Annotated in this window: 54 protein-coding genes and 3 pseudogenes (1 of these 57 running past the window's edge); 27 read left to right on the top strand and 30 right to left on the bottom strand. The window is 55.0% G+C overall.

Features of this window, described 5'->3' with window-relative positions; genetic code table 11:
• Positions 1-671 precede the first annotated feature (671 nt).
• The 5 genes from JFU47_RS04240 (at position 672) to JFU47_RS04220 (ending at position 7,352) form a co-directional block, all read left to right on the top strand.
• Complete coding sequence (locus JFU47_RS04240) at positions 672-1,013, top strand: hypothetical protein (protein WP_201181182.1); 342 nt, start codon at positions 672-674, stop codon at positions 1,011-1,013.
• A gap of 99 nt (positions 1,014-1,112) precedes the next feature.
• Positions 1,113-2,369, top strand: coding sequence for a TolC family protein (locus JFU47_RS04235; RefSeq protein ID WP_201181180.1), 1,257 nt, complete (start codon positions 1,113-1,115; stop codon positions 2,367-2,369).
• Positions 2,366-3,850, top strand: a complete 1,485-nt coding sequence (locus tag JFU47_RS04230) for an efflux RND transporter periplasmic adaptor subunit (RefSeq protein ID WP_201181178.1) — start codon at positions 2,366-2,368, stop codon at positions 3,848-3,850. Before JFU47_RS04235 ends, JFU47_RS04230 begins: the two co-directional genes overlap by 4 nt.
• The gene (locus JFU47_RS04225) at positions 3,847-7,005 is read left to right on the top strand and encodes an efflux RND transporter permease subunit (protein WP_201181176.1); all 3,159 of its coding nucleotides are present in this window, start codon (positions 3,847-3,849) and stop codon (positions 7,003-7,005) included. Before JFU47_RS04230 ends, JFU47_RS04225 begins: the two co-directional genes overlap by 4 nt.
• Positions 7,002-7,352, top strand: a complete 351-nt coding sequence (locus tag JFU47_RS04220; protein WP_201181174.1) for a copper-binding protein — start codon at positions 7,002-7,004, stop codon at positions 7,350-7,352. The genes JFU47_RS04225 and JFU47_RS04220 overlap by 4 nt, the downstream gene beginning before the upstream one ends.
• Before the next feature lie 258 nt (positions 7,353-7,610).
• Here JFU47_RS04220 and JFU47_RS33005 read toward each other — a convergent pair whose 3' ends face one another.
• The 8 genes and pseudogenes from JFU47_RS33005 to JFU47_RS04185 form a co-directional block, all read right to left on the bottom strand.
• Complete coding sequence (locus JFU47_RS33005) at positions 7,611-7,787, bottom strand: DUF1214 domain-containing protein (RefSeq protein WP_342215346.1); 177 nt, start codon at positions 7,785-7,787, stop codon at positions 7,611-7,613.
• Positions 7,788-7,816: 29 nt separating this feature from the next.
• Positions 7,817-8,152 (bottom strand): DUF1254 domain-containing protein, encoded by a 336-nt coding sequence (locus JFU47_RS33000; RefSeq protein WP_242485056.1) that lies wholly within the window; start codon positions 8,150-8,152, stop codon positions 7,817-7,819.
• A 14-nt stretch (positions 8,153-8,166) separates the two neighbouring features.
• Positions 8,167-9,561, bottom strand: a complete 1,395-nt coding sequence (locus JFU47_RS04210; RefSeq protein WP_201181172.1) for a DUF1254 domain-containing protein — start codon at positions 9,559-9,561, stop codon at positions 8,167-8,169.
• Positions 9,562-9,596: 35 nt separating this feature from the next.
• Positions 9,597-11,213 carry a DUF1254 domain-containing protein gene (locus JFU47_RS04205; RefSeq protein WP_201181170.1) on the bottom strand — a complete coding sequence of 539 codons (1,617 nt, stop codon included), beginning with the start codon at positions 11,211-11,213 and terminating at the stop codon, positions 9,597-9,599.
• A 393-nt stretch (positions 11,214-11,606) separates the two neighbouring features.
• Positions 11,607-11,796: pseudogene (locus JFU47_RS04200) on the bottom strand (adenosine-specific kinase); the annotation flags it as partial.
• A 2-nt stretch (positions 11,797-11,798) separates the two neighbouring features.
• A complete protein-coding gene (locus tag JFU47_RS04195) occupies positions 11,799-12,710 on the bottom strand; it encodes a YeeE/YedE thiosulfate transporter family protein (protein WP_201181168.1) in 912 nt (303 codons plus the stop codon).
• Positions 12,711-12,903: 193 nt separating this feature from the next.
• Positions 12,904-13,525: pseudogene (locus JFU47_RS04190) on the bottom strand (tyrosine-type recombinase/integrase).
• Between the two features lie 288 nt (positions 13,526-13,813).
• Positions 13,814-14,707, bottom strand: coding sequence for a LysR family transcriptional regulator (locus JFU47_RS04185; RefSeq protein WP_201181166.1), 894 nt, complete (start codon positions 14,705-14,707; stop codon positions 13,814-13,816).
• 23 nt (positions 14,708-14,730) lie between these two features.
• On the opposite strand from JFU47_RS04185, the gene JFU47_RS04180 reads away from it, so the two are divergent.
• From JFU47_RS04180 to JFU47_RS04170, 3 genes are all read left to right on the top strand, one after another.
• Positions 14,731-15,261, top strand: a complete 531-nt coding sequence (locus JFU47_RS04180) for an ester cyclase (RefSeq protein WP_201181164.1) — start codon at positions 14,731-14,733, stop codon at positions 15,259-15,261.
• 87 nt (positions 15,262-15,348) lie between these two features.
• A complete protein-coding gene (locus tag JFU47_RS04175) occupies positions 15,349-16,221 on the top strand; it encodes an oxygenase MpaB family protein (RefSeq protein ID WP_201181162.1) in 873 nt (290 codons plus the stop codon).
• Between the two features lie 165 nt (positions 16,222-16,386).
• Positions 16,387-17,022 (top strand): LysE family translocator, encoded by a 636-nt coding sequence (locus JFU47_RS04170; RefSeq protein WP_201181160.1) that lies wholly within the window; start codon positions 16,387-16,389, stop codon positions 17,020-17,022.
• 76 nt (positions 17,023-17,098) lie between these two features.
• Here the strand turns inward: JFU47_RS04170 and JFU47_RS04165 are convergent, their stop codons facing one another.
• Positions 17,099-18,004: a LysR substrate-binding domain-containing protein gene (locus JFU47_RS04165; protein ID WP_201181158.1), complete on the bottom strand. Its 906-nt coding sequence runs from the start codon at positions 18,002-18,004 to the stop codon at positions 17,099-17,101.
• Between the two features lie 155 nt (positions 18,005-18,159).
• On the opposite strand from JFU47_RS04165, the gene JFU47_RS04160 reads away from it, so the two are divergent.
• The gene (locus JFU47_RS04160) at positions 18,160-18,909 is read left to right on the top strand and encodes an SDR family NAD(P)-dependent oxidoreductase (RefSeq protein WP_201181156.1); all 750 of its coding nucleotides are present in this window, start codon (positions 18,160-18,162) and stop codon (positions 18,907-18,909) included.
• Between the two features lie 1,795 nt (positions 18,910-20,704).
• On the top strand, positions 20,705-21,850 hold the full coding sequence (locus tag JFU47_RS04155) for an asparaginase (RefSeq protein ID WP_240050568.1): 1,146 nt from the start codon (positions 20,705-20,707) through the stop codon (positions 21,848-21,850).
• On the opposite strand, the pseudogene JFU47_RS04150 reads toward JFU47_RS04155, so the two are convergent.
• From JFU47_RS04150 to JFU47_RS04125, 6 genes and pseudogenes are all read right to left on the bottom strand, one after another.
• Positions 21,810-22,208: pseudogene (locus JFU47_RS04150) on the bottom strand (IS21 family transposase); the annotation flags it as partial. The gene JFU47_RS04155 and the pseudogene JFU47_RS04150 sit on opposite strands and share 41 nt — an antisense overlap.
• 380 nt (positions 22,209-22,588) lie before the next feature.
• Positions 22,589-23,290, bottom strand: coding sequence for a glutathione S-transferase (locus tag JFU47_RS04145; protein ID WP_242485055.1), 702 nt, complete (start codon positions 23,288-23,290; stop codon positions 22,589-22,591).
• Between the two features lie 51 nt (positions 23,291-23,341).
• Entirely contained in the window at positions 23,342-24,151 is an 810-nt protein-coding gene (locus JFU47_RS04140) for an SDR family NAD(P)-dependent oxidoreductase (RefSeq protein ID WP_201181148.1), read from the bottom strand.
• Positions 24,152-24,224: 73 nt separating this feature from the next.
• Complete coding sequence (locus JFU47_RS04135) at positions 24,225-24,977, bottom strand: SDR family oxidoreductase (RefSeq protein ID WP_201181146.1); 753 nt, start codon at positions 24,975-24,977, stop codon at positions 24,225-24,227.
• A 45-nt stretch (positions 24,978-25,022) separates the two neighbouring features.
• The gene (locus JFU47_RS04130) at positions 25,023-26,081 is read right to left on the bottom strand and encodes a phosphotransferase family protein (RefSeq protein ID WP_342215352.1); all 1,059 of its coding nucleotides are present in this window, start codon (positions 26,079-26,081) and stop codon (positions 25,023-25,025) included.
• Between the two features lie 68 nt (positions 26,082-26,149).
• Positions 26,150-27,412, bottom strand: coding sequence for an acyl-CoA dehydrogenase family protein (locus tag JFU47_RS04125; RefSeq protein ID WP_201181143.1), 1,263 nt, complete (start codon positions 27,410-27,412; stop codon positions 26,150-26,152).
• 79 nt (positions 27,413-27,491) lie between these two features.
• Here JFU47_RS04125 and JFU47_RS04120 point away from each other — a divergent pair, with 79 nt between their 5' ends.
• Complete coding sequence (locus tag JFU47_RS04120; protein WP_201181136.1) at positions 27,492-28,421, top strand: LysR family transcriptional regulator; 930 nt, start codon at positions 27,492-27,494, stop codon at positions 28,419-28,421.
• Positions 28,422-28,465: 44 nt separating this feature from the next.
• Here JFU47_RS04120 and JFU47_RS04115 read toward each other — a convergent pair whose 3' ends face one another.
• The 7 genes from JFU47_RS04115 to JFU47_RS04085 form a co-directional block, all read right to left on the bottom strand.
• Positions 28,466-29,239, bottom strand: coding sequence for an enoyl-CoA hydratase-related protein (locus tag JFU47_RS04115; RefSeq protein ID WP_201181135.1), 774 nt, complete (start codon positions 29,237-29,239; stop codon positions 28,466-28,468).
• 306 nt (positions 29,240-29,545) lie between these two features.
• Positions 29,546-30,430, bottom strand: a complete 885-nt coding sequence (locus tag JFU47_RS04110; RefSeq protein WP_201181133.1) for an alpha/beta fold hydrolase — start codon at positions 30,428-30,430, stop codon at positions 29,546-29,548.
• Positions 30,431-30,590: 160 nt separating this feature from the next.
• A complete protein-coding gene (locus tag JFU47_RS04105) occupies positions 30,591-31,337 on the bottom strand; it encodes an SDR family oxidoreductase (RefSeq protein ID WP_201181132.1) in 747 nt (248 codons plus the stop codon).
• Between the two features lie 338 nt (positions 31,338-31,675).
• Positions 31,676-32,902 (bottom strand): MFS transporter, encoded by a 1,227-nt coding sequence (locus JFU47_RS04100; protein WP_242485053.1) that lies wholly within the window; start codon positions 32,900-32,902, stop codon positions 31,676-31,678.
• Positions 32,903-33,091: 189 nt separating this feature from the next.
• A complete protein-coding gene (locus JFU47_RS04095) occupies positions 33,092-33,955 on the bottom strand; it encodes an alpha/beta fold hydrolase (protein ID WP_201181128.1) in 864 nt (287 codons plus the stop codon).
• Between the two features lie 541 nt (positions 33,956-34,496).
• Entirely contained in the window at positions 34,497-35,420 is a 924-nt protein-coding gene (locus JFU47_RS04090; RefSeq protein ID WP_201181127.1) for a LysR substrate-binding domain-containing protein, read from the bottom strand.
• A 200-nt stretch (positions 35,421-35,620) separates the two neighbouring features.
• On the bottom strand, positions 35,621-36,337 hold the full coding sequence (locus JFU47_RS04085; RefSeq protein WP_342215351.1) for an AraC family transcriptional regulator: 717 nt from the start codon (positions 36,335-36,337) through the stop codon (positions 35,621-35,623).
• A 188-nt stretch (positions 36,338-36,525) separates the two neighbouring features.
• On the opposite strand from JFU47_RS04085, the gene JFU47_RS04080 reads away from it, so the two are divergent.
• The 7 genes from JFU47_RS04080 to JFU47_RS04050 all read left to right on the top strand — a co-directional run bounded on the left by JFU47_RS04080 (position 36,526) and on the right by JFU47_RS04050 (position 43,996).
• Positions 36,526-37,755, top strand: coding sequence for an MFS transporter (locus JFU47_RS04080; RefSeq protein WP_201181126.1), 1,230 nt, complete (start codon positions 36,526-36,528; stop codon positions 37,753-37,755).
• A 161-nt stretch (positions 37,756-37,916) separates the two neighbouring features.
• On the top strand, positions 37,917-38,939 hold the full coding sequence (locus JFU47_RS04075) for a D-cysteine desulfhydrase family protein (protein WP_201181124.1): 1,023 nt from the start codon (positions 37,917-37,919) through the stop codon (positions 38,937-38,939).
• Positions 38,940-39,362: 423 nt separating this feature from the next.
• Positions 39,363-40,397 carry an alpha/beta fold hydrolase gene (locus JFU47_RS04070; RefSeq protein WP_242485051.1) on the top strand — a complete coding sequence of 345 codons (1,035 nt, stop codon included), beginning with the start codon at positions 39,363-39,365 and terminating at the stop codon, positions 40,395-40,397.
• 84 nt (positions 40,398-40,481) lie between these two features.
• A complete protein-coding gene (locus JFU47_RS04065) occupies positions 40,482-40,961 on the top strand; it encodes a nuclear transport factor 2 family protein (RefSeq protein ID WP_201181123.1) in 480 nt (159 codons plus the stop codon).
• Positions 40,962-41,248: 287 nt separating this feature from the next.
• A complete protein-coding gene (locus JFU47_RS04060; protein ID WP_201181121.1) occupies positions 41,249-41,911 on the top strand; it encodes a DsbA family protein in 663 nt (220 codons plus the stop codon).
• A gap of 106 nt (positions 41,912-42,017) precedes the next feature.
• On the top strand, positions 42,018-42,689 hold the full coding sequence (locus tag JFU47_RS04055) for a DsbA family oxidoreductase (RefSeq protein WP_201181119.1): 672 nt from the start codon (positions 42,018-42,020) through the stop codon (positions 42,687-42,689).
• Positions 42,690-43,087: 398 nt separating this feature from the next.
• The gene (locus JFU47_RS04050; protein WP_201181117.1) at positions 43,088-43,996 is read left to right on the top strand and encodes a LysR substrate-binding domain-containing protein; all 909 of its coding nucleotides are present in this window, start codon (positions 43,088-43,090) and stop codon (positions 43,994-43,996) included.
• A 97-nt stretch (positions 43,997-44,093) separates the two neighbouring features.
• Here the strand turns inward: JFU47_RS04050 and JFU47_RS04045 are convergent, their stop codons facing one another.
• From JFU47_RS04045 to JFU47_RS33475, 5 genes are all read right to left on the bottom strand, one after another.
• Positions 44,094-44,996 carry an alpha/beta fold hydrolase gene (locus JFU47_RS04045; RefSeq protein WP_201181115.1) on the bottom strand — a complete coding sequence of 301 codons (903 nt, stop codon included), beginning with the start codon at positions 44,994-44,996 and terminating at the stop codon, positions 44,094-44,096.
• A gap of 26 nt (positions 44,997-45,022) precedes the next feature.
• On the bottom strand, positions 45,023-45,214 hold the full coding sequence (locus tag JFU47_RS04040; protein WP_201181113.1) for a hypothetical protein: 192 nt from the start codon (positions 45,212-45,214) through the stop codon (positions 45,023-45,025).
• Between the two features lie 96 nt (positions 45,215-45,310).
• A complete protein-coding gene (locus tag JFU47_RS04035) occupies positions 45,311-46,879 on the bottom strand; it encodes a sensor domain-containing diguanylate cyclase (protein ID WP_201181111.1) in 1,569 nt (522 codons plus the stop codon).
• A 72-nt stretch (positions 46,880-46,951) separates the two neighbouring features.
• Positions 46,952-47,239 carry a hypothetical protein gene (locus tag JFU47_RS32995; protein ID WP_242485049.1) on the bottom strand — a complete coding sequence of 96 codons (288 nt, stop codon included), beginning with the start codon at positions 47,237-47,239 and terminating at the stop codon, positions 46,952-46,954.
• A 57-nt stretch (positions 47,240-47,296) separates the two neighbouring features.
• Positions 47,297-47,770 (bottom strand): hypothetical protein, encoded by a 474-nt coding sequence (locus JFU47_RS33475; protein WP_201181541.1) that lies wholly within the window; start codon positions 47,768-47,770, stop codon positions 47,297-47,299.
• An 81-nt stretch (positions 47,771-47,851) separates the two neighbouring features.
• Here JFU47_RS33475 and JFU47_RS04025 point away from each other — a divergent pair, with 81 nt between their 5' ends.
• The 5 genes from JFU47_RS04025 (at position 47,852) to xylB (ending at position 53,987) form a co-directional block, all read left to right on the top strand.
• On the top strand, positions 47,852-49,396 hold the full coding sequence (locus tag JFU47_RS04025) for a sugar ABC transporter ATP-binding protein (RefSeq protein WP_201181109.1): 1,545 nt from the start codon (positions 47,852-47,854) through the stop codon (positions 49,394-49,396).
• 55 nt (positions 49,397-49,451) lie between these two features.
• A complete protein-coding gene (locus tag JFU47_RS04020; protein WP_201181520.1) occupies positions 49,452-50,444 on the top strand; it encodes an ABC transporter permease subunit in 993 nt (330 codons plus the stop codon).
• A gap of 63 nt (positions 50,445-50,507) precedes the next feature.
• Positions 50,508-51,449 carry an ABC transporter substrate-binding protein gene (locus JFU47_RS04015; RefSeq protein WP_201181107.1) on the top strand — a complete coding sequence of 314 codons (942 nt, stop codon included), beginning with the start codon at positions 50,508-50,510 and terminating at the stop codon, positions 51,447-51,449.
• Positions 51,450-51,475: 26 nt separating this feature from the next.
• Positions 51,476-52,474 carry a substrate-binding domain-containing protein gene (locus JFU47_RS04010; RefSeq protein ID WP_201181105.1) on the top strand — a complete coding sequence of 333 codons (999 nt, stop codon included), beginning with the start codon at positions 51,476-51,478 and terminating at the stop codon, positions 52,472-52,474.
• Positions 52,475-52,502: 28 nt separating this feature from the next.
• Positions 52,503-53,987, top strand: coding sequence for a xylulokinase (xylB, locus tag JFU47_RS04005; RefSeq protein ID WP_201181103.1), 1,485 nt, complete (start codon positions 52,503-52,505; stop codon positions 53,985-53,987).
• 25 nt (positions 53,988-54,012) lie between these two features.
• On the opposite strand, the gene JFU47_RS04000 is transcribed toward xylB, so the two are convergent.
• On the bottom strand, positions 54,013-54,189 hold the full coding sequence (locus tag JFU47_RS04000) for a hypothetical protein (protein WP_201181539.1): 177 nt from the start codon (positions 54,187-54,189) through the stop codon (positions 54,013-54,015).
• Here JFU47_RS04000 and JFU47_RS03995 point away from each other — a divergent pair.
• The 4 genes from JFU47_RS03995 (at position 54,170) to JFU47_RS03980 (ending at position 56,420) form a co-directional block, all read left to right on the top strand.
• The gene (locus JFU47_RS03995) at positions 54,170-54,400 is read left to right on the top strand and encodes an alcohol dehydrogenase catalytic domain-containing protein (RefSeq protein WP_201181102.1); all 231 of its coding nucleotides are present in this window, start codon (positions 54,170-54,172) and stop codon (positions 54,398-54,400) included. The two genes, JFU47_RS04000 and JFU47_RS03995, sit on opposite strands and share 20 nt — an antisense overlap.
• On the top strand, positions 54,401-55,042 hold the full coding sequence (locus JFU47_RS03990) for a zinc-binding dehydrogenase (protein WP_201181093.1): 642 nt from the start codon (positions 54,401-54,403) through the stop codon (positions 55,040-55,042).
• Between the two features lie 135 nt (positions 55,043-55,177).
• Positions 55,178-55,336 (top strand): hypothetical protein, encoded by a 159-nt coding sequence (locus JFU47_RS03985; protein ID WP_201181091.1) that lies wholly within the window; start codon positions 55,178-55,180, stop codon positions 55,334-55,336.
• A 277-nt stretch (positions 55,337-55,613) separates the two neighbouring features.
• On the top strand, positions 55,614-56,420 hold the full coding sequence (locus tag JFU47_RS03980) for an inositol monophosphatase family protein (RefSeq protein ID WP_201181089.1): 807 nt from the start codon (positions 55,614-55,616) through the stop codon (positions 56,418-56,420).
• A 186-nt stretch (positions 56,421-56,606) separates the two neighbouring features.
• Here the strand turns inward: JFU47_RS03980 and JFU47_RS03975 are convergent, their stop codons facing one another.
• Both JFU47_RS03975 and JFU47_RS33350 read right to left on the bottom strand, forming a co-directional pair.
• A complete protein-coding gene (locus JFU47_RS03975) occupies positions 56,607-57,083 on the bottom strand; it encodes an antitoxin Xre/MbcA/ParS toxin-binding domain-containing protein (RefSeq protein WP_201181087.1) in 477 nt (158 codons plus the stop codon).
• A 116-nt stretch (positions 57,084-57,199) separates the two neighbouring features.
• Positions 57,200-57,285 carry the end of a BPSL0761 family protein gene (locus JFU47_RS33350; protein ID WP_342215350.1) on the bottom strand. Its footprint extends 139 nt past the window's final position, so the window shows 86 of its 225 coding nt (coding positions 140-225); the start codon falls outside the window, past its right edge; the stop codon is at positions 57,200-57,202.

Raw genomic sequence — 57,285 nt, 5'->3', positions numbered from 1 at the left:
AGGGTTCGCGAAGGCGTTTTTACACACTCTGGGCCGGTTGTTGCCTGTAGCGAAGGGCCGCAGTCGGCCCAAAGCTGCCCTTCGTGAAGGACAGCTAATGAATGAAGTCAGCCATTGCCCCAATGCCTGCACCATCCTCGGGAACTCAGCACCATATGTAAGGAAAGTCACCCCACTTTTGGGGAATTCTCCGTGAAGCAATATGAATCTACCTTCCTGAAACGGCCATTTCATCGCAAAGTCGTTGGTGTCTATACCTGACCCTACCAACTGGCTTGGTAATTGCTCTCATGCTTGTATTCAATATTCGTTGAGTAATCGAAAACCGGAGATTAGAGCCTTGTGGAAACGTCCTCTGCTTATCGGAGTTTCGCTTGGAATCGGAATCCTTACACTTGGTTTGGCAGTGAGCATTATCCTTATGCTATGGCAACTGAGATAATCCAGCCACGCAACTGTGCAGGCGAAGCAATCCGTCTCGGCTGGATTGGCTTGAGTGATGCCTTGATCGTTTTTGAACCACTTGCAGATCTAGAAACGGAGTGTCAGAAGCTTTATTTCGCGTCGGTAATGTTGGCTTAACTCAGGATGTGTTTTATCGCCTTTGGCAGGCCTATTGGGTCGACCGCTTTCAATTGTAAGAGCCATTTGCAGCGACTACACTCCAGCCCATGAAACGCTATCTGCGGTTTTGCATCATCTTCATGATTAGCCTGGCGCTTCCCCTCAGCGGGATGGCGGGCGTTCAGGCACCGACAGAACCTTGCCCAATGAAGACGATGGGCATGGCGATGATGGACGATATGGGGATGGACTGCTGCAACGATATGAAGAGTCCTACCGAGCACGGAAAGCCCTGTAAACCCGGCCAGGAATGCAAGACGGGCGGCATGCTGCAAGTCTCAATCTTCAAGCCTCCTGTAACTGTATTCAGCCCAGTAGTGCTTTCCTTCTTCATCGATTCCCTGCCAGTACAGCCCCCGTCCGGGGTATGGCGACCGCCTCGCGTTTGATTCCTGTCCCACATTGAGCCTCATTCTGCGTTAGCGGGATGGACTAGCTGCGCGCATGTCTTTTGACGCGTGCAGTGGATGATCACAGGAATCGTAAACATGAACTCCAAGTGCTATTGCACAGGCTGGTCCCTCGTGGCCGGTCTGGCGGCAAGCGTACTGGCATTGCCGAGCTTCGCTGCCGCATTGACACTCGATGAAGCGTTGCGGCTGGCCGAAAACAATGCACCGTCGCTGACTGCACAAGACGCAAAAATTCAGGCTGCCAGTAGCGCGGCTATTCCAGCCGGTGAGCTACCTGACCCCAAACTGTTGTTGGGTGTGCAGAACTACCCCATTGGCGGTCCGGATCGCTGGAGCATCGACCAAGACTTCATGACCATGCAAATGGTCGGGGTCAGGCAAGAAATGCCCAGCAGCGACAAACGCAAAGCGCGCATTGAAGTTGCCGATGCAGCTGTTGATCGCGCCGCTGCGGAGCGTCGAGTCGAACGTCTGAAGGTACGCCAGTCCACGGCGTTGGCCTGGATCAGCAGCTACTCCGTTGAGCGCAAAGATGTGCTGTTCCAGGACTTCTACAAAGAAAACCGCCTGCTGAGCGATACCGTCCGGGCCCAGATTGCCGGTGGCCGCGCTCAACCCGCCGATGCGGTGACACCCAAGCAGGAAGCAGCTCAACTGGCGGAGCAACAGGACAATCTGATTCTCCAGAGAACACAGGCCCGAGCAGCCCTCAAACGCTGGATTGGCTCCGCCGCCAACGACAAGCCTGTGGGCAACTTGCCGGACTGGCCCGTCGATACCTCAAGCTACTCCCATAAACTGCAACACCATCCCGAGTTGGCAGCGTTTGCGCCGATGACCCGCGAGGCGCAAGCCAAGGTTCGTGAAGCCGTGTCGGAGAAGCAATCGGACTGGAGCTGGGAACTGGATTACCAGCGCCGTGGCCGTGAGTTCGGCGATATGGTCAGCGTGCAATTTTCCTGGGACCTACCGCTGTTTCCTGAGTCGCGTCAAAACCCCAAGATTGCGGCCAAGCAAGCTGAACTCGACCAGCTAGAGGCTGAGCGCGAGGCTCTGTCACGCGAGCATACCCAGCAACTAGAGAACGAACTGGCTGACTATGAGCGCCTGAATCGTGCCGTGCGCCGAAACCAGGAAAGCCTGTTACCACTAGCCAAGGAAAAGGTCGAACTCAGCATGGCCAGTTATCGTTCCGGCAAAGGCGATTTAAACGCCGTTGTTGCCGCCCGACGTGAACTCATCGAAGCCCGCCTCAAACAGATCGACGTGGAAGAGCAGCGAGCGTTGACCAGTGCGCGTTTGTATTTTGCATATGGGGAGTCCAGCCAATGATCCTTAGAAAATGGAACGGGGCATGGCTGGTAGGCATCTCGCTGGCATTGGGTGTTGCCGGTGGCTACTGGTTCGCTCACCAGCGCATGAGCGGAGAGCCAGGTACCGCCCCGGAACAGAGCCTCAATTCACCGGGCGAACGCAAAGCACTGTATTGGTACGACCCCATGTACCCGCAACAAAAGTTCGATAAGCCGGGTAAGTCCCCCTTCATGGACATGCAACTGGTCCCCCAATACGCCAGCGGCGCAGGGGACCGTGCGAGCGTCAGCATCGATCCGAGTCTGACACAGAATCTCGGACTGCGTTTTGCGACTGTCACCCGTGGGATCTTTGATTCCAGCCTCGACGTGACAGGTGTCTTGGTGTTCAACGAACGTGATGTCGCTGTGATTCAGGCACGCACCACTGGCTTTGTGGAGCGGGTCTATGCCCATGCTCCCGGTGATGTGCTCAAAGCCAACGCGGCGTTGGCGGATATCCTGGTGCCGGAATGGGCCGCTGCTCAGACAGAGTTCCTTGCCCTGAAACGCAACGGGGATGCTGCCCTGTTGGATGCGGCCCGCCAGCGTCTACGGCTCACAGGGATGCCGGCAGCACTGATTACTCAGGTAGAGCGTGGCGGTAAGGTTCAGCCGTACCTGACTCTGACCAGTCCCATTGCCGGTGTGCTGCAAGAGTTGAACGTACGCGCGGGTATGACCGTGGCGACCGGCGACACCCTGGCACGCGTTAATGGCTTGAGTAGTGTCTGGCTAGCGGTGGCCGTACCAGAATCGGATGCCGGATCGATCACCGTGGGACAGGCAGTCGAAGCGCGTCTGCCAGCTTTCCCAGGGACAATACTCAACGGCAAGGTCAGCGCGATTTTGCCCGAGACCAATCCGGACAGCCGCACCCTTCGGGTACGTGTCGAGTTACCCAATACGGACGGACGCCTCAGGCCAGGTTTGACGGCACAGGTACGCCTGAATCGTTCGAACGGGCAAAGTGTGTTGTGGGTGCCGAGCGAAGCCGTCATTCGCACTGGCCGACGTGCCTTGGTGATGCTCGCCGAAGACGCGGGCCGCTACCGTCCCGTGGAGGTGCAACTCGGGCAGGAAAGCGATGGCAAGACGGCGATAGTGAAAGGTCTGGAAGAAGGCCAGAAGGTGGTTACCTCTGGCCAGTTCCTGCTCGACTCGGAGGCTAGTCTAAAGGGCATTGTTGCCCGCTCAGAGGAAGAGTCACCACCCCGCGTAGCAGCCTCCAGCTTTCATGAAGCGGATGGGCAGATCGTTGAGATCAACGATAAAGAAGTCACGCTTGCCCATGGTCCCTTCAAGACGCTGGGAATGCCTGGTATGACGATGACGTTCCCACTCGCTAGTCCGGCGCTGATGCAGGGCCTCAAAACGGGCGACAAGGTTCGGATTGCGGTTAGCCAGACCGATGATGGCTTGCGTGTAGAGCGGCTGGACAAATCGGGGAGCCAGCCATGATTGCCGCCCTGATTCGTTGGTCAGTGGCCAACCGATTCCTGGTGCTACTGGCTACGCTGTTCGTCACGGCTTGGGGCGTCTGGTCGGTGCAGAGCACGCCCATCGATGCGCTGCCGGATCTCTCCGATGTGCAAGTGATCATCCGCACACCTTATGCAGGCCAGGCGCCGCAGATTGTCGAGAACCAGGTGACCTACCCACTGGCAACCACGATGTTGTCGGTGCCAGGCGCGAAAACGGTTCGCGGCTATTCCTTTTTCGGTGACAGCTTTGTGTACGTTCTGTTCGAGGATGGAACCGACCTGTACTGGGCGCGCTCGCGGGTGTTGGAGTACCTGAGCCAAATACAAAGTCGGTTGCCGGCCAGCGCCAAGCCGGCGTTGGGACCGGATGCGACGGGCGTAGGTTGGATCTATCAGTACGCACTGGTGGATCGCAGTGGCGGACACGATTTGGCACAGCTTCGCGCACTTCAGGATTGGTTCCTCAAGTTTGAACTCAAGACCCTGCCCAACGTTGCGGAAGTGGCCACCGTGGGTGGCATGGTCAAGCAGTACCAGGTTCAGCTTGATCCGCTCAAACTGGCCAGCCTAGGTATCACTCAAGCTGAGGTAACCGAGGCTATCGGCAAGGCCAATCAGGAAACTGGTGGTGCCGTGCTGGAGATGGCAGAGACCGAGTTCATCGTGCGGGCTTCCGGCTATCTGAAGACGCTCAATGACTTTCGGGCGATCCCTCTCAAGCTGGGTTCGGGAGGTGTGCCGGTGACCCTCGGCGATGTCGCCACGATCCAGTTGGGACCGGAAATGCGGCGTGGTATCACTGAACTCGACGGCGAAGGCGAGACCGTCGGCGGCGTGGTGATTTTGCGTAGTGGCAAGAACGCTCGCGAGACCATTGCGGCGGTCAAGACAAAACTCGACGAACTGAAAAGCAGTTTGCCGGCCGGAGTGGAAATCGTCACCACCTACGACCGCAGCAAGCTGATCGACCGGGCTGTGGAAAATCTTAGCCACAAGCTAATCGAAGAATTCATCGTTGTCGCGTTGGTGTGTGGGATCTTCCTCTGGCACTTGCGCTCATCGCTGGTGGCGATCATCTCCCTGCCTGTTGGTGTGTTGATTGCCTTTATCGTCATGCGTTACCAAGGAATCAACGCCAATATCATGTCCTTGGGCGGGATTGCCATCGCCATCGGCGCCATGGTCGATGCCGCTGTGGTGATGATTGAGAACGCCCACAAAAAGGTTGAAGCCTGGCACGCGGCAAATCCGGGGGAAGAACTGAAGGGTGAGCGTCATTGGCATGTAATGACCGAAGCGGCGGCAGAGGTAGGCCCGGCGCTGTTCTTCTGTTTGTTGATCATCACTCTGTCGTTCATTCCGGTGTTCACGCTGGAAGCTCAGGAAGGACGGCTGTTCGGCCCTTTGGCTTTCACCAAGACCTACGCCATGGCCGCAGCGGCGGGATTGTCAGTGACCTTGGTGCCGGTGCTGATGGGTTACTGGATTCGAGGAAGAATTCCCAGTGAACATCAGAACCCGTTGAACCGGTGGTTGATCCGGATCTATCAGCCAGCCCTGGACGCAGTCTTGCGTCGACCAAAGATCACGCTGCTGGTGGCGCTATTGGTTTTTGTCAGTGCGCTATGGCCAATGTCTCGCTTGGGTGGCGAATTTCTCCCCCCGTTGGACGAGGGCGACCTGCTCTATATGCCTTCAGCTTTGCCGGGACTGTCGGCGCAGAAAGCCGCGCAGTTGCTGCAACAGACTGATCGTCTGATCAAGACCGTGCCCGAGGTCGAACATGTCTTCGGTAAAGCGGGGCGCGCCGAAACTGCCACCGACCCGGCACCGCTGGAAATGTTCGAAACCACGATCCAGTTCAAGCCACATGAGCAATGGCGTCCTGGCATGACCCAGGAAAAGTTGGTGGAAGAACTGGATCGAGTGGTACGAGTCCCTGGGCTGACGAATATCTGGATACCACCGATTCGCAACCGTATCGACATGCTGGCTACGGGGATCAAGAGTCCCATCGGAGTGAAAGTTGCCGGCACCAACCTGACGGAGATCGATGCCGCTACTCAGGCGGTCGAGCGTGTGGCCAAGGGCGTACCCGGTGTCAGTTCGGCTCTGGCCGAGCGACTAACTGGTGGTCGCTATATCGATGTGGATATCGACCGCAAAGTCGCCGCCCGTTACGGACTGAATATCGCCGATGTGCAGTCCATCGTGGCCGGCGCTATCGGCGGTGAAAACGTCGGCGAGACCATTGAAGGACTCGCACGCTTCCCGATCAACGTGCGTTACCCACGTGAGTGGCGTGACTCGCTCGGCGCCCTGGAGCAATTGCCGATCTACACCCCTCTGGGGGGCCAGATCACCCTCGGCACAGTGGCGAAGGTCAAAGTCACGGACGGTCCACCGATGCTCAAGAGCGAGAACGCACGACCTTCAGGTTGGGTGTACATCGATGTGCGTGGCAGGGACATTGCGTCTGTGGTCGCTGATCTACGATGGGTCGTCAATGAGCAGGTCAAGTTGCGGCCCGGCATGAGCCTGAGTTACTCAGGGCAGTTCGAATTTCTGGAACGGGCCAACGCACGACTCAAGCTGGTGGTGCCTGCCACGCTGTTGATCATCTTCGTGCTGCTCTACCTGACTTTTGCCCGCTTCGATGAGGCCTTGCTGATCATGGCCACTCTGCCATTCGCCCTGACTGGCGGGGCATGGTTCCTCTATCTGTTGGGGTTCAACCTGTCAGTCGCCACCGGGGTCGGTTTTATCGCCTTGGCCGGTGTTTCCGCCGAGTTTGGCGTGATCATGCTGCTCTACCTGAAGAACGCCTGGGCCGAACGTGAAGACCTCGGCGACAGCACGGAGCGCGGTCTGGTTGCGGCGATTCGTGAAGGCGCCGTGCAGCGTGTTCGACCCAAGGCCATGACTGTGGCGGTCATCATTGCCGGTCTGTTACCCATCCTGTTGGGCAGCGGTACTGGCAGCGAAGTGATGAGCCGCATCGCCGCGCCGATGGTCGGGGGTATGGTCACCGCGCCCTTGCTTTCCCTGTTTGTCATTCCGGCAGCCTACCGCTTGATGCGCCGCCGGCGCCTCCCAGTTGAAACCACCACCACTCAAGGAAAAGTCATATGAAACTGACCCTGATCGCCGTTGCAAGCACCGTAGTTACACTGTCTTTTTCTGCCCTGGCAGAGGACATGCCGGGCATGAAAATGGACGGCATGGAGGGCATGCAGATGAAGCAGGAAACAAAGCAGGCCCCGGTAGCCACCGCCGACGGAACGATCAAGGCTATCGATACTACGAAGCACACGGTGACTATCTCCCACGGCGCTGTTCCTGCCGTGCAATGGCCGCCGATGACCATGGCCTTTTCCGTAGCGGAAGATCAACTGACAGGGCTGACGGCCGGAGACCGCGTGACGTTTTCCTTTCGGCTAGAGGGCAGTAAAGCCACCATTGTGTCCATCAGAAAATAAAATAATGGAAGTGACCGGCATGCTTGCTAACGCCGGTCACTACCGGTTAATCCACTGGGCGGGAAAAGAGGTAGGCCCGAAGAGTGCTCAATGACTGCTTCTGGCCGATTTCTGCCTGTCCCGGCTGACCGAAATCGACCCCAAGCGGTCATTCACCACCAGAAACAACTGCGTCGCTAATTTCTGCTGGCGGTCAATTCACTGCGAATGACGAAGCGGAGGCTGGGTCCACTTGCCATCCACGATTTCCTCTTTCGGTCAGTAAAGACGCATGGCCATCATGAACTGACCTTTCGGCGCAGGCAGCCAGTTGCTTACCTTGTCCTTGCCGGGGGGTTCGTTCTGGATCAGCAAATTCAGCCCGCTGTCAGCATCGCGCTTGGACTGCGGCAACATGGGTGAGTTGAGCAAGTAGCGATTGATTGGATTGGCCACGAAAAGGCTCGACGGCAATCCATACATCGTCAGCGACCAGAAGGTCGTTGATGGGCGGCAGTTGGTCCGGCGCAAAGCGCAGGGTTGCGCCCTTCTAGTTGGGTCAGGTACTTGCCGGCCTCACTGCCGGTGGCGCGGCTGCTGATGTAACCGTAGCTGAAGGTGTTGCCGTCACAAAGCATCACCGAGTAGTAGCGCGATTTTTCCGCCGCCGAAACCGACTGCACCATCGGTTCGGCGCGCAGGTCCGCCCACACGACGGAATACAGCGTGTCGCTGTTTGGCGTGACAATGGCCGTGTCCGTTGCCCAGCGGAACCAGCTGTCGTCGATGACGCCGAGAGACAAAGGTGGCGTCTCGAGCATCAGCGGTCCATTTCCTATTGCACCTTCTTCACTGGCGGGTGCTTCCACTTACCGTCGAGCGCTTCGGGCTTTGGCCAATAGAGGCGCATGGCCATCGCGAACGGACCCTTGGGCGCAGGTAACCAGTTCGCTTCCTTGTCACTGCCAGGTGACTCGCTCTGGATGTAAAGCGTGAGGCCGCCGTCCGCATCGCGCTTGAATTGCGGCAGCATCGGCGAGTTGAGCACGTAGCGATTGAGCGGATTGGCGACGAGCAACTCGGCCGGGAAGTCATACATGGTCAGCGACCAGAACGCGTTGACAGGCGGCAATTGGCCCGGCGCAAAACGCAGGGTGTAACGGTTGGCAGCGTCCAGCTTTTTGCCGTCACCATCGGTGAAATACCCCAGATAAATCGCTTCCTCCTTTGTATTGCCGTAGAGGCCAAGGGTCGCAACCATGCGGTAAAGGTAATTGTTCTTCAGATGTGCGCGCTTGCCGAACATGTCTCCGAAGCCCACCTTCCCCTCTTCTATTTGTTTCTTCACGTTCGCGAAGTCGGCCCAGGCGTCGGCCCTGCCTTGCTCGAAGGCTGTCTTCATTTCGGGCGAGAGCTTGCTCACATCGAAGGTCTTCCCTGCGCCGACACCGATCCTGGCGAAACGCGCCATCAGCTGCGTCTCGGACGGGTCCGTCGGGCAGAACTGCAGGACGAAGTTCAGGATGTTGAAAACCTCAAGCGACGTCCTCTCCTGCTCTGGCGTCAACGGCTTGATGAAATCAATCGCCGGCGCTGCTTTGGGCGCGGGCTGGCCGAGAAACGCCGACAGCGTCTGCACCTTGTAGCCATCCTGGATTTTCTTGATGTTGTCGATGTCGCCCGGGTTGAAAAGCTGCGTGCGAAACCAGACCTGCCCGAGCTCGGTCTCCGAGCGGAACACTTTCTTCACGCCCTTGGGTGTTTCGCCTTTCCAACCCGGACCGGCGACGAGGAAGCTGCCGCCATCGTTGCCGGTGGTGCGGCTGCCCATGTAGTCGAAGTCGAAGGTGTAGAGATCGATAAGTTGGACGGAGAAATAGCGCTTCCTTTCGATGACCGGCAAGGTGAGCACCAGGGGTTCTGCGCGCAGGTCCATGCCGATCCAGGAGTAGGGCGTATCCGTGTTGATCGCCTGCACCGCCTTGTCCGCCGGCGTGCCGACGTGAGGGTTGTTGCGGATCTGGTTCCAGGGCGCTTTGTATTCCGGACTATCGCGATCCACGAAGTAGGCATACTGGACGCGGTAGCTGTCCACCAGCGGGAAGCCGTAGATATAGGCTTCCTTGGCGATGGCGCGGGCTTCCGCGGGAGTGACGTTGGTTTGAGCACGGGCACCTGTGCATGCGAGCGCAACGAGCGCCGCCAGGGCGACGAGTTTGATAGCTTTCATGATTGTTTCCTTTCCATGCGCCTTTGTTGAGCTGCCTATTTCACCACCTCGACCTCGCTCGGCCGCCAGGTCTTGGCGAAGAACGGTGGAAGCGGGCTGTAGAGCCGCAGCATCGGGAAATAGCCCTTACCCGGCATGGTCTGAATCCAGTTGCCCCGTTTGACACCCGTAGGCTGGGTGGGACTGAAGTAAACTGTCGTGGAGCCGTCGGTATCCGCTTCGGCTGCGGGGGACGGATAGCTCTGGCTGCCCGCACGCGGGTAGCGCTGCGGCGTGTCGAGCATCGAGCGCGTCATGGTGTCGTAGAGCGTCCACGACCAGAAATTCGCCTGCGGAATGTCCTTCGGCAGCGTCACCTTGTAGGTCTTGGCGCCGTCGAAGTACTGCTTGTCGGCATCGACCATCGTCCACAGGTAGGTCGAGCCGATGCCCGCCACGCGCATGGCCATCGCGGGCGTGATGCCGGTGACGCCGTAGAAGAAAGACGTTCGCGCGTCCAACTGGCGGTAGCCGGTGGGCGGGTAGGGCTTGACGCCCTCGGGCGTAATTTCCGGGACCGGCGTCTCGAACTCGTAGCCGGAGGAGAACAGCATGTTCTGCCAACCCGATCCGGGATAGTAGTACCAAGCTGGGTCGCGAGGCGCCGTAAACAGGGTGCGCGAGGTGGCATTGGCGAGCGCCACCGCCTCGGTGAGAATCTTCTTCATCCGCGCATCGGGATTGAACGGCTTGCCTTTGATGATGCCGATGGCGGCCACCGGTCCCATCAATTCCGGGTCGAGCGCAGTTGCAGGCTCCTGTTGCACCACCTCGTTAAGCATCTCGTAGTAGCTGAAATCGCTGGGTGGAATGGTGTTCATTACCTTGCCGCTGCCTTCGTGGAACACAGGCGGCGGCGGGGGGGTGATTTTGCCAAGTTTAGCTTTGCCGCTCAGGAACTCGGCGATGCTCGTGCCCTCGCCACCCGCTTCATAGGGATAGATTCTGGTCGTCTTCTTGATCAATTCGACCGCGGGCTTCGGATCGTTTTTCTCCATGAACGAGCGGCCCAAGAGCAGCACGCGGTTGGTGCGGGAGCGAGCGATATAGAATCCGCCCTCGGGCAGCGGACCGTCATACCCCGGCGGCAGGATGAGGTATTTCCCGCCTTCGCCGCGGTCGGGTCCGGGCAAGCCGAAATCAATGATCCAACGCCACCAAATATCGTCGAAGGTGCCCAGCGCCTTGGGCGGTGTCTCGACCACCATCGGGCCCTTTGAGATGTCTATGAAGCTCCCGAAATAGACGGTATCGGCGTTGGTCGTCAGAAACAGCAACTTGGCATCCATCAGTTCGGACCAGATGATTACTTCGTTGTCTTTTACCGCGATGCTCAGAAAGCCCTTGCGGATGGCGGCCATGTTCACGCCCTGGTAGGTGTTCACAAACGCCTCGAACGCGCGCGTGAAGTCCAGATTGTCATAGACCTTGTCGATGGTCTGCTTGCTCGGCATGCCGTCCTTGAAGTCGAGCGCGCCGATGCGCGTCTCGACTTTGTCCGGTGTGCTGATCGACGCGGGAATAACGGGGCTCTCCTGCGCAGCAGTCAAGCTGGGTAGTGTCAGCACAATGCAGGCTGCAGGGACTGTCAGGAGCTGGATGAGTTGTTTCACAGTTTCATCTCCATCGTTATGGATAAAATCGTCCTCGCCACACTCGCGGCGATTTCACGCCAGCTTCTCGATCGCTACAACAACCAGCCATACAACTCTTGATAGCCCCTAAATGGGAGATGACGCCTTAAATTTTAGTGGACGCTGAAGGGAGTTATACGTTGAGGACAAAAAGTGCAGTCTGCTCGACCAGTTCGCGGCAGCAGATGAAGCATAGCCAATCATTTGTCATTGCTCGTTCCAACGACTGCTATTGGCCGATTTCTGTCTGTCGTCACCGTCTATATTGAGTCGAAAGCGGCTGTCAGCGACCAGCTCCAATCGACACTTTGCAGATGTTCAGCCAGACGAAATCAAACCAGCCCCTTTCCCACGAAATGCTCGCTCTGCAGTTCACAGCTTGTAGCCAATCTGCCGCAACAAGTTCTTGCGCCACAGGTTCATCGCCTTCAACGTCAATGGCACAGAAGCCATCCACTACGCCCAGGATCGCTCGCCCTTGTTCCGTCTCAGCGAGAATCACTTCAGTTGGATTGGCTGTTGCACAAAAAATACGGCACACCTCTGGAACCATCTTGAGGGTGTTCAACTCGTACCGCGTGTTTTGCACCACAATGACACCAGAATGCCTGTGGCAATCGACACCAGTGGAATGCTTGAAGCAACGCCCAGTGTTGGAAACACCAACAGTATTTGCGAGTCGTTACCGCCGAGCATCATCGAAGCCCCAATCCCCATCAAAATACCCGCCAACAAATGAACGCCAGCCTTTGATGGGGTAAAGGCCTCGAAACGGAACGTTTTCCTGTACAGGGTAAAACTCAGCATGCCTGCCAGCAACATAACAAACACCGCAATACGCCGGGCGCTGATTGCCATATCGGCTTGCCAGAACATCTGCGAAACATTGTAAAAGAACACACTAGGTGTCCATAACGGCTCGAACGTATAGAGCGCACTCGTCAACGCACCCAGCAGCATACTGGAGAGCACCAGGTGTTTATTACCATGTATGCCGACCAAAAATATCAGCACCAGCGCCACTACACCGATCAACAGCCAGTAATGGCGGCTGGAAATTTCCGGCATCAGAATGGTCTTCTGTTCGGGCATCATGCGCATGTAATACCAGAGCACGATCCCCAGGACCCAGCCGATCATCGTGAACAGCTTATTGAAATTGCCACAGGCAAACTTGGTCAGCGTGCCTACGCTGCAACCGTTGTTCAGCACCGATGCCACCCCGAACAACAAGCCTCCCGAAACCAGTAAAGGACAGGAAATACCAGGCGAGTACAGCGGCAGGCTGACCTCGGAGAAACGATAGAGCGGGGCCAGCATCAACCCGAACAATCCACACGATGTCAGTGCCACAAACAACGTCGGGCGCCCCGCCAGCAATTGTTCGCTCGCTTTGACAAGACACATACCCATGCGCTGCGAAACCCAGCCAATCAGGAACGCTAATACCAACGCCATCAGTAAAGAGAAAACCATGTTCGTGCGCCGCTGCTGATTTGGATGGACCGGGCCTCACTAGGCATTAGCGTAGCTCTCGATCAGGCTACCTGTGTATCTGACACAGCCGTAAGCTGACGGTCGCTTTGTATCGCTCCTTGGTTTCGTAGAAGTTGAATGACTGCTCCTGGCCGGACAGCGACGGTCTAGCATCGACCGTCGCAGTGGGTGGTCAGACTTCCGTCTGTTCCGCCATTTCCAGGGCGTCATCGACCTCGATTCCTAGGTATCTGACGGTGCTTTCAAGCTTCGTATGACCAAGCAGGAGTTGGACAGCTCTCAGATTCTTTGTCCTGCGATAGATCAGCGATGCCTTGGTTCTCCGTAGCGTGTGAGTACCGTACATGGTTGGGTCAAGGGCCAATGGCTGTCACCCACGCTTTGACTATTCGAGCGTATTGCCTGGTGGAGAGATGATCTGAGCCGTGCAACCGGGTCGGAAACAAGAAGTTCTCACCACGGAGGTGGGCCTGATGCATCCAAGCCTCCAGAACCGTTCGGGTTTGCTCAGTGATTTCAAATTGCACTGGGTGCTGAGTTTTCTGCTGCATCACGATGGCCCGTGACGACACATGTTCCCCATGGGCTATGTCTCGTACTCGCAGCTTGGTTAAGTCACAGGCACGCAGCTTGCTGTCGATAGCCAAGTTGAAGAGAGCCAGATCCCGTGTCTTCTCCGCGAGCTGGAGTCTGACCCGAATGGCCCAGATATCGCTGACTCGGAGCGGGGCTTTCTGCCCGACAAGCTTTCCCTTGTTCCAAGGCTGATGGCTGTATGTAGCAATAGTGTTCATGGCTTGTCCTCCACGTTGAGGGAGGACAAGGGTGGATCAGTCACGGTGCGTGGTCGCTATCCGACTCGTAGCAGTCATTCGGCGAGAAGTTCAGCACGTACCGAACATTGGAGTCAGTGCTTGAGGTGGGCGACTGCGACACAGATCAAAATTGTCCGGCAGCCAGTTCAACCCTCTAACGGTTGGCAGAATGGCTTTGTAGGACATGTAAGGTAAAGTTCTCAAGGGTTCGGATTGGGGACATTTGAGCCATCTTCATCCGGTACGGCGGGATGTTGAGCCCTTGCGTTAGTCTAAATGCTGAAATTCTTTGACGATGAAGTCGATGAATGCGCGCGTTTTCGCAGGCAAATGCAGTCGGGACGTATAAACGAGGTTGATGTCTAATCTGGGTAGGTTCCAGCCGGTTAAAACTGGAATCAATCGACCCGCAACAATATCGTCGTGTATCACATATGTGGGCTGAGCAAGAATGCCTAACCCTTGCAGCGCTGCTGCTCGCAAGAGCTGACCATCGTTGGACTCAAGTGATGCTTTTGTCGAGATCGTGATGGACTCCTCCTCACGCTGGAAAACCATTTCATAAGGGGCGGTGGCGTAGGTGTAAAGCAAGAGTTGATGGTCAACCAATGCTTGAGGGTGCTCGGGAGAGCCGTGACGTCGCAAATAATCAGGCGACGCGGCAAGCGTGCGCCGTGTCTCAGTCAAGCGCCGAATCACCAGGCTCGTGTCAGGTTCACTTTCTCGTGTCCGAAGCGCCACATCAATGTTGTCGTCAATGATGTCGTAGTAGCGGTTTTCAGCAACGATGTCCAAGCGAACATCAGGGTACTGCTGATTGAATTTCGGCAGCAGGGGCAATATGTGCTGTAGGCACAGCGATAAAGAGGCGGTAACGCGCAACACACCCATTGGATGGCTTTTGGTCGCGGACACGGCGTCGGTGGCGCCTTGCATGGCCAGTAGTGCGGCCTTGGAATTGTTGTAGAAGTCCTTGCCGACCTCAGTGACAAATAATCGGCGTGTACTGCGCTCTATCAACCTCGCCCCTAGACGATCCTCCAGTGCCGCCAAGTGGCGGCTGGCAGCGGCATTAGACAGGTCCAGCGCCTCTGCTGCCTTGCTCAAGCTGCCCAGCTCTGTGACCTTTACAAACAGTTCATATTCGGTCCAGCGATCCATCAGCATTGTTCCATTGAGCGAAAATGTCATTTCCAGTTAAAGGCTTTTTCAATTTAATTGCTACCGTTAATCTAACTCTATCCCTTGCAGCAAAGATGTTCTGCGCTGAAGGAAACTCGATAGGTATTCAATTGAGTAATAATCTGGATGTCGTAAAAAACTATTTTAAATTCTGCGTTGACGGAAAAGATGTGGATCGCGTGGCGGAATTTTTTGCGGAGGATGTCGTTGTTCATCGACCGGACTGTATTGCGCCTATCGTTGGAATGGGGCCTTTCAAAAAAGCGTTGAAGCTGAATGTGACTGACCGATATGAGTCTATACACACGACCTTCCAAAAAGAAGTTGTGGCTGGTGATGTAGTGGTGGTGGCATTGAAGCATCAAGCTAAGGGTTCTAATACTTGGCACGGGTTTGATGTGGCGGGGAAAGACTTGGCGTGGACTGCGTTAACTTACTTTCGATTTAATACTGAAGGGAAAATTGTCGAAGAGATTGTTGAGCGAAACGAATTATTCATGGCCAAGCAACTAGGTATTATTGAATACGCTTAAGGTGCTTTTATTGTCTGGGCTTTGTTGTTTTTACTAATGAGTCCGGGCAGTGTTTCAGTTTTCTTGTGTCGTCCACATAAGGTTGTTATGGAATTTATTCGTCGCCGCATTGAAACTCAAGTCATGAGTTTGACGGGGTTGTCTCTTGGCAAAATCGATCTGGAAAATCCCAAGGGTGCCCCAGGTCTCTTCGGGCCGAATTCGATCTGCTGGCAGGTGCATGGGGACTACAGCAGTATGCTGATCGGTGGCATTAGTGCCCTTATGTTGCAAGCATTGCACCCGCTTGCGTTGGCAGGCATCTGGGATCACTCAACTTTTCGCGAGGATATGATTGGTCGTCTGCGGCGAACTGGCTTATTTATTTCTGGAACCACCTTTGGCTCACGCCAGGATGCCGAGTGGCTGATCGAAAAGGTGCGCACCATTCATTTGCAGGTCACTGGCACGGCTCTTGATGGCCGGCCTTATGCAGCCAGTGACCCGGATTTGTTGACATGGGTTCATGTTGGGGAGGTCAGTAGTTTTCTTTCGGCACACCTACGATATAAAAATCCACACTTGTCGTTGGATGATCAAGATCTTTACTACGATGAAGCTGCATCTATCGCGCAGCGTTTGGGCGCCCGAGAGGTGCCGCGCTCTAAACGGGAAATTTCAGACTACCTTGAGCGAATGCGGCCGCAGTTGCTCTGCGACGGTCGAAGTCGTGAAGTACTGGAGCTTTTGCTTGCCGCCCCTTCACCCAGTCGTCTGGCAAGACCGTTTGGCTCGTTAATGATGCAAGCAGGTATTGACCTTTTACCGTATTGGGCCAGCGAGATGTACTGTGCCTCCCTGAGCCCGCTGAAAAGTAAACTGGTTCGTGCCAGCGCCAATCGCATTTTGCCTGTGTTGCGTTGGGCTGTACGTGATTGTTCATTGCACCGCGCCAGGCGCCGTATGGGGCTGATTGGATAGCTCGAGCCGGGCAGTCCACAGTTGAACGACAGCTTCTGGCCGTTCTCAGTTGATCACCGACATCATCTTTGAGTTGGTAAGGGGATTGGCAGGAAATGAAGGACTATCTGTAATTGCGATCAGCCTGAAAAGCTCATTGCGTTTCAACTTCAACAGGATATTTGTATGCCGCTAACCACCTTGCTTCTGTTCATCATGATGAGTTCGGCCATCGTTGCCATACCTGGCCCAACCGTTCTACTCGCTTTGCAGAATGGTTCAAACCATGGATTCAGGGCTGCGCTCTGGGGCATGGCCGGGGCAGTGCTGGCCGACGCATTGCTGATCACCGCGGTGGCCTGTGGCTTGGGGCTGTTGCTGGCCGCGAGCGAGACGCTATTCCAGGCCTTAAAATGGATCGGCTCCGCTTATCTGATCTGGCTGGGTTGGCAGATGCTGCGTTCGCGCAATTTGCCGCTGTCCGCCGGGCAGCAGGATAAGAACACTGGTGCAGGCTCGGCGGGTATTTTTACCCGCAGTTTGCTGGTGGCGTTGTCCAATCCCAAGGCCTTGCTCTTCATGTCCGCGTTCCTGCCGCAGTTCGTCGACGGCACACAGCCGCAGCTACCTCAATATGCTTGCCTATTGATCGCTCTGTGCACCCTGAACATCGTCATTATGATGTTCTACGCCTTGTGCGGTGAGCGCTTGCAGCGCCGTCTGCAACCGACACACCTGCGCAACTTCAATTGCATCACCGGTGGGCTACTGATGGGCATGGGTGCGCTGCTAGCCGCCTATCGACGCTCACCGGCTCAATAACGCTATTGGCTGAAGTGCAGGGCGTTTTTCATTTACACACTCCGGGCAGAAAGCGGCCGTTTGCGGATGAATTCACTCATCTCATTCCTTTGGCCTCGAATAACGCCACTAGCCATTCGACAAACACGCGGACCCTGGCGCTCAAATGCCTGTTTGGCGAGTAAACGATATAGATCGGATTGGGCTCAGGCGACCACTCTTCCAGCAGAGGCACTAGAGCCCCCGACTCCAAGTGTGGTTTGACGATGAAGGCCAGCGTCTGCATCACACCCAGCCCGGCGAGACCCGCCGCCAGATATGCGTTCGAATCGTTCACGGCCACTAAATAGCGGCCGTCGACGGTGATCCGCTCTTCCCCTTTAACAAATTCCACCGGCCGCCGCCTGTTTGAGCCTGCAAAGAAATAGCGAACGAGCTGGTGGTCGCTTTCCAGATCTGACGGGTGAACGGGAGTGCCATTAGCGGCAAGGTAAGCAGGCGTTGCGCATGTCACGAAAGCAAGACTGCCAAGTTGCCGGGCTATCAATGAGGGATCGGTAACCGGCCCCCCTCTGATGACACAATCCACACGGTCGCCCAATAGATCCACTGGCCTGTCGCTAACCCCAATATCGAGTTGCAGTTCCGGGTAGCGTGCCTGGAATTCCGCCAAGGCAGGTAACACCAGCATGGTGGCCATTGTCGATCCCATGTCGACGCGCAAACGACCATGAGGCCGGGCTTGAGCACTCATCAGGTCCGATTCGGCCTCCTGCCACTGATCGAGGACTCGCACCATGCGTTCGTAATATGCGGTGCCGTCATTGGTCAGCGAAATACGTCGCGTGGTCCTGTTCAGCAATTTGACCCGAAGGTGCGCCTCCAGCGATTGCAGGTGCTTGGTCACCGTATTGCGCGGTAAATCCAAGGTTTGTGCCGCTTTGACAAAGCTTCCGGCTTCAACAACCTGCAAGAAAACTCGAACAGCCATGAAGTAGTCCACGTCGTCTACTCGATTTGAATTTGCGCCAATTATCATCGAATCAGGAACGCTGGTGTTGTTTTTGCCCTGTTTATCCTGCTGATGATTACTTATAGATTGATTTCAACAAATCAAAGTCAGCCAATCCGGGTGGCAGGTTAAATGGGAAGACAAAAATGACTCAGCATTTGAAAGGCAAAGTGGCGTTGGTAACGGGTGGTTCGCGCGGTATCGGCGCAGCCATCGCAAAACGCCTGGCAGCAGACGGTGCACATATCGCTTTCAGCTACGCAAAGTCATCCGATCAAGCCCACGCCGTCGTAGAGGAAATCGAGCGTCAAGGCGTCAAAGCGCTTTCGATTCAAGCAGACCAAGGTGATACCGCTCAGGTAGTTGCGCTGGTCAAAAAGGTTCATGAGCACTTTGGCCGGCTGGATATACTCGTGAACAGTGCCGGCGTATGCGTCACTGGTTCCCTAGGCACTCCGGACGCCGATATCGCAGCGTTTGACCGTCAGCAAGCGATCAACGTAGGTGGCGTCGTGACGGCCGTACGCACTGCTGCGCCGCTGATGAGCGATGGAGGTCGAATTGTTTCTTTGGGGACAACCCTTGTCGATCATTTGCCAATCCAGGGCGCAGCCGATTACATCGCAACCAAGGCCGCTGTGGCTGCGTACACCCGAGGCTGGGCTCGCGATCTTGGTCCTCGCAACATCACCGTGAATATCATTCAGCCCGGATCAATCAATACCGACATGAACCCTGAAACATCAGATCATGCACCCTTCTTCGCCGGATTGGCCGCGCTGGGTCGTTACGGTCAGCCAGAGGACATTGCCGCCGCAGTATCCTTCCTGGCCGGCCCCGATGCTTCCTATATAACCGGTGCCTCGCTCAACGTTGATGGTGGCCAAAGCGCCTGATGACAGTCGAGAAGACCGCTAGCGGGCTTCTCATTTTTACCTCAACACTGGATCGCTCATACACACCTCACCGTATACTTCCGGGTCAGTAGGATTTAAACCGTTGTTTCGGTTTCTTGGTCGGAGACTCATGCGTTGCACATAGGTTTTCACTGGCGGCGATTTCTCGGCCTTCGGTGTAATAGATCCGAGGTCTCTGCTTCATCTGCAACACTCCTTCTGCTTTCACAGAATTTAGTTGTGTTGCATCGACCGGTTGAATCCACAGCCGATTGTTGCCGGTCGCTACCGGCAGATATCGACCCATTGCGGTCATTGACGATCGCTAAAAACAGCCAAAAAAGTCCCTCAGGTAAGTCTGCAAAACCAAGGCGATTCAGCCGACCGCCAGTTGATTTCATAGTGAGACCCAGCATAAACTTGAAGCTTGGGTGCACAAATGCAGATCCCCTTTGGGTCGTCTGTGCTCCTTCCTCACTTGTACCTCGCCTCATTCCGTATTCGTACGTCGTGCGCGGTGCCGAACTCGAAATTGTTTGATTCACGCCATTTCTGGCGTGCAATTTGGCGTTTTCGATTTGGCATCTGGCAGACGAATCCGTTGCCCCAGGCCTCATCGAATCGCCTTCACTTTACTCAAGGCGAATGACCTATGGCATTTCTGAATACCCTGCTCATCAAAGCTGGCCTACGCGGTCGAGATCCCCTGACCTGCGTCTGCGGCGAGATAACCCCCGCTTTCGTAAATGATGTCCTTCCGGGACAGCCTTGCTACATGTGTGGGGCCTACCGCTGTATCAATTGCCTAGTGCGGCATCCCTCTGGCTACCACTCGTACAAGGGTTACGAATTGCGTACCGATGGAAGCTGTCCTGGGGCATGCTGTCGCGAATACGAACGGACGGAAGTCCAGCCCTGGAAAGCGTGGGTGGATGCCGAGATTGCACGGGACGCGCTGGAGGCCGCCGCTGCCAAAGTCCGCCTCGTGTCAATTAACTGGGAAGGTAAGCACACGCCGACTCTTGACAAAGTCCTAACGTCAGACCAGTACGATACCTGGGAGGAAGCCCGATGCGACCTCAAACTCCAAGCAGCTGGGCATGGCTGCCGGGAGGTCTGGTTGGTGCAGAGGCATTCCGTTAACTGCCAGTCTGGAAATCACATCTACAAGCAGTGGTTTTATACCGGGACTATCTAGCCAACGACTGCGACAGGGTGATCCGCGCGGTGGATCTGAAGCACGTTTTTGGCCAAGTCGCCCCCAATGTGCATAAGCTTCCTGTGTGGACTCCTTCTCACTGTGGACTGTGGTTCGCCCCTTCTGCCTGGTATTCAAGATATCGAGGTGAGGAGGAGTCCATCCCATTGCTTTGGGTCGCTTCCAGTCTGTAACGAACGCCCGGAGTCGACCCAAAGCGGTCAGTCGTGACAGGTAAAAAGCGACCGAGTGAAGTCGTTCACTTCGCGCCACGCTCGACTGGCTGCCACACGCCGTCTGCCTTCCTGCACAAGAAAACCTCATCAAGCGACTAACTCGACCTCTGATGGAAATTAGCTGATGTATGCGATTATCGCTGGTCAATCCTTTTCGTGGTTCCCATTCTGCTATGGGACTCTATGGAGAGTGTTCCCGTTCACAACTCTTCAATTGTCTTCATCCATGCCCCTTCTGAATGTTCAGATTTCTCGTGTGAGATAGACGCTGGTGCCAGCAGCGCATAAGATTTGTCGCAACAACATTCTCATTGCTGCTTGAAAACCCAATCCCAACACAACAAAAAATTTGGATGGATGAATGGAAGTTTCGATCGGAACCCTTCTCAGCGCTTCGGCTACGCGATATGGCGATAAAACCACCCAGGTTGCCAACGGGCGCAACTATTCATGCATGAGGACATTGAGAAAAACGCTTGTAACTTTGGCGATATGCCTCGCGGCGATGGATGCATCGGCCCAAGCACAACCTGTGGTGCAATTCATCGCCACGGGCGGGACGATAGCCATGAAGATCGACCCGGTGACCAAAGGCGTCGTCCCCGCGATTTCGGGAGATGACCTGATGCAGACGGTGCCGGATGCCGGCAAATACGCGATCGTCGAAGTCAACAACTTCTCGAACATGTCGGCCAACTATGTCGAAGCGAAGTGGTGGACACGTCTCACTAAGGCCGTTGATGATGCGCTCGCGCGTCCCGAGGTCGCCGGCGTCGTCATCGCGCACGGCACCGATACGATGGAGGAAACGGCTTACTGGCTGGACCTGACCGTCAAGTCCGACAAACCGGTGATCCTGATCGGTGCGCAGCGTAATGCATCCTCGCCCGATTTCGATGGTCCGCGAAACCTGCTCAATGCCATCCGCATTGCTACCACGGCTCAAGCCCGCGGCAAGGGCGTGATGTTGGCGATGAACAACCAGATCAATGCGGCGCGCAGCGTCACCAAGACTCACACAGGAGATGTCGAGACCTTCAAGTCTGGTGACTTCGGCTTTCTTGGCGAGGTCTGGGAGGACAAGGTCATCTTCACTAACGCACCGCTGCGCCGCCAGCATATCGACATCGGTACCGCAGAGATGCCGCGCGTAGAGATTCTAGCCATGTTCGGTGGGGCCGATGGGTCGCTGCTGCGCTATGCCGTCGACCAGGGTGCCAAAGGCATCGTGGTGCAAGCTGTTGGCATGGGCAACATGAACGTCTCTATGTTCGAGGCGGTCAAGTACGCCCTTTCGAAGAACGTACCGGTGGTGGTTGCGACCCGAGTGCCCAACGGCCGCACGATGCCGGTCTATGGTTTCGTTGGCGGCGGCAAGACCAGCTACGAAGCAGGTGCAGTGATGGCCGGCGATCTGAGCCCTCAAAAGGCGCGCCTGCTTCTCATGCTCTTGCTGCAGAGCGGTATCAGCGGTCAGGCAGAACTTCAAGCCGCATTTGATCGCTAGTACTAGTGCGTGGATTCGAGGGTGCCGTGGAAGCTTCTCCGTGGGCCGCAACGGGAGCCATCTTGAGTTGCAGGCTGGTTTCTACGAGAGGCGGCGGTGCAGTAGCGGGGAGTCGGGCGAGAACATTTAAGATGTGATCGGCGTTCAGACTTCCCGACTCAAGCACCCGTTTTACCGCTACCAGCACCGGGTCGAAACCGGCAATGGGCACAGCCGCCAGTACCTGCATCATGATCCGATCACCGTTGCTGTGACGTCTTAGGTCCCCTTCGATGAATGGGATGTAATTCTGCCAGCCAAAACTGACCTGACCTCGATCAAAGAGGCGCTCGTGGTTGGCAATCATTGCCGCATCGGCATCATTTCGACCGCTCCTTGCAGGCTAACATCTCCAGGAAAACCTACCTCTACATGAGGTACCACTCGCTGTGACCAAAGTTGCTCGACTTTCCATCCCGGCCAAGAAATAAGATTGGGATAGTGCTCAGTAGAGAGGAACATCACTACCGCTGGGTCATGCGGTGAATGGCTAGAGTTGGCATGCATCTGCTGCTGTGAGCATTCGCTATCGGGCGAAACCAGAACCGCGCTGACCGTCTGCTTTTGGCCGATTTCTGCCTGTCGCGAAGGGCTGAAAACGACCCAAAGCGGTTATTCGCTAATACCGTCATGCGCCGAACAAAGCCGTTCGACTGCTGACACTAAGATCCTGAAAACAGCCGTTCACAGGCTATGTGCTCAGACCGACGCTTCGGTCGGTTCTGACATAGTCACCCAGTTCTGAACGCTAGGACGCTCCTGCATCCTTACGTACCAGGCTTGAAGAGCCTCGCACTCCACAGGCACCGGCAGTTCCACGAGCCCCGCAAAGATTAATCCGCCTATGACTGTGATGTCGGCCATCGAGAAAACCTCGCCGGCGACAAATGGCTGTGTTTTTAGGACGGCATCGAAGTAATGCATTCCTTTGATGGCTTTATCGCGCTGACGAAATCCCCACTCGGCGTTCTGATAAATCTCTACGTCAGGGCCAAGACCTGGCGTGGCGTGGTGGAAGTAAGCGCTAACCGCATCGAGCAGCTCTAACTCGGCGCGCTTATTCATCATATGGATCACACCCTTTTCTCGAGGCGTCGTTCCAGTGAGTGTGGGTGCGCCATCAAGTGCATCGAGGTATTCAGTGATGGCCGTGCACTCAGAAATGAACGTTCCGTCTTCGAGTTCAAGCACCGGCAGCGTTCCGGAGTAGTTTTTGGCCAGGAATTCGGCTTGTTTGTGTTCGTTCTTCCAGAGATCGACCGACAGAAACTGCACTCGAGACGGCAAGTTCTTCTCGGCCAATGCAATGCGGACACGAGCAGGATAGGGGCCAGTGTGCCAGTCATGAATTGTCATCGTGGCCAGCTTCGATTCGTCAGTGTTGATGGTTTCAGAATTCATTGTCTTGTCTACCTATAGAAATTGCATAAAGGGCGGGGAGGGCCGATCCAATCACCGCTTGAGCTTCATCGTCATGACGCGCCAGTAATTGACGGGCATCAATCGTTCTAACCATGAGGCGATCAACGCGTCTCTACCCACAAGCACACGAGCCCGACGTTTTTCGATTCCTCGGACGATGATTTCGCTTGCCTGTTCAGGCTGTAGGCGTAGGAGCTTTTGCATGGCACGCCGTCCTTTTTCTGCCTGCTCTTCGGTCAGTCCTGCAGATACTTTTGCATTGCTCGAAATCGATGTTGCTACGCCACCTGGATGTACCACGGTGACGCCAACCCTGGTGTTAGCCAGCTCATGACGCAGAGCATTGGAGAAACCGCGCACAGCAAACTTACTCGCTGAATAGGCGGCTTGACCTGGTGGAGAAATCAGGCCGAACAAGCTGGAGACATTTACAACCCGAGCTTCAGGCTCGTTATGCAGCAATGGTAAGAACGCGCGTGTCATGCACACAACGCTTTCGAAATTCACGCGCATGACCCAGTCAAATTCATCTTCACTGACTTGCTGAAAAGTCCCGCCCATGGCGACGCCAGCATTGTTTATCAGGAGGCTGATTTTTCCTTGTGCAGTTATCACCTGATAGGGGAGTGCAGCCACGGCCACACGATCCGACACATCAAGTACGTGCTGGCTGACGCGGATTTCGTATGGCTCGACGAGCTTCGCTGTTGCGGCTAAACCTTCAGCGTTGATATCGGCAAGCGCTAGATGGCAACCACGCTTGGCTAACGAGATGGCCGTCGCTCGACCTATACCGCTTCCAGCACCAGTCAGCACCGCAACCGCATTTTTCAGATTCATATTTTTCTCTTGGTGATTGCGCCGTTTGGCTCTATTCACGGTGTCGGAGGGCGGCATTGAGTTTCGGAAGGTGTCAGCTGAAACGGGCAACCCAGCGCAGTGGCAGAACCTGCATCAAGATCCCAACCAGTCTCCACGGCCAACCAGGGACACAAGCACTATTTGGTTCGCGCTCAATTGCACGCACGAGCGCGTGGCAACCAATGTCTTCGTCGACCTCAAACGGCAGCTTCTTTGCCCCGGCATTGAGCTCAGTGCGAATGTATCCCGGGTAGATGGTGCTGACCTTGATGGGCGTGTTTAGCAACTCAGCACGTATGCCCTCGCATAGGAAGGCTAAGCCTGCTTTGCTTGCCGCATACGTTGTGAGGTGCTTCGGTAATCCTCGCTTGGCGCTCATTGACGACATTGCCACGAGGTGACCTGAGTTTTGTTTCCGGAAGATTTCTACGGCAGCTTCACACTGAGCCAGTGCGGCGATGAAATTGGTTTCTGCCGTCTGCCGATTAACAGCGAAGTGGCCGGTACCTATCCGTCGACCATTGCCGACGCCAGCGTTGGCGATGATTCGCTCCAGGCTACCGAAGGTACTTAGGAAGTCCTGAAAGACTTCGAAGACCTGCTCGTGATTGTTTACATCAAGCGTGCGCACTTCGATACGAACGTCATAATGCGCACCCAGCCTGGTTTGAAGTTCTGTTAGCCGTTCAGTGCGCCTGGCACATAAGGCAAGGTTGTAACCACGGGCTGCAAACTCATGGGCAAGACCAGCACCTAAGCCCGAACTCGCTCCCGTAATCAGTACGGTTTTACGTTTTTGCAACATGTCAGTCTCCTGTTGTCTGAGCTCGCAGCTCCAGACAACATGTGGTTATACCTTTGTACTCTGTCGAATCAGGCGCAGGCAGCGTCTGTGCAACGCATGCCCCATCAGCCAAAAATGTTTGAACGCTGGATTGCGGGTTTGCTTGTGGTGGTAGCGGTAGTAGATCTGCTGAATGATGACCGCCAATCGAAACAAGCCGAAAATCTCATAGAACAACCAGTGTTCAGCAGTCGTGCCGGTTTTCTGTTGGTAGTAATGAATCACTTCCTGGCGGGTTAGCATTCCAGGCAATTGAGTTGGCTGTCGTCGCGAAGCACGGAATAGGAAGTTGTCGTCCGGCTGCACCCAGTAGGCAAGCATGCTGCCCAGATCCATCAGCGGGTCACCGAGCGTGGCCATTTCCCAATCCAGAACACCAATCACACGGGTTGGATGCTGTGCGGACAGCACTATGTTGTCGAACCGCCAGTCGTTGTGAATGATGCAAGTCTTGCTGTCGAGTGGAGTATTGGCTTTGAGCCATGCACGCACCTTGCGGTACGACGGAACATTCCACGTCAGACTCTTCTCATATCGAGCGTCCCAGCCTTCGACTTGCCGCTTGCAGTAGCCTTCACCTTTGCCCAGATTTTCAAGTCCTGCCTGGTGGTAATCAACCTGATGCAACGCAACGAGCTGATCCAGCATGTTTAGGCATAGCTCTCTGACACGGGGTGCTGTGAACTGAAGGTCGCGGGGGAGGTTGGCGCGCGGGATGATTCCAGCTATTCGATGCATGACATAGAAATCACACCCAATCACTGATTGATCCTGGCACAGCGCAACCATACTCGGCACGACGGGATATACCGACTTGAGCTGCTGCTGTATGTGGTACTCCCGCGCCATGTCATGTGCGCCGGCAGCTTTAGTGCCTGTCGGAGGGCGACGCAAAATCAAGTCCCGATCAGGGTACTCCAGCCGGTATGTCCAGTTGGACGCACCGCCTGAATACTGAGTAACCTTGGGTTGGCCAATCAAACCGTCGAGTTGGGTCTTGAGCCAGCGATCAACTGCTGGCACGTCAAGTTCTTCTCCAGGGCGAACCGCTCCACCCTGATCGATGACCGTCCTGCTAGCACTTGCGCCTTCGCTAGGGGCGGTGGCAGTGTCAAGACTGGACTCATGCTTGCTCACTTGCTCGCTCCTTTGGCGCCTGCACTCGACTTTGAAAAGCCGCGCTTCGCGATCTCTACCTTCGCAATGACACCTTTGTGTACCTCATCCGGGCCATCCGCCAGGCGAAGACTTCGAGCCTGAGCGAAGAAAGCCGTCAGGGGTACATCGTGACTCAAGCCTTCACCGCCATGTAACTGGATGGCCATGTCCACCACTTGCTGCAGCACGTTTGGAGCAACCACTTTGATTGCGGAAATCTCGGTCATTGCGGCGAAGGTGCCCAATTTGTCCATTTTCCAGGCGGCGTATAGTGTTAAAAGTCGGGCCTGGTCGATCGCGATGCGCGCGTCGGCCACTCGCTCGCGATTGCCGCCCAAACTTAGAAGAGGTTTACCGAACGCAGAGCGTTGCATGCCTCGATCAATGGTTAGTTCAAGCGCTTTTTCTGCAGCACCGATGCATCTCATGCAATGGTGAATACGTCCTGGGCCAAGACGGCCTTGGGCAATTTCGAATCCCATTCCTGGGCCACCGATGAAGTTATCGATCGGGACATGTACATCCGTGAAGCTCACTTCGCCATGGCCATGCGGAGCATCGTATTCGCCGAACACCGGCAGCATGCGTTCAATTTTCACACCCGGTGTATCGAGTGGAACCAGCACCATTGAGTGCTGATGATGGCGATCTTTGCTGGCATCCGGTGTGTGAGCCATGAAGATGACAACCTTTGCGTGCGGGTCTCCTATGCCGCTTGCCCACCACTTACGGCCATTGAGGGCTATCTGACCATCCTCGACGATAGCGGTAGCCTGCATGTTGGTGGCATCAGAAGAGGCTACTTGAGGCTCTGTCATACAGAACACAGACCGAATTTCGCCAGCCAGCAGAGGCATGAGCCAACGTTGCTTCTGCTCTTCACTGCCGTAGCGCCAGAGCACTTCCATGTTTCCAGTATCTGGAGCGTTGCAGTTGAAAACTGTTGGGGCTATCAGGCTGCGACCTGTTTGCTCGGCAATCAGCGCGTAGTCCTGGATTGAAAGGCCGGCACCAAGCGATTCGTCAGGCAAAAACATGTTCCAAAGCCCTTGGCTGCGAGCCTTAGCCTTCAGCTCCTCGAGGAGCTGCGGAACCTTCCACTGGCCCCAGTCGCCACCGGGGCAATTAGCCGCGACCTCAGCCCAGTAAGATGCTTCAGTCGGTTCAATTTCCTCCCTGATGAAGGCTACAACGCGAGTGAAGTAATCACGTCCTTTGGGGCTCATTTCGAAGTACATGGCAAGGCGCTCTGGTTGAATGCGGTCATCCTACGAAGCTGTGTATGATGAGCGAAGTGATAAATGCTCATCTAAGGTTATGAACAAGATTAATAACTCAGTAAGCCTCGAAAAACTCGACCTGAATCTGTTTCGGGTCTTTGCGATCATCTATCAAGAGCGCAATTTGACGCGTGCAGCCGAGCGCCTGTGCGTTAGCCAATCAGCGGTCAGTCATGCATTAGCGCGAATGCGCGAGCAGCTAGAAGATCCTCTGTTTGTGCGTGAGTCTCAGGGCGTACTTCCTACCCCATTGGCGAAGCGCATCTGGCCTGATGTAGAGGAAGGGCTGCGGTATTTTCAACGAGCCTCCAGACGCAGTGAAAATTTTGATCCGGCACGCGACGTTGAACAAATCGCCTTGGCCATGAATGACGAAGTGGAGCCAACATTGCTTCCGATTTTGGTGAGTGCTCTTCATCAGGAAGCGTCAAATATTCGCATTGCCAGCGTAAGGGTCGATCGATCGTCACTTAAATCCGACTTAGCGACTGGCAAGCTCGATTGCGTGATTGATGTTGCACAGGCTGCGGATGAGCAACTCATGCACACGTCGTTGACTAAGGACGATTTTGTCGTCGTGAGTCGCAATCCCGGTGTTATAGATCATGCGTCTTATCTGGCAGCTGAACATGTCACCGTGTCGTCTCGCAGGGCAGGGCGCAGTCTCGAAGATTGGGAACTTGCGAGGCTAGGTATTCATCGACGAATCACAGTACGCGCTCAGCATTATCAGTCGGCGTATCGCTTGGTCGCTGAAAGCAATCTACTGCTCACCATCCCGCGAAGCCTTGCCCTTGAGCTGAACGTGGTTTTCAACAATCACATCCATGAACTGCCTGTGCCTATTCCTCCTGTCGAGTTGCATATGTTTTGGCACAAAGAGCGGGATAAAAACCCTGCCAACGTTTGGTTGCGCAATACAGTGCTGAAGGCCCTCGGCGCGGGTCTTATACATCTGGATCCGTGACCAGGAGCAAGGCGTCCAGATTGGGCACCTTGCTTTTGGCCAGCTTATTTACCTAACGTACCTGTGTGGTAATCCAAGCGGACTTCGATGTCGGCATTCTCCTGCAGCCCCATCGCCATCAACTGACCGATTTTCTGTTGCGCTTTCACGCCTTGCACCGATGTGATGAACACTGCCCAACCGGTTGCAATTTCTTCTACAGGTGGCAGGCGGGCAATGTTCACCAGTTTCTTTGTCTCGATTAGAGCTGTCTTGTCGAAGGTGGCGATTCGCCTGGCGAGCGTATCGACGAATTCGTCCAGTTCGGCATCAGGCAGCGACCGGTTGACGTAGCCGTAGCGCTCAGCCAACTCACCGTTGATATCGTTGGCCCCCATCAGAACCTCGAGTGCGCGGCCTTGTGCGATGAGTCTTGGAAGAATTGCCATAGGCCCACCGCCTGGAACCAATGCCGCGCCCACTTCCCATTGGGAGAGATGCGCCTTTTCCAGGCTTGCGAAGCGCATGTCACTGGCGAGTGCCAGTTCGCTGCCGACACCTGTAGCACGCCCGCGGATCAAGGAAATGGAAACGACCGGCGCACGACTTAAGCGGGTGAGCATATCGGGCAAAGGATGCATGCCGGTTGGCCCGTTTGGCAGCTCGGTGGAATCAGAAAGCGGTGGGACGAAGTTGTAATGAGTCAGGAAAAATCCGGGCACCGCACTTTCAAAGACCACGACCTTTACTTCGGGATCCGTCTCTAGCGCGTCAATGACCTCTTGCAGGTCGGGTACCGTCTTGGGGCCAAAGATGTTGAGCGGGGGGGCGACAACCACACGCCAATAGCTAGGGGGGTCGTTCTATACAAATCCGCTTGCCTGCTTTCATATTCATTGGACTCCATATTGCTTAATGATTTCGCATTAGCAATGAGGGCACCCTGGACACTTAAATGTGTTCGTTTCGTAGAAAAAAACATAGGTCGCACAGAGGCATCGGGCTGATTCAAAACGCCCAGTTCAGATCATTTTTCGGTTGTCGATTTCTGCTCAAAACTAAGGGTGGTAGAGATATCTCTCTACCACCCCAGTTGTCAGTCACCACTCATCATTCATGACGAGTGTCGATACGGCGCAGGGCTATCAGACGATAGCTTTGCCGACCACTTTGATGATTCGATCCGCGATGTAATCCACATGTGTTTCCAGCGCGAAATGCCCGGTGTCCAGAAGCTCAATCACCGCGTTCGGATTATCGGTTGCGAATGCTTCTGCACCTGGTGGGATGAAGAACGGATCGTGCTTGCCCCAGATGACCAGCGCTGGCAATTTGGTGTCGCGGAAGAATTGCTGGAAGGCTGGATACAGTTTCAGGTTGTTGGCGTAATCGAGGAACAGGTCGAGCTGGATCTCCTTGTTGCCTGGACGCTGCATCAAGAGGTCATCCAACAGATACGACTCGGGAGCGACCGCATCAGGGTTGGAAACACCATGCAGGTACTGCCAACGCGTGCCGTCCAGATTGAGTACGTTGTCGTGAATCACCTTGCGGTTTTCAGCTGTAGGATCCGCCCAGTAAGCTCTGATAGGCGCCCAAGCATCACCCAGACCTTCAAGGTAAGCATTACCGTTCTGAGATACCAAAGCTGTTACACGTTCTGGATGAGCGAGCGCCAAACGAAGGCTCGTTGGTGCGCCATAGTCGAAGAAATACAGGGCGTATCGTTTCAGATTCAACGTATCGACAAAATCGCCCAGCGTTTTAGCCAAACTATCAAATGTATAAACGTACTCACGTGACGACGGTACTTCTGTGAATCCAAAACCGGGCAGATCGGGAGCGATGACTCGGTAGTGTTTCGCCAGCAGGGGGATCAGCTGACGGTATTGGTGGGACGACGAAGGAAAGCCGTGCACCAGCAAAATGACTGGAGCATTGACGTCGCCAGCTTCGCGGTAAAACACTTTTACCCCATCTGCTTCGACGTACTGAGTGACAACACTGTTGGTTAGAGCTGAAGTAGTCATGTCAAAAACCTCTTTAATCAATATAAATGGATTTAAATCAAAAACGTACAAGCAGCTCCGAGCCCCGCAGTCCATCGTCAAACCCTGTTCAGAATTACTCTGAGGCCTTTCGAAAACCTGGATGTGGGGCCTTTGGCAGCCTCAAACTTTTACTCGTCAATCAGAAGTGCGAGATACCGCCGTCAACGATGACTTCTGAACCAGTCATGAAGGACGAATCATCGCTGGCCAAGAAGACAACAGCGCTGGCGATTTCATTGGCTTCACCAAAACGACCCAGTGGTACTTGGGCTTCGATACTGGCGGCAACGGCGCTCAAATCAGCGTCCGACAGACCCAGCTTGCCGTGGAATGGTGTGCTGATTGGGCCAGGGCTGATGGCGTTGACTCGAATTCCACGTGGGGCCAACTCTGCACCCAAGGTCAGTGCCAGGGAGCGAACTGCAGCTTTGCTGGCGGACAAAATTGACAACCCTGGAGCGCCAACGCGATTAAGGAACGAGGTGGTCAGGATCACGCTGCTACCTTTGACCAACAAAGGCGAAGCTTTTTGAACGGTAAAGAAAATGCCCTTGAAGTTCAGCGCGAACTGGTCGTCGATCTGCTCATCGGTGACAGCTTCCAGGGGCGCGGCAGTGCCAGCACCGGCGTTTGCGAACAGCACGTCGATATGGTCATAGCGGGCGCTGATGGTTTTGAAAACACGATCCACTTCAGCAACTTTACGCAAATCGGCGGAGATGACCATTGCTTCCGGGCCGAGTTCTTTCTTGGCTTCTTCCAGGCGAGCCGGGTTGATACCAGTAACGATGACGTGGGCACCTTCATCACGGAAGCGCTTGGCAGTTTCAAGGCCGATACCTGAGGTGCCGCCAGTGATCAAAGCTACTTTATTGGTCAGTTTCATGATGTTGCTCCATTAGTATGGGCTGGTTGAGTGCAGGCGGTTTTGACTGCATGAACCTACTATCGGCGCGATCCTGACTACTGCCAAATCAGAAGATCTGTGCGGCATGCAAAGAAAAACTTGGGTGGTCGTAAGAGGTGCAGTTTGTCGCGTTCGGCGACCGGTTAGCCTGCTGTCAGAGGACAAAAAAAGCCCGCCGGGTTTACCGACGGGCTTCTTTTTAATGCCAAGACTTCAAGCAGATACTCATCCAGCATTTTGGGTCGTATGCATACATGCCGCGTGCAGTGCCGCCCCAAGGCTACAAGACTTAACTATCAGCGAGGCAGCGGCTGCGTTCAGATCACCTTATTGCCTGGTGAGCTTTCAAAAGTGCCAGAAGGGATAGCACGTGGCCCTAGCAACGGAGTCAGTGCGAGCATCAGTAACGAGACCACAAACAAAAGCACATACGGGATGGTGAACGCGCCTGACAAATCTCGAAGTGCGCCGAAGCCGTAGGGCCCGATGGCGGCGATCAGGTAGCCGATGAGACTACTGAAAACTGTCCATGCGTTTGCTTCTTCTGCCGAGCTCGTGTGATCCAGAGGAAGTGTAAGTCCTAAGGTGAGTGCGGCACCTAAACCCACGGCTATTAGCAAGATAAAAATAGCGGGCGAGATCGTGCTGACGAAGGCCAGGCCTGCGATACCCACGATCGTAATGACCGTGCTAATTGCGATCCACACCCTTCGATCTGGAGAGCTACCCGCTATCAATCCCATCACGAAATTTGCCACGGTGAACGCTAGCGTAAATCCGCTCAACAAGAACTCGGGTTTGATGGTGGACGTCTGCATTTCAAGCATTGACGGGGCAAGCCAGGCGAACACCGCATAGCTCAGAAATTGGCTACAACCGAAGTAAAGCGCGACCAGCCAGGCTTTGGGATTTCCCCAAGGGAGTTTCACCGACGTTCCACCGCCCTCTGCTTTAGTCGGAGACGGGTGTGCCCTGGCCATGAGTAACCATGCCAGCGTGCCGGATATGCTCAGCACTGCCCATACGCCAGCCCCCATTCGCCAGGAGCCGGACACAGTGGAAATGGCCAGAGTGCTTGAGGTCGCGATGAGTGCGCCGGCACTGAGTCCTGTCGAAAAAATACCCATGAACAATGCTGCGCGACTGTCATAGTTTTGCTTGATCCATCCAGCCACGAGCGTGTTTGCGATAGCAATCCCAGCGCCGATGATTGCAGTGCTGAACAAAAGGGCTGATGTAGTACCCACAGTCGCACGCAGTGCCGTGGCAAGCCCTAACAGCACCAGCGAAGCAATGATGGTTGAGTTCGTACCAAAACGCTTGGCGAGAAACGGGGCGAGCAGTGCAAGAAATCCCATGCACAAATTCGGAATCGAAGTGAGCATGGACGCCTGGGTGTAGCTGAGCCCAAACGACTGCTGAATGCTTGAAAGGATAGGGCCAACGGACATAATTGCCGGGCGTAGGGCCAGTGCAAGGATGATTAAACCAATCCCTGCCAGAAGCGGTGAAGGCGGCTTGGTAAAGGCATTTGACTTTGGCATCTGACACGCTCCGATGTTTGCTGATCCATCAGACGAATTTCTTCCAAAAGTTGGCAGCTTCGCTGGGTCTTAAGCGGCCCAGGTTTGATCGTCCGTGGGTCTCGAATAACGTGCAGCGATCAGCGTCGGCTGACTCAATGAGCCAGCCGAGCTGTTCAGATTTAACGATCGAATCTTTGACTGTTAGCGTTACTTGTTGAGCCAGTCGCGGATGGCGGCAGCGAAGGTCTCGGTTGCTTCAAGCGGTGTGAAGTGACCCACACCTGGCAAGCGCTGAAGCGTGTAGTTGACGAAGAAGTCGTCCAAACGGTCAGACCAGGCAATCGGGAAAATCGGATCAGTTTCCTGCCACAAAATCGTGGTCGGAGTTTTCAGCCGATCGGCAGCTGCTGGAGCGACTTCAGTGGCGTAAGCGGTCACTGGGTTGCCGGAAGAGCGGTACCAAGCGATCGATGCGTTAAACGCGCCAGGTGGGGAGTACACGTCTGCCAGGTGATCGATACGCTTCTCATCAACGACGTAGCTAGGGCCCGACCAGTGAGACCAGAAGTGATGAAGGTAGGCGCGAGCTGCGTCACGCTTGCCATCGACAAGTGTTCCAAAGAGCTCGAGATTATGAAAACTGGTGTACCAGAATTCCATTGCTTCCTTAAGCTCAAGAACACGGTCGCCGGCGCCAGGCAGAGGAGGGGACACCACCAGCGCTTTTACCAAGTCTGGACGCATCGAAGCGATGGTCTGAGAGATGAAGCTGCCCACATCGTAGCCACAAACAATTGCGTTCTTGATGCCCAACTCGTCCATCAAGGCAATGACCGCACGCGCTTGGCCTTGGCCGGAATAGATTTGTTCTGGATCAGCATCGTGTTTGTCCGACTGACCAAAGCCGCGCAGGTCAGGTACCAGAACATCGGCATGGTCGGTCAGCAGTGGAACCAGGTGGTCGTAGTCGGTGTGATCGCCTGGCCAACCATGCAGCAGTACAACCGGATCACCTGAGCCGGAACGTTCATAAGCGATCTTAAAACCTTCAGTGACGGATGAAAATTTCATGGTGTTCAGCTTCCTGTATGGGCGGGAATTCATGAGTGCCTTTCGGTGACTCACTATCGCCATACCGGAATTGCGGGACAAATCAGAAGATCTGTCCTAGTCAGATAGAAAAACTTTCCTGCCTGCTAAGCGCGTTGTTTTTAGGGCCCTGCAGAGTCGCGACTCCAATTGTCGGAGGCAAAAATGGGTGCATGTCTGATCAACGGCGCGAAGAGGTGTTGCTCTTGTTCGATCAAAAAATCAATCAGAGTTCGTACTCGCATTGGCACATGCCTCGCGTGTGCGGTACCTGACCGATTCCTCTTTCATCAGCGGGACTGTCATGGTGGTTGATGTTGGTTCAACAGCCGGTACCTGGTAACTCGAATCAGTTTTCTCTGTGAAAACCGATGATGTCTCCCATTCACATTCGTGCGAGAGGGGAAGGCGTCATCGCCGAACAGAGGAATTGATAGAAGCTCGCCTGAGCCCCTGCTACGTAGCAGGGCTTAGGTCTCGATTGAGAACTTTCCATTGATCGAATTGATCGAAACAGCCGAGGTTAATCCGAGGGGGTTTCTTTTTTTGCCTGTCCTATAAGCCATTGCTTAAAGGCTTCTGCCGCGACGCTAATCGGGATGCCTTCTCTGGCCACGATGTAGAACGAAAAAATACTCGGTTGAGCATCTCCAAATGGTCTGATCAAGCGCCCTGCAGCAAGATCAGCCGCGACGAGTGAACGTCTACCAAGCGCCACGCCGCACCCACAGATAGCCGATTGAATGACGGTTGCAGAGTTGTTGATCTGCAAACCGCGCTCCACACCGTCGTGAACGTGTCCTATGTGTTGTAGCCACGTTTTCCATGTCAGAAACTCTGGCGAATCGCGCATCGATACATCATGCAGCAGGGGATGAAACGCAAGCGCTTCTATGGACGTCAGTGGGTGCTCGTCAAGTAACAGCGAGGGGCTGCATACGGGGAAAAACTCGTCTCTCATCAGATGGGTGGATACGAGGCCTGGCCATTGACCGCTTCCAAAGCGAACTCCTAAATCGACGCGTTCCGTAGCGAAGTTTACGAGCCGTATATTACTGTCTAAGCGGAGCTCATATTGAGGGAAGAGCGTCTGAAAGTTCTCCACCCTCTGGAGCAACCATTTATCTGCGAAAGCGGGAGAAGATGTCACGTTGATGCACACCTGGGCGCCCCCGGTTTTCAACGTTTCCACCGCCGCGCCTAGTAAGTCAAACCCGCCTTGTAGCTCCAACAAAATGGACAACGCTACATCTGTAAGAACAAGGCGAGCAGGGCCGCTGCGTGAGCGATGGAACAAGACGACGTTGTACGCTTCCTCCAAGCCCCTGATCAATTGCCCTACGGCGGCTGGAGATACATTCAGTTCTTCTGCCGCACGAATGTAGCTGCAATGGCGCGCTGCAGATTCGAAGGCTCTTAAGGCGTTGAGATGGCCAGGCGCTCGCATACGAAGGGCTCTACGGTAGGGCCTCCTGCCCATTGCAAGTCTTGGGGGCATACACCCGAACGAATGTAGTCCTTTTCCAGCTGAAATGAACGATTTAGCTTAGGGTTTTCTCGCTTAAATGACTTTCGTTCAGCGTTACGACAGAAATGATGGTCGTGCAACGTGACGATTATTGTGTTGGTCGCGCCCGTTGTGGTTGTTTATTTTCTGGCCATATAGTCCCTGGGAGACTCCCCCATGATTTTTTTGAACAGTGCAGTAAAGGCGCTGGGGCTCGCATAGCCAAGAGAGTGAGCGACACTCCCCAAAGCCTCTCCACGTTCGAGCCTATCAAGCGCTTCGGCCAGATGGACTTGTTGCACCCATTGCCTAAAGGTCAATTTCGTTTCTTTGACAAAAAGTCTGATGAGGGTGCGAGAGCTGGCACCTACCTCATCTGCCCAATATTCAATCGTTCTTGGTTGGTCAGGATGAGCAAGGATTGCGCTGCAAACGACTAGAAGCCGACGATCACTGGGCCACGGAATGGCAAGCGGCACCGTGGCAGCTTCTGCCATTTGCAGCAGAATGAGTGCAGCAAGGTGCATTCCCTTGCCCGAAAGATCGTACTCAATCGGCTCCAGAATAAACTCGACGATGAGTTCGCGAAGCAAAGCAGATACCTCCAATAGCCTGCAGGTGCTGCCCATCACCTCGGATTTTTCTGGAGCAACATAAATCGTCCGCATTTTTACTGACGTCATCATGAGTTGGTCATGGACGATGCCTGGAGGAATCCAAAGCGCCTTGTTGGGAGGCACCAGCCACAGCCCATGTTCAGTTTTGACTTTCATCAAACCAGAGACTGCGTAAAGGAGTTGTCCACGTACATGGTGATGTGGTGCGTTATAGCTACCGGCGGATTGATCTCGTGGCATCCCGGTAATGTCTCGAGATACGTGTTGATAGTCCTCTGGCTCGTTGCTCTTTGACTCTGTCATGAAGGACAACGGCCTCTTGTCATATTGGCGACGAATTATGTCTCAAAGCATCCGGCAGCCCTCGATAGGCTGATGATCATCCGGACGAGCTATCAGTTGCGTCCAGAATCACCGGAGCATCTGTCATGACACTCAATAGCCAGTTGATCAAACGACCATCCCGCGTCATGGCTGCCATCGGCCTGCTGGTGCTTTCGCTGGCCTTGCGTCCGGCCATCATTTCGATTGGGCCGATTCTTCTGGATATTCGGCAAGCGTTCAATCTCAGCTTCACGCAAGCTTCGTTGCTTACGTCGATACCGGATCTGTGTATGGGGGCTTTGGCCTTGGCTTCGCCTTTGTTGGCAAAACGTTTCGGCGTTAATGGCACCATTATCGCTTCTCTTGTGTTGTTGGCCATAGGAATTGTCCTTCGCTCGCAGATGGAGTCAGTATCTGGATTGCTGCTCACGACCTTCATCATCGGGGTAGGAATTGCGGTGGCTGGTTCATTGATCGGTGGCTGGATAAAAGAGTTTTACAGCGACCATGCGCCGATGTTCATGGGTATCTACTCCACTGGGCTGAGCCTGGGGGCGACCGCTGCTGCGGCAGGTACAGATGCGCTGACAACTGCAACAGGTTCCTGGCGGATGGGAGCAGGTGTTTGGGTGATCCTGTGCATCACCGGGATTGTGAGCTGGCTTTGGTTGTCCAAATCACACAAGTCATCCACTGATCGAAGCCAGCCTCAAAACAGAGCGAAGCTTCCGTGGAGGAACCCAAAAGCCTGGCTGATTGCGCTGTACTTTGGTTGCGGCCAGTTCTTGTGTTACGCAATTCTCGCTTGGCTTGCGCCTTCCATGCTGCAAATGCACACCTCGACGATTTCCCCTGGCTATCTGTTGAGTGCGTTCACTTTGATTTTTACAGTCGCTAACTTCCTGACCGGCGCAATCGCTGGCAAGTCCACAGATCGTCGCCTTTTGATTGGCATATCTTCCGCATTAACAGTGGTGGGGGTGGGAGGCTTGGCGTGTATCGAATCGATTTCTCCACTCGTTTTCATCGCCTTCACAGCGATAGGTTTGGGATCAGCGTTCACTTTGGGCATGACACTGCCGCTTGACCAAACTCAAACGCCTCAACAAGCGAACGCCTGGACTGTGTTCACCTTATTCATTGGTTATTTGATTGCTGCTGCGGGGCCCTTTGGATTCGGTGCGCTGCGTGATTTGACCGGCACATTTGCTGCGCCTTACGTGCTATTAACCTCTGTGGCCGTCGTGATGCTTGTGCTTACGCCACTGTTGCGGCCAACGACCGAGCCTCAAATTGCCGAATCTAGCCCAGCACTGATTCCTGTTGGGAGCTAAGCCCGATGCTGACTTGAGCCGGTTTTTGATCTTCTACCCGGACAAGATAGTTTTTCTATCTCTGATGGACAGAGATTCTGGTTTGCATGATGACCGTTCTGTTCACGATAGTGACCATATCGTCGAAGCGCCTATCTCGCTTCAGTGCAGTAAGGATTCGAATGAAAACAAGCACCAGGTTGGACATTGATCATCTACCACGTATTTCTCTACTGGATGGCCCCACTCCGATACAGCATCTCTGGCGTCTGGAGACCCGCCTAGGAAAGGCTCTGGCAGGTGTACGGATCTATATCAAACGTGATGACCATATTCTGTTTGCTGGTGGTGGGAACAAGGTACGCAAGCTTGAATTTTTGATGGGTGCGGCGCTGGCGGATGGTTGTGACACAGTCATAGCAACAGGAGGCCTGCAATCTAATCATGCGCGTCTGACTGCTGCGGCCGCAGCCCGTGTCGGTATTGATTGCGAGCTGGTTCTGGGCCGCGTAGTGCCTCGGGAGGACATCGAATATGAACAGAATGGAAACATCCTGCTCGACAAAATTTTCGGTGCGAAACTCCACATCCTGGATCGGGGCCAAAACGCATCAGATTTCGTCTATGAGAGGGCGGGTAAACTGGCTCAAGCAGGTAAGAAAGTAGCGGTCATCCCAATGGGTGGATCTTCTGCGATAGGTGCGCTGGGGTATGCACGTTGCGCAGAGGAGATCCTCGCTGCCGAAATCGAATTAGATATTCAGTTTGAAAAAATATTGATCCCAAATGGCAGCTCAGGGACGCATGCGGGTTTGGCAGCAGGGTTGTCGGCACTTGGGCGTTCGGCTGACATGGTGCGCTCTTATTCCGTTCTGGGAGAGGAGGAGGCCACAACAACTACGACCTTACTTCTTGCCAATGGCGCGCTGGATTTATTGGGTTGCGACCGCATCCGCTCATGTGCAATTGATATTTGTGGTGAACACAGAGGCGCTGGCTATGGCATTCCAACAGATGAAGCAATGGACGTAATTGGATTGCTCGCTAAGGCCGAAGGTATCCTGCTAGACCCGGTTTATTCAGCAAAAGCATTTGCCGGCATGCTCCACGACATTCGCCAAGGAGCTTTCAAGCCAGGTTCGAATGTTCTGTTCGTTCACACCGGAGGAACACCGGGGCTATACGCCTATCGCTCTGAGTTTTAATTCAGATCGGTACAGGGCGTAATAGTGAGTAAAAATGTGAGCGAAGCCAGCCGAAAAATCAGAGAACTACCTTCAGCATTTCGGTAGTCATCCATCTCTGCTATCTCATTGAAAGCAGGCAGCACCGCCAGTTGGTATGCCTGTGCCGCGTCCAAAATGGCCACCATAGATTTTCTTTGTGGGTAGGACAGATCTTATGGTTTGGCTCACTTTTCATTTGAGTTGATAGTTCATTCAGGCGAGAAAACGTCCTTGAGCGTCACCTGACAGATCCGGCCGGATGGCGACTCACCGAATACCGCGACATCGACTTTTAAAGCCACACGGAACGATCAGCTCACTGCGATTGGTGAATTCGTTCGACTCCGCTGTGAGCCCATTCAATCAATTTATTAGGGCACTGAGTGCCGCCGGAGAATTGTCATGACTACGCCGATTCAAGAGCCTGCAATCACTATCAATGTATCGCGGCGCCAAACGTTGGCTGCAGTAGCGGTCGGCGCAGCAGCGCTTTTAGTCCCCCATTTGAGCATGGCGGCCACACCTGCAAAGGTAAAATCTACTGCTGGAGCAGTCGATGAAAACACCCTGAAAGACGTCAAATACAAAACTCAAAAGGTGGGTGACGTTGAGGTCTTTTATCGCGAAGCGGGGCCTGCGAATGCACCGGTCATCCTGCTGCTTCACGGGTTTCCAACTTCCAGCCATATGTTCCGCAATTTGATTCCGCTGCTGGCTGACAAATACCGTTTGATTGCTCCCGACCTGCCTGGCTTTGGTAACACCAAATCACCAGATCGATCCGCATTCGCCTACACCTTCGACAACCTCGCAAAAGTCATCGGAGGCTTCACTGAAGCGTTAGGTTTGAAGCATTACGCGATTTACGCGTTTGATTACGGTGCTCCAACCGGCTTCCGACTGGCGATGGCCCATCCTGAACGAGTCACTGCAATCATCAGCCAAAACGGTAACGCATATATTGAAGGTCTCAGCGATCAATGGGGGGCCTGGCAGGACTACTGGCGCAATCCATCAGCGGAAACGCGCGAGGCCTGTAGAGCATCGCTGAGCGCAGACACGATCATTAATTTCCAGTACCTGCACGGTGCTGATCCAGCGCTGGTTGCTCCTGACGGCTACACCCTGGACATCGCTTACATGGCGCGTCCCGATGCCGAAGAAAAACAACTGGATTTGATTCTGGATTATCGAACCAACGTCGCACTGTATCCGGAGTTCCAAAAGTATTTCCGGACACATCAACCGCCGCTGTTGGCTGTATGGGGCAAGAACGATCCCGCGTTTATTCCACCAGGAGCAGTCGCTTACAGTCGCGATATACCCAAGGCAGAAGTGCACTTCCTGGACACCGGTCATTTCGCGCTGGAAACGCATTCTCCCGAAGTCGCGAGCCTGATGCGCGAATTCCTCGAGCGAAAAATTTCCAAGGCATAAACGCCTAACCGTTTTTGAAAACGCGGTAGGAGCCACGGCCCGCCGCTTTCGATCATGAGCACGAAGCTTTTTGAGGAACGTCTAATGGAACAACGATCAGAAACACGTCCGCCACTGCCGCCATTTTCTCGTGAGACCGCGATTCAAAAAGTGCGCGCAGCTGAGGACGGCTGGAACAGCCGTGATCCAGAAAAGGTTTCGTTGGCGTACACGACTAACACGTACTGGCGCAATCGGGCCGAGTTCGCGTATTCGCGTGTGGAAGCAAAGGTCTTTCTAGAGCGTAAGTGGGCAAAAGAGCATGACTACCGATTGATTAAAGAGATGTGGGCATTCTCGGATAATCGCATTGCTGTCCGTTTCGCTTATGAATGGCATGACGACTCAGGCAATTGGTTCCGATCCTTCGGAAACGAGAATTGGGAATTTGATGACAACGGACTAATGCGAGAGCGATATGCCTGCATCAATGACCTTCCAATCAAGGCCTCGGAACGCAGATATCATTGGCCGCTCGGACGACGCCCCGACGACCATCCTGGTTTGTCGGAGCTTGGATTCTAAGCCTAGAGAAGGCATTTGCATCTGGCTGAGCCAGGCGCTTGAAGAACTTGACTAGAGAGATGATTCAGCAGAATCGGCTGCTGGTTCAGACTCAGCTATTTCGCTTTTCTGACGTCTTGCTGTGCGGGTGAACCATTGGTAAAGGCTGGCCAATTCATTACGTCAGGTATCAATTGAAGTATCGGTAGTTGTATTTATCAGTGATTGCTACACCAATATAGTGAGTCGACTGCCGTGATGTCTGCGTTTCTGAGGCACACCGGATCTCCTCTCTCAGGAAATTCAAAATGAAACTGATCTTTGTCGCCGACCCAATGTGTTCCTGGTGCTACGGCTTCGGTAAAGAACTATCTGCGCTGACAAAGGCACATGCCGATCTGCCTCTGGAGATTCGCGTTGGAGGAGTTGATGCCGGTGACACTTCGATCATGACTGAAGAAATGAAGCAATTTCGCCTTGGCCAATGGGCTCGGGTAGAAGCAGCCAGTGGACTGGATTTCAATCGACAGGCCTTTATGGCCCTGGACAATTTCGTATACGACACCGAGCCGGTATGTCGAGCCATTGTCACCGCACGTGAAATGGCCCCTGGGATTGATTTATTGAGTGTATTCCGTCGCGTTCAAGAAGCTTTCTACGTCCATGGATTGAACACCACCGACGGCGAAGTCCTGGCAACGGTGACAGCCAAAGCTATGGCCGCAGCCGGAGTGAATATCTCTTCCGACCAATTCCTTGAGCACTGGAATAGCACTAGCGCCAAGCGCCGAACACAAGAGGATTTCCTTGAGGTTCGTAGTTGGGGAGTCAACAGATTTCCAGCACTAATTCTTGAATCCAATGGCCAGCTCTCTAGCATCTCAGCGGGCTATACCTCGGCATCGGAGCTGCAGAAAAATCTTAAATTTTTACTCGACCGCATTGGCTATAGAACGGCGTTGTCTGCTTGAAATCTATGAAAATGGCACGTCGGCAGATTGCTAAGTTTGCCCGGCATCTCAACGTTAGCCAGGCGTTTACTAACGGCCGCCTTGTCGTATTAGCGAAGGAGCCAACATGAGCATTTCAATCCGAGTGGATTTCGTTTCCGATGTTGTCTGCCCATGGTGCGCGATCGGCCTGAGCTCACTCGAAGAAGCGATTCGTCGAGTCCAAGGTGAGGTAGAGGTCGAGGTGAATTTCAGACCCTTTGAACTCAACGAGAACATGCCTGATGAAGGTGAGAACGCAGTACAGCACATCATCGAAAAATACGGCAGTAGCACCGAAGAAATCGCAAGAAACCAGGCAAGTTTAAGAGCCAGGGGAGAGGCGGTGGGTTTTCACTTCGATTTAGAAAAGCGCACGCATTTCTACAACACGTTCGATGCTCATCGCTTGCTGTACTGGGCCGAAATCAAAGGCCAGCAAAGACAACTCAAACACGCCTTACTCAAGGCGTATTTCACCGACGGCAGGAACGTCAGTGATCCTGAAACCTTGGTCGAGATAGCCAAGGCAGTCGGGTTGCCGGAAACAGAGGCCAGCCAGGTCGTGAACAGCGATCAATTTGGCGAACACGTTCGTGAGCTTGAAATGTTCTATCGAGGACAAGGCATAAACGGTGTACCGACGGTTATCTTCAACAACAAGCTTTTGCTGACAGGCAGTCAATCTCCTGACACCTATGAGCGAGCGTTGCGAAATATTGCGATGGAGCAAGCTGCAATCGCGAAGTTTGCGCCGTAAGCGTTCATGTTTATTCGAGTGAAAACCCTGTAGCACGGTGGTTGCGGCTCACCCTTCGTGTCTACAGCCAGTCAGCCGGCGGCACACTCCATGGCGCTAGTACGCTGGCGACCTCTAATGGTTTGCGTCTGCCCAGCGAGAACCAACTCGCCAGCGCTGCTTTCAGGGTAAACATATCACTGAAAAAACCAATGCGTTCATTCGTGGTCGCCTGCTCTAATCAGGAAAGTGCAATATTGATCACCGCCGAAGTCATCGTAGTTTCGAAAGATCAACGATGGCGTTTTTTCTGGATGTATCGGCTGAATTACTACGGGGACAGGTTATTTCCGTTGACCCTGAAGTCACCAAGCTGAGACGATGATTTTATTCTTCCCCTCTATGTCTCAGTGAGTCCTATGCGAGCGCCCAACCATCTGAATGGCCTTCGGGCTTTCGAATCTGCAGCTAGGCACATGAGCTATGTACGTGCTGCCGAGGAACTCAACGTCAGTCCCGCAGCAATCGGACAACTTGTACGCGGGCTTGAGGAATCTTATGGAGTGGTGCTGTTCCATCGCTCTCGTGGTGGCCCTGCGCGGTTGGTTTTAACCGATCAGGCGCTTGCGGCATTATCCGATCTTCAAACTGGTTTTGATTACCTGTCAGCAGCTGTTGAGCGTTTGAAATCGGGGGGTGGAGCAACCGTCACAGTGACAGTACCGCCTGCGTTCGCGGACAAATGGCTACTATCGCGCGTTGAAAATTTTCGAGCTCTTCACCCAAGCTTTGAACTGCGCCTCGATACCAACGGCAAGCTCGTAGATTTCAATGCCGAAAGGGTAGATTTGGGGATTCGCTTCGGCACGGGGCATTGGCCAGGACTCACTGCAACCCAAATGATGGACGAGGAGTTTTTCCCTGTATGCAGCCCGACTCTTCCAACCGCTGCCCAGCCTCTTAAAGGGGCTGACGATTTGAAGCACTTCCCCTTGATCCACGATGTGTCGATGAGGTATGCGACCGCATTTCCTACCTGGCGTACCTGGCTGCAGAGGGCGGGGGATGATTTCAGTGATGCTGAGAGTGGGCTTCAGATCAATGACTCTGCTGCCGTGATCCAGGCTGCAATTTCCGGAGCTGGTGTGGCATTGGGCCGAAGCAGTTTGGTCAGTAAAGACCTTGTAGCGGGGCGCCTGATTCGGCCTTTTGGTGAGGCTCAAAGCTGCGACTTTGCCTATTACATCGTGCAGAAAGAAGGGGCAGAGGTTGAGCCAGCAGTCGCCGCTTTCAAGCAATGGCTGCTAGATCAAGTACGCCAAGACTAGAATTGCTGAATGCTATCAAGCGCCATTGGAAGCATTCAACGAGCTCAAGCGGAAGAGTATTGGCGCAACAATGCTCAAAGCTTCTTTGTCTTGCCCATTAGCTGCCAGAACCACTCGTCCTCCCTTTCAGCTGCAGAATGAGATCTACGACTTCGCGCGGCATTTCTTGAGGTAAGTTATGGCCGGCGCCGTCAATTTTACGGTACAGGTAGCTACCACTAAAATGACTGGTATGTGCGCTGGTGCCTGCGCGGGTCAACCCGTCATCGCCGCCATCTACTCCAATGGTCGGCACTCCGATCGAGGGAAGCTTGGCTAATGCTAATTCGGTTTGTGAATACGCAGGATCGCCTGCAACGAGACCAAATCGATGACGGTATGAATGGATAACCACATCAACGAAATCAGGATTTTCGAATGATGCCGCACTTTGTTCGAAAGTCTCTTCCGTGAACTGCCAACTGGGTGACCATTGCTCCCAAAGCAGGTGACACAACGCCCCTCTATCTTCGATGAGAGCGTTACGCCCTCTTTCGCTGTGAAAGTAGTACTGATACCAGTAAGGGAACTCGTCCTCAGGTTTCGCGGGCTTCATTGCTGACGCTATATCCTGAATTGCGTAAGAGCCTATGCTGACCAGGCTTTGCACACGCTCAGGCCACAAGGCCGCGACGACACAGGCAGCTCGTCCTCCCCAGTCGTAGCCAACCAAATGTGCAGACCCAACGTTGAGAGCATCCATTAATGCGAGTAGATCGTGCGCAATAGCCGCTTGCTGGCCTGAGCGAGGCGTTTGTTCGTCCAGGAAGCGAGTGGGGCCGAAGCCTCTCAAATACGGTGTGATGACTCTCGCGCCCGCGGCGCTGAGCATCGGGATAATTTCTGAATAGGCGTGGATGTCGTATGGAAAACCATGAAGGAGTATGACCGGCCAGCCATCCGTAGGCCCGGCTTCATCAAAGCTTATGTGAAGCACGCCTGCATCGATACTTTTAAGCATTTGCCTATCTCCAAAGCTTTGTATTTTCAGGTGTGATTGGGGTGAGCGATCACGATGCAAGATAGTGTATTCCTTGCATCACCACGCACGTTGCCTCCAACCTCGCCTGATCCGCGCTGTTCGCCCCACAACGTCAGTTCCATGATGGCAGCCTCAAGCGCGAGTTGGTTCTGATTGATTTTGAATAGCAGGGATGGGAGCAGGTCTGAATTTGGCATCGTGATTCCTCCGTGGAAGAAGTCAGCGTAGCAGCAGTAGAATTTTCAGGAATGGATGATCTTCAAGCAAGTAGCATTGGAAAAAAGCACTGCGAGTCATCGCGCGGACTCTTCAGCGGAACACCAAAGATTTCGTCCTCGTTGTTTCGCTGAATAGAGTTGCGCATCAGCCGACTTTAACAAGGTAGCCGGCGTCACTTCTTCGATGCTCGGCTGACTTGTAGTAATACCGGCACTGGCCGTGACCTTCCCTAAGGGATGCTCGGAGTGCTCGATGTTCAGTGATCGAATTGCTTCCAAGATATCTTGGGCGACTTGCTTTGCGCCCGCGCTATCGGTGTTAGGAAGTAGGACTGTGAATTCTTCTCCACCGTACCTGACGGCCAGATCCCCAGGTCTTTTAACCGCTTGTTGGATTGCTCCCCCGACTGCGCTCAGGCAGTCATCACCGCCGGTGTGCCCGTACTTGTCGTTGTAGCGCTTGAAGTAATCGACATCAAGCATGATCAATGAGAGCGATGAGCCTCGGCGCTTCGCTAAGCGAATCTCATCTAGTAGCGCACTATCCAAACGTCGACGATTGCCCAGTCCAGTCAGACTGTCAGTCAGCGCCATGCTTCGCATGGCTTGGTGTGCAAGACGTAACTCTCTTTCCATCACCATTCGTTGACGGAGCTGACTCAAAACGATGAGTCCAAAAACCGCGAGCACGGCGATCAAAAAGACCAGCACGAATCCTGTTTTTAATAGATCACGGCGCCAAGGTGCAGTAATGGATTCACGAGAAAGCCCGGCTTCAACGACCAGAGGGTAGGTGGTCAATGCTCTATAACCGTACAGGCGCTCGGTGTCGTCTATGACAGCTTTAACTTCAGCGACGCCTTCGTTAGAGGTCGGCAGGTAGCGCTTAAAAATTTCGCTTTTCGCCAAGCTTTTACCGACGACGGATGCGATGAAGGGACGCCGCACTAGGATTGTTCCGCTGCGCATGGCCAGAACCAAAGCGCCCTTGTCATCGATTTTGAAGTCGCCGTAGTAGCCCACGAAGTAACTAACCTTGATCGTCCCCAGCAGTACGCCCGCGAAGGAGCCATCTGGGTTGTTTATTCGGCGAGAGATGGGAATGATGAGATCGTCGGTGGATCTGCTTCTGATTACTTCGCCGATACGCACGTTTCGATCGTTGTGTGTGCGGTGATACTGGAAATAATCGCGGTCGGCGTTGTTCGCTGGCTCTGGAGTGACTTCCTTGTCCGTCACGATCCACTGCCCGTCAGCGCCGTAAATAAACAGTCCGTGCAGTTGGGGCATTATTTTGGATTGCTGAACCAATAGCTTATGGATGCGAGGGACGTTGATGCGCTGTAAGCCGTCGCCTTCCACCCGTTCACCAAGCGCAGCGGTCAGCACATCTACTTGGCGAATGGCATCTTCCGCATGCTGAGCCGTCGCACGAGCCAGATTCGTCACGGAATCGCGGGCAGATGCAAAAGCAGAACAATAGTCGCGCCACGTCCGCCAGCCCTCAACGGCCACGAATGCGACAATTACCACAAGCATGAAGCTCACTGTGAGTCGGAATGTAGCTCCAGCATGCACAGCTTTCGCAGAAGAAATTTCAACGGAGCTATCTGTCTTGGGCTCTGGCTGTTTGCGTCCGAGCATTTACACTTCCTTTTACGACTGATCTGGGCGCGCCCATATGGATGCATGTGGTTAGTGCCTGATGGAAAGGTACTATTTCGCATAAGTTGTATTGGCGACCTGATACCTATTGACGTCAGGGCTGCCATCGCTCCACCAAACAGGCCCTCGCTCTTCGAGCGCTACCTTGCCCACCTGAACCTTTGCCCTTGCCGCCGACAATTGATCACCAGAGGCTTTCGCTGTCTTTACTTCTCGTCGCGCGGCCATGAGTTCGTCGACAAGACCCTGCCGCACAGCCTCAACCAGCGATGGGTTACTGCAACGCCAGAGCTGCACTTTGACTACAAAGTAGCGACCGTCTGGAGTTGTTGGATTCATCCCAGCAGCTGCACCCAGGCTCGTGATATCTCGCGGCTGTCTCTTGGTGCAGGACTCTCAGGGGGTATCAGTTTGGCGATCGGCTAAGCGCCAATGCTCGAGGCATTGGTCGCATCTGTGTAGTGATAGCGGTGACGGTTCTCTCCTGAGCATATAGTGGCGCCGACGTGCAATTCGCAGCACTCCCCAAAGCATAGAGATGGCTATCGCCATCCAGGCGGCGATCATGCCAAAGATGGTCAATGCAAGGCTCATAAATACCACTTCTGCTTTGGCTCCCCGGCCGTTAATCGGTACAAGACGCCTGCGATTGGGCGTGCTGCTTGTAAGGTCGTCAAACCTCCAAGTGACAGCTTTTGGCCGATGTTTTCGCCTGGTGAAACGTTTCACCATGCCAAAAATTGCATACGCAAGCGCTTGCGTAAACAAATTTATCTGACTAGAGTCCTTTTCGATCAGGTCGTCCGAGACTCCATTATCGGCAGTGACCCAGGTAGAAAAATAAAAAAGCTCAGGGATAAAAATGGACATCTTGTCTGGCCAGATAATCCACCTTCTTTTTCGTTTCATCGTTCAAAAAAACACTTCGACAGCTGATGCGAGGGCTCATCCATGAGCCTCGACCCGGCACCAATTCCTCTTCTGGAAATGCAAGGGATCTCCAAAACCTTCAATGGGCTGCGCGTGCTGAATAGTGTTGGCCTGAAAGTCTATGCAGGTGAAGTCCACGCCTTGATGGGTGAGAACGGCGCCGGCAAGTCGACGTTGATGAAGATCCTGTCCGGTGCTTATCAGGCCGATGACGGGGGCGAAATCCGCATCGAGGGGCAGCGAGTCGCTACCTACAACCCACGCGCCGCCAAAGTGCATGGCATCGCTGTCATCTATCAAGAATTGAGCCTGTGCCCGAACTTGAGCGTGGCCGAAAATATCTACCTCGGTCGCGAACTGCGGCGAGGCTGGACCATTGACCGCAAGTCGATGGAGGCCGGCTGTTTGGAGGTGCTGACGCGGCTGGGGGCCGAGTTCAAACCCACCACCAGGGTGAGCACACTTTCAATCGCCGAGCGCCAGCTGGTGGAAATTGCCCGCGCCCTGCATGCCCACGCGAAAATTCTGGTGATGGACGAGCCTACGACGCCGTTGTCGTCACGCGAGACGGATCGCTTGTTTGCGTTGATCAAACAACTGCGCACCCAAGGGTTGGCGATTATCTACATCAGCCATCGAATGGCCGAGATATACGAGCTGTCGGATCGCGTGTCGGTGCTGCGTGATGGCGAGTACGTCGGCATGCTGGAGCGCGAAGCCTTGTCGGCCGAGGTGCTGGTCAAGATGATGGTGGGGCGTGACCTTGGCGGTTTCTACAAAAAAGAACACGCAGTCTACGATCCGGGAGCCGTGGTGATGCGAGTTCGCGACATGGCGGACGGCAAGCGCGTGCGCAACTGCAGTTTCGATCTGCATGCCGGTGAAGTGCTGGGCATCGCGGGTTTGGTAGGTGCTGGCCGCACCGAACTGGCACGGCTGATTTTTGCTGCCGACCCGCGCAGCTCTGGCACGCTGGAAGTGGCAGGCAAGGCGGTGACGAAACTGCGCAATCCGACGGATGCAATTCGTGCCGGTGTGGTGTACCTCACCGAAGACCGCAAGGCTCAGGGCCTGTTTCTGGACATGAGCGTGAGCGACAACATCAACGTCTGTGCCTGCATCCCCGATGCCCATGTCGGCGGCGTGCTCGACCGTGATCGTGGCGCGCAACGGGCTGGCGCCGCTATCAAGTCGCTGTCAATCCGGGTCGCCTCGGGCAAGGTCAGTGTCGGAGCGTTGTCCGGTGGTAATCAGCAGAAGGTGCTGCTGGCGCGACTGCTTGAAGTCAAACCCCATGTGCTGATCCTCGATGAGCCCACCCGTGGCGTGGACATCGGTTCCAAATCGGAAATCTATCGAATCATCAACGACCTGGCCAAGGCTGGCGTGGGCATCGTAGTGATCTCCAGCGAGCTGCCGGAAATCATCGGCACCTGTGATCGCGTGCTAATCATGCGCGCAGGCCAGCTAGTGGCTGAAGTGGGCGGGGCGTCCGGCAGTGAAATATCCCAGGAAGCCATTATCGATCTGGCCACCGGTGGTGAGCAGGTGGCCGCACATGGCTGATTCCGGGCATCCGCAAGGGCATATTCATGAAGCAAAGAAAGTGGAGGCGAACGTAATGGGGCTGACTCTGGATAATCCAGCGACCGCAGTGGCGATCGGCAAGCGCGAACGGATACGTGAGCTGATGCGCACGGTGGGCATGTTGCCGGTGTTGGTGCTGTTGCTGGTGGGCTTCGCGTTGATGAGCGAAAACTTCCTGACCCTGCAGAACCTGTCGATCATTACCCAGCAGGCCTCGGTCAATGTGGTGCTGGCCGCGGGCATGACCTTCGTGATCCTGACCGCCGGCATCGACCTTTCCGTGGGGGCGATTCTCGCGGCGTCGGCAGTGGTGGCGCTGCAGGCATCGATGTCGCCGCAGTACGGCATGCTGGGCATCGTTGCCGGTGTTGGCTTCGGCTTGTTGCTGGGCCTGGTCAACGGTGGGTTGATCGCGTTCATGCGCCTGCCGCCGTTTATCGTGACCCTCGGCGCCTTGACCGCCATGCGCGGGTTGGCGCGTCTGCTGGCCGACGACAAAACCGTATTCAATCCCGAACTGCCCTTTGCCTTCATCGGCAACGATTCGATCCTCGGCGTTCCGTGGCTGGTGGTGATCGCAGTGTGTGTCATCGGCCTCTCCTGGTTCATCCTGCGGCGAACGGTGATCGGCGTGCAGATCTATTCAGTGGGTGGCAACCCGGAAGCAGCGCGCCTGTCCGGGATCAAGGTGTGGAAGGTCTTGCTGTTCGTCTATGCACTGTCCGGTGCCCTGGCGGGTCTGGGCGCCGTGATGAGCGCTTCGCGACTGTTCGCGGCCAATGGTCTGCAGCTCGGGCAATCCTACGAACTCGATGCCATTGCCGCGGTGATCCTTGGCGGTACCAGCTTTACCGGCGGCGTCGGTACCATCGGCGGAACCCTGATCGGCGCGCTGATCATCGCGGTGTTGACCAATGGCCTGGTGCTGCTGGGGGTGTCCGACATCTGGCAATACATCATCAAGGGCCTCGTCATCATTGGTGCGGTGGCGCTCGATCGTTATCGCCAGTCCGGCGCACGAACCTGATTCAACCGCTGTTCTCGAACACCGATTCAAAAAAGAGCCACCCATAATCACAAGAGAGAAATCATGAACTTCAAACGCACGTTTCCCGCTGTCGTCTCCCTGTGCCTGGTCACGTTGTTGTCTCAGGGTGTCGAGGCCCGTGAATTGAAATCGATGGGCATCAGCCTCGGCTCGTTGGGCAACCCGTATTTCGTGACCCTGGCCGACGGCGCCAAGGCGAGGGCGCTTGAGCTGAACCCGAATGCCAAGGTCATGTCGGTGTCGGCCGATTACGACCTGAGCAAGCAATTCACCCAGATCGACAACTTCATTTCCGCTGGCGTCGACCTGATCCTGCTGAACGCAGTCGATCCGGCGGCCATCGAGTCTGCTGTCAAGAAAGCCCGCAAGGCCGGGATCGTGGTAGTGGCCGTGGACGTGAATGCCAAGGGCGTGGACGCTACCGTGCAGACCGACAACGTCGAGGCCGGCAAATTGGCCTGTCAGTTCATCGTCGACAAGCTGTCCGGCAAGGGCAACGTGATCATCCAGAACGGCCCGCAAGTGACCGCGGTAACCGACCGCGTCACGGGCTGTAAAACAGCGTTTGCCGCTGCGCCCGGCATCAAGGTTCTGTCCGATGATCAGGACGCCAAAGGTTCCCGTGAAGGTGGGCTGAATGCCATGCAGGGCTATCTGACGCGCTTCCCGAAAATCGACGGTTTGTTCGCCATCAACGACCCGCAGGCCATCGGTAGCGATCTTGCCGCCAGACAGCTGAAACGCAGTGGCATTGTCATTACTTCCGTGGACGGCGCACCGGACATCGAGAACGCACTGAAAACCGAGTCGTCGGTCCAGGCGTCTGCCAGCCAGGACCCATGGGCCATGGCGCAGAGTGCGGTGGTGATCGGCAATGACCTTCTCAACGACAAGAAGCCTGCCGAAGTGCTCACCTTGCTGACGCCCAAGCTGATTACCCGCGATAATGTCGGCTCATATAGTGGCTGGTCCAGCAAACATTGAGCCGATGACGGGGTGGAGAGAGTGCTGTGGTAACGATGGATGATGTGGCAAAGATTGCGCAGGTATCGACGTCGACGGTTTCGCACGTTTTGAATGGCACGCGCAAGGTCAGCCCGGCCACGGCGCGTGCGGTCGAAATGGCGGTCCAGGAACTTGGCTACATCCCGAATACGCTGGCACGTTCGTTGGCGCGTTCGACCACCAACACCATTGGCGTGGCGATCTCGGCACTCTCCAACCAGTATTTCAGCGAGACGGTGCACGCAATTGAAACCGAGTGCGCCAAGCACGGCATAATGATGCTGTTCGTCGATACCCACGACGATCCCGAACAGGAACTGCGCGTCGTCAAAGCCCTGCACCATCGACGTGTCGACGGCATCTTGCTGGCTCCGTCGATGGGGCAACACCCTCTGGCCCTGGACTATCTGCAGGCCAATGATATTCCGACAGTGCTGGTCGACCGCCTCGTCGCCAAAGGCTTTGATCAGGTCGGTGTTGAAAACATAAAGTCGTCTCAGGCCCTGGTGGCGCATCTGATCGAGCATGGGCACCGACGTATTGCGTTGATTGCCGGTCGCCCGGGATTCAGCACCACCGACGAGCGGATCGAAGGTTATCAAGCCGCGTTGATGGCGGCGGGGCTGCCCTTTGATCCGGCGTTGCTGGTCAATGGTGAATCGAACAGTGAACCAGCACGGGTAGTCACTCGGCAGTTGCTGGCACTGCAATCGCCACCGACAGCGATCATGGCGGCCAACAACCTCATGACCCTTGGCGCCATGCATGCCTTGCGCGATGCGAACATCGCGGTGCCTGGGCAAATGGCGCTGGTAGGTTTCGATGATTTTGACTGGGCTGACTTTTTTGTCCCTCGCCTGACGTTGATCGCACAGCCGGTCAAGGCGTTGGGCGCTCGCGCAGTCTCCTTGCTGCTCGAACGAATTGAATCCCCTGAGCGTAAAAAACAGACCGTGCGCATGGCGCCAACGCTGCGGATTCGGAACTCATGTGGCTGTCTCTGATCAGTCCAGTTGATGGAAGTGAATGTTTATGAGCAGCCCCCTCTCACTCGGGATCGATCTCGGCACCTCGGAACTCAAGGCAATATTGCTGGATGAGAGCGGAACAGTGCTGGCCCATGCCGGTGCCCGGTTGGCGGTTTCACGGCGGCACAGCGGTTGGTCCGAGCAAGATCCGCAAGACTGGTGGCAGGCCTGCCTGAGCGCGCTGGATCAATTACGGCTCAGTCACCCAGACGCCTATGCGCGTATTCGCTGCATCGGGTTGTCGGGGCAGATGCATGGTGCGGTGCTGCTGGGCGATGACGACCGTGTGTTGTACCCGGCGATATTGTGGGATGACTCCCGCGCCATCACCCAGGCCGACGCGCTGGGTTGCCAATACCCCGGTTTTGCCGAGGTGACGGGCAGTTTGCCGATGGCCGGATTGACGGCGCCCAAGCTGATGTGGCTGCACCAGCATGAGCCGCAGGTGTTCAACGCCATTGACTGCGTCTTGTCGCCCAAGGACTACCTGCGGCTACGACTGAGCGGCGAGCGCATCAGTGATATGTCGGACGCCGCTGGCACGTTATGGCTGGATGTGGCCAGGCGTGACTGGTTCGAACCCATGGTGCGCGCCACCGGGCTTGAGCCCGTTCAGATGCCCGCGCTGGTCGAGGGGGGCGCCGCCTGTGCAAGCTTGAGTGCCTCGGCGGCCAGGCGATTGGACTTGCCCGCAGGGTTGGTTATCGCCGGTGGAGGCGGTGACAATCCTGTCTCGGCGGTCGGCATCGGTGCCATCAATGCCGGCGATGCGTTTATTACCCTGGGTACCAGCGCCGCGATAGTCGCGATCACCGATCACCCTGCGGGCAATCCAGCCAGTGCCGTGCACAGTTTTTGCCACGCACTCCCGCACCGTTGGTACACCATGGGCGCCATGCTGGCGGGTGCCAGTTGCTTGCGTTGGGTGACTCGCCTGTTGGGTTTTGCTGATGAACAAGCGCTGCTGCAGCACGTGCAGACGACGCTACCGATCGATCAATCCGTGGCGCTTTCAAACCCGCTTTTCCTACCCTATCTCGCCGGTGAGCGCACCCCGCACAATGATCCTTTGCTGCGCGGCGGCTTCATGAGCCTGGGCCATGACTGCACGCCAGCGATGCTCGGTTACGCGGTGATGGAAGGGGTCGGCTTCGGTCTGCTGGACGCGATGAATGCGCTGCAGTCAGCCGGTGCCGCAGTAGGGGAGTGCGCACTGGTGGGCGGCGGCGCCCGCAGCGATTATTGGGCGCAGTTGCTGGCCAATATTCTGCAGCGGGAAATATATACCTTGCACGGTAGCGAACTCAGCGCCTGCATCGGTGCCGCCAAGCTGGGTTTCCTGGCTTACGGGCGCGGTTGCGATCTGTTGCAGGCGGGTATGCCGATCAAGGCACGGTACTTTCCTGCAGTCGAACAACAACTCGCGCTAGAAGCCCGTTACCAGAAATTCCGCGGTTTGCTGTCAGCAGCGAAAACGCTGCACGGTTGAATTCTTCTAGTCATTTCAGTGGATCTCAACAGCTAAGCTTCGCACCGTACCACGACCAACCCATGATGATGGCGGCCGCCAGCATTCCAGCGGTCATGAAAATGTAGGCCGCCCCCGGATTGCCGGTCAGTCCAATCAGGTAACCGACGATCCACGAACCGAGACTTCTCAAGAACCCGCTGGTGCTGGGCCATGAATTCATCGGGGTGATCGCGGGAGTGCCGACCGGCAGCGCGCTCAAGGTGGGGCAGCGGGTCGCGGTAAATCCTTCACAATCGTGCAACAAGTGCGCGCAGTGCCTGGAGGGCAAACAGAATATCTGCCGCAGCATGAAGTTCATGGGCAGCGCGCAGTTCAATCCCCATGTAAATGGTGGTTTTTCCGATTATGTGGCGGTCACCGAGCAACAGTGAGTGCCTTACGCCGATCACTCAAAAGACAGCGTGATGGTCTTCGCCGAGCCTTTGACGGTGGTGATTCATGCTGTGCATCAGGCAGGGGATCTGGTGGGTAAAAAGGTACTGGTCACCGGCTCCGGATCGATTGGCTGTCTGGTAATGGCTGCGGCGCTCAAGGCCGGTGCGGCCGGAGTCGTCGCCACCGACATGAGCGAATGCTGTCGCGAATTGGCAATGCGGATGGGCGCGACGCTCGCCGTGGACCCGACCGACACCGAACGCACGGCGCCATGGACCGAGGAGGGCGGTTACTTCGACGTTTGCTTCGAAGCGTTCGGCGCACCGGCAGCGATTGCTTCAACAGCATCGTTCACTCGCCCGAAAGGTACGGTGGTGCAGTTGGGCATGGGCCACAACTCGATCGAGATGCCGCTGGGCCTGCTGCTGGTCAAAGAGATCAAGCTGGTCGGTTCATTCCGTTTCATCGACGAGTTCACCACCTCGGTGGCCTGGCTCGAGAGCGTTCGTTTCTCCGCAACGATCGTCCGAAACCATTGCTGGTTGTCCAACCGCCTACGCGGTAACCCGCGTGCCACCAAACACTTCATTGAGCGAGAGCCTAGGATTCCAGGCGCAACTTCAGATTTATCCCGATAACGCCTGGAATTCCAGGCGTTATCGGCCTGCAAGCGCTGTGTCGCCCCCCATGTGCTGGGGGTGCCGTCGGTGCGCTGAGGTAGCAGAATGGAATAAAAGATTACTATATCCGATATCTGGTCAGGGGTATCAGCCATGCGCACCACTTACAGTAAAAGCCAGGCTCGCCGCCGTATGCGCCGTCGGCTGGTGTTGGTTGCGCAAGGGCAGACGTTCGTCATTACCCAGGAAGGGAAAGCGGCTTGCCTGCTAGTACAGGTCGAAGCAACAGAGCGCACACATTGGAAAACCTGACTCTACAATCCTTAACCCAAAAACGGACAGAGTCTTAATGGCAGCGAAATCCTTCCGCTGCACGTAAACTCATCAGCCATTAACAGTCATTGCAAGCGTAGATTGAAGGCGAAGTCCATCGAGTCCTGCGGAAAGAGGCAGATGGGCACACACAGATTTTGAGAGGCGATGTAGCCAGTTTGGCTGACAGCTTGTTAGACGACTGAAGGGCGATTCGCGTCGCCTTATAGTCGAGGACCATCGCATTACCTCACCCAACCATAGGGCTTCCCCTTTCGTGCAACCCCCCAACCTTGAGCAACTGCTCGCTCAGACCATTGAGGTCGTTATTCGTGCCGGCCAGCTACTGATTGCCGAGTGGGCGAGAGTTGATGGACCTCGGGGTCAAGGTGACAAGGCCGCCGTAGACGAAGAAATCGAACAGTTCTTACATCAGCACCTGCTGAAGCTTCTTCCATGCGACTTCTGGGGAGAGGAGACCGGACATCTTCTGACGGGCCATCCATGGTGCTGGGTCGTTGACCCGAACGACGGGACCGCAGATTTTCTTAAGGGGCTCAAAGGCTCAGCCCTTTCCATCGGTCTATTGCACAAACAGTCGCCGGTATTAGGCGTGGTGTATGCCCCCGTCACCGTTGAGGGAACGCCTGATTGCATTGCTTGGGCAGAAGGGATGGCCGAGGTGAACCGCAATGGACAGTCGGTCACGTCACGGCTTACTACCAAAACGTTGTCGAGCGACGAGTTCGTGATGGTCAGTGCCGCTGCAATCAATAAGCCTGAAATTAATAGCAAGCTCTGCCAACCCAGCACTTTTGTAGCAATGCCATCCATTGCCTACAGGCTTGCCAAAGTCGCCGCCGGGGAGGGGGTCTGTGGCGTCTCTCTTTATCCGGTTTCTGCACATGACGTTGTCGCGGGCCACGCACTCTTGAGAGGAGCGGGCGGCGTTTTATTTGATGAGCGAGGCGAAGTCATTACCTACGTTACTGAAGCCAATATGCAAACGGTATCACAACGCTGCTTCGGTGGTTCAGTGGTTCAGTGGTTCAGTGGCAGCGTGCCGCGTCTTGCTGGCTCGTGAATGGGATCTTATTTTCACTTAATCCCCAACCAACCCGCTGCCCAACTTATTTGAGCAACTGGTATTGCTTGAATTTGACCGATTCAACTGCACGCAGTCCGCAAGCGCCCGACCGAAAACCTCTCGAATGAGATTTCCTAAAACCCAGGCGTCGATTAGCGGAACGCTTACGCTCCGAATCCATATCTAGGCAGGACCTCCCCATTCCAGCGCTTGAAGTACCCTACGAACCTGCTTGCCTCCGATCTCAGTTCCACAGAGCAATACTGGCGTATCTCCGCCGAGGGCTTTGTTTGGTTTAGACATCCAGCATGCGGCCATATTTCTATTTTGGAACACCTGTTCGGCCAAATGGCAGACCACGGCAACGCGATCTAGCCGTTCTGAAGCGACGGAGTTGAGGGGCTTTTGTTCACGGCTACGTCGCTTGAACGTGGAGATTGACGCGTTGAGGAGCATCTCTAAGCTACGTCCCTGAAGGTCAAAAGCTATGCGAGCCACTTGGAAAAGCTGAGCGGAAAAGCCTGCTTTGATCTGGAGCAATCGCTCTGAATCTTTGAGCAAAACGCGATTAGCGCTGAAATCCCAGAATGCGGCGATCGCGGCGTCACGCAATTCGCCTTTCTTGTTTACCTGACGCCGAGCAGTCGTTGGGGTATTCATCGGTTCAGTGTGGGTCAGCAACGGGAAACATGAATGAGAGCCTGCCCGGGGGGGCGACGGCGAACCGTCACCAACAAATCATTCAGTACAATCCTTGTGCGAATTTGGGCCTACTTTCAACGCGTAATTGTAGAGCTGAATACAGGCCCCGAAGCACCGAAAGGCAAAGTGTCGCTATGTTCCTCTATTCGTCCTGCCAAAG

The organism is Pseudomonas sp. TH39(2020) (assembly GCF_016650715.1).
Classification (GTDB): Bacteria; Pseudomonadota; Gammaproteobacteria; order Pseudomonadales; family Pseudomonadaceae; genus Aquipseudomonas; species Aquipseudomonas mandelii_C.
Note: the sequence above shows the minus strand (reverse complement) of the source record. Positions and strands in the feature narration are given on the sequence as shown.

Excerpts from the sequence above, each read along its gene's own strand:
- JFU47_RS04240 (WP_201181182.1), top strand. The coding sequence starts at position 672 with ATGAAACGCTATCTGCGGTTTTGCATCATCTTCATGATTAGCCTGGCG.
- JFU47_RS04235 (WP_201181180.1), top strand. The coding sequence starts at position 1,113 with ATGAACTCCAAGTGCTATTGCACAGGCTGGTCCCTCGTGGCCGGTCTG.
- JFU47_RS04230 (WP_201181178.1), top strand. The coding sequence starts at position 2,366 with ATGATCCTTAGAAAATGGAACGGGGCATGGCTGGTAGGCATCTCGCTG.
- JFU47_RS04225 (WP_201181176.1), top strand. The coding sequence starts at position 3,847 with ATGATTGCCGCCCTGATTCGTTGGTCAGTGGCCAACCGATTCCTGGTG.
- JFU47_RS04220 (WP_201181174.1), top strand. The coding sequence starts at position 7,002 with ATGAAACTGACCCTGATCGCCGTTGCAAGCACCGTAGTTACACTGTCT.
- JFU47_RS33000 (WP_242485056.1), bottom strand. The coding sequence starts at position 8,152 with ATGCTCGAGACGCCACCTTTGTCTCTCGGCGTCATCGACGACAGCTGG.
- JFU47_RS04210 (WP_201181172.1), bottom strand. The coding sequence starts at position 9,561 with ATGAAAGCTATCAAACTCGTCGCCCTGGCGGCGCTCGTTGCGCTCGCA.
- JFU47_RS04195 (WP_201181168.1), bottom strand. The coding sequence starts at position 12,710 with ATGGTTTTCTCTTTACTGATGGCGTTGGTATTAGCGTTCCTGATTGGC.
- JFU47_RS04185 (WP_201181166.1), bottom strand. The coding sequence starts at position 14,707 with ATGGATCGCTGGACCGAATATGAACTGTTTGTAAAGGTCACAGAGCTG.
- JFU47_RS04180 (WP_201181164.1), top strand. The coding sequence starts at position 14,731 with ATGTCATTTCCAGTTAAAGGCTTTTTCAATTTAATTGCTACCGTTAAT.
- JFU47_RS04175 (WP_201181162.1), top strand. The coding sequence starts at position 15,349 with ATGGAATTTATTCGTCGCCGCATTGAAACTCAAGTCATGAGTTTGACG.
- JFU47_RS04170 (WP_201181160.1), top strand. The coding sequence starts at position 16,387 with ATGCCGCTAACCACCTTGCTTCTGTTCATCATGATGAGTTCGGCCATC.
- JFU47_RS04160 (WP_201181156.1), top strand. The coding sequence starts at position 18,160 with ATGACTCAGCATTTGAAAGGCAAAGTGGCGTTGGTAACGGGTGGTTCG.
- JFU47_RS04155 (WP_240050568.1), top strand. The coding sequence starts at position 20,705 with ATGGAAGTTTCGATCGGAACCCTTCTCAGCGCTTCGGCTACGCGATAT.
- JFU47_RS04145 (WP_242485055.1), bottom strand. The coding sequence starts at position 23,290 with ATGAATTCTGAAACCATCAACACTGACGAATCGAAGCTGGCCACGATG.
- JFU47_RS04140 (WP_201181148.1), bottom strand. The coding sequence starts at position 24,151 with ATGAATCTGAAAAATGCGGTTGCGGTGCTGACTGGTGCTGGAAGCGGT.
- JFU47_RS04135 (WP_201181146.1), bottom strand. The coding sequence starts at position 24,977 with ATGTTGCAAAAACGTAAAACCGTACTGATTACGGGAGCGAGTTCGGGC.
- JFU47_RS04125 (WP_201181143.1), bottom strand. The coding sequence starts at position 27,412 with ATGTACTTCGAAATGAGCCCCAAAGGACGTGATTACTTCACTCGCGTT.
- JFU47_RS04120 (WP_201181136.1), top strand. The coding sequence starts at position 27,492 with ATGAACAAGATTAATAACTCAGTAAGCCTCGAAAAACTCGACCTGAAT.
- JFU47_RS04110 (WP_201181133.1), bottom strand. The coding sequence starts at position 30,430 with ATGACTACTTCAGCTCTAACCAACAGTGTTGTCACTCAGTACGTCGAA.
- JFU47_RS04105 (WP_201181132.1), bottom strand. The coding sequence starts at position 31,337 with ATGAAACTGACCAATAAAGTAGCTTTGATCACTGGCGGCACCTCAGGT.
- JFU47_RS04100 (WP_242485053.1), bottom strand. The coding sequence starts at position 32,902 with ATGCCAAAGTCAAATGCCTTTACCAAGCCGCCTTCACCGCTTCTGGCA.
- JFU47_RS04095 (WP_201181128.1), bottom strand. The coding sequence starts at position 33,955 with ATGAAATTTTCATCCGTCACTGAAGGTTTTAAGATCGCTTATGAACGT.
- JFU47_RS04090 (WP_201181127.1), bottom strand. The coding sequence starts at position 35,420 with ATGCGAGCGCCTGGCCATCTCAACGCCTTAAGAGCCTTCGAATCTGCA.
- JFU47_RS04085 (WP_342215351.1), bottom strand. The coding sequence starts at position 36,337 with ATGCCACGAGATCAATCCGCCGGTAGCTATAACGCACCACATCACCAT.
- JFU47_RS04080 (WP_201181126.1), top strand. The coding sequence starts at position 36,526 with ATGACACTCAATAGCCAGTTGATCAAACGACCATCCCGCGTCATGGCT.
- JFU47_RS04075 (WP_201181124.1), top strand. The coding sequence starts at position 37,917 with ATGAAAACAAGCACCAGGTTGGACATTGATCATCTACCACGTATTTCT.
- JFU47_RS04070 (WP_242485051.1), top strand. The coding sequence starts at position 39,363 with ATGACTACGCCGATTCAAGAGCCTGCAATCACTATCAATGTATCGCGG.
- JFU47_RS04065 (WP_201181123.1), top strand. The coding sequence starts at position 40,482 with ATGGAACAACGATCAGAAACACGTCCGCCACTGCCGCCATTTTCTCGT.
- JFU47_RS04060 (WP_201181121.1), top strand. The coding sequence starts at position 41,249 with ATGAAACTGATCTTTGTCGCCGACCCAATGTGTTCCTGGTGCTACGGC.
- JFU47_RS04055 (WP_201181119.1), top strand. The coding sequence starts at position 42,018 with ATGAGCATTTCAATCCGAGTGGATTTCGTTTCCGATGTTGTCTGCCCA.
- JFU47_RS04050 (WP_201181117.1), top strand. The coding sequence starts at position 43,088 with ATGCGAGCGCCCAACCATCTGAATGGCCTTCGGGCTTTCGAATCTGCA.
- JFU47_RS04045 (WP_201181115.1), bottom strand. The coding sequence starts at position 44,996 with ATGCTTAAAAGTATCGATGCAGGCGTGCTTCACATAAGCTTTGATGAA.
- JFU47_RS04040 (WP_201181113.1), bottom strand. The coding sequence starts at position 45,214 with ATGCCAAATTCAGACCTGCTCCCATCCCTGCTATTCAAAATCAATCAG.
- JFU47_RS04035 (WP_201181111.1), bottom strand. The coding sequence starts at position 46,879 with ATGCTCGGACGCAAACAGCCAGAGCCCAAGACAGATAGCTCCGTTGAA.
- JFU47_RS32995 (WP_242485049.1), bottom strand. The coding sequence starts at position 47,239 with ATGAATCCAACAACTCCAGACGGTCGCTACTTTGTAGTCAAAGTGCAG.
- JFU47_RS33475 (WP_201181541.1), bottom strand. The coding sequence starts at position 47,770 with ATGTCCATTTTTATCCCTGAGCTTTTTTATTTTTCTACCTGGGTCACT.
- JFU47_RS04025 (WP_201181109.1), top strand. The coding sequence starts at position 47,852 with ATGAGCCTCGACCCGGCACCAATTCCTCTTCTGGAAATGCAAGGGATC.
- JFU47_RS04020 (WP_201181520.1), top strand. The coding sequence starts at position 49,452 with ATGGGGCTGACTCTGGATAATCCAGCGACCGCAGTGGCGATCGGCAAG.
- JFU47_RS04015 (WP_201181107.1), top strand. The coding sequence starts at position 50,508 with ATGAACTTCAAACGCACGTTTCCCGCTGTCGTCTCCCTGTGCCTGGTC.
- xylB (WP_201181103.1), top strand. The coding sequence starts at position 52,503 with ATGAGCAGCCCCCTCTCACTCGGGATCGATCTCGGCACCTCGGAACTC.
- JFU47_RS04000 (WP_201181539.1), bottom strand. The coding sequence starts at position 54,189 with ATGAATTCATGGCCCAGCACCAGCGGGTTCTTGAGAAGTCTCGGTTCG.
- JFU47_RS03985 (WP_201181091.1), top strand. The coding sequence starts at position 55,178 with ATGCGCACCACTTACAGTAAAAGCCAGGCTCGCCGCCGTATGCGCCGT.
- JFU47_RS03975 (WP_201181087.1), bottom strand. The coding sequence starts at position 57,083 with ATGAATACCCCAACGACTGCTCGGCGTCAGGTAAACAAGAAAGGCGAA.